We start from the raw sequence: 53,939 nt of genomic DNA on the forward strand, positions 1-53,939 counted from the left end.
AGCAGCGTCACGGGGCCCTTGGCCCCCGCCGCGCCCTGCGAAAACGACGGCAATGCCGACAGGGCCAAGGCACCGGCCACGCCGGCACCCAGGGAAAGCTTGATAAAGTCGCGGCGAAGGCTCATGGTGTCTTGCTCTTAAAAAGGCATATCAATGAAGCCACGTATTCTGAATACGACATATAGGAACTGGAACGACCAAGTTTTCAGTTCTTAATAGCCAAATCAACTAAGCAACCGCTTTCCCCCACAAGAGGCAATCAAATGGCACGCATGGTTCAGTGCATCAAGCTCGGCAAAGAGGCCGAAGGACTCGACTTTCCGCCGTACCCCGGCGACCTGGGCAAGCGCCTGTGGGAAAACGTCAGCAAGGAAGCCTGGGCCGCCTGGCTCAAGCAACAGACCATGCTGGTCAATGAAAACCGGCTGAACCTGGCCGACCTGCGCGCCCGCCAGTACCTGGCGCGCCAGATGGAAAAGCACTTCTTCGGCGAAGGCGCCGACGTGGCGCAAGGCTACGTTCCCCCTCCCGCGGCCTGAGTCCGGCGTGGCCGCCGACGGCACCCCGCTCGGCGCGCGCTCCGGCGACACCCCTCCCCTCGACAACGACACACCGGCGCTTTCGCGCCGTGTGTTTTTGGACGGCTGCGCCCTGCCCGCCGCCTGGTCCAGGCGCCCGCAATGGCGGATTCTCGAAACCGGCTTCGGGCCGGGCCTTCATTTCCTGACAACCTGGCAGGCCTGGCGCGCCGACCCGCACCGGCCGCGCCTGCTGCATTACGTCGCGGTCGACGCCCATCCGGCGCCGGCCAGCGATCTGCTGCGCGCCGCTGAGGCCGACCCGGCCCTGGCACCGCTCGCCGAGGAGCTGGCCCGCCAATGGACCGGGCTGCTGCCGGGCTTTCACCGGCTGGCCTTCGACGACGGCCGCGTGCTGCTCACGCTGTGCGTGGGCGAGCTGCAGCCGATGCTACGCGCGCAACGCTTCGAGGCCGACAGCCTCTTCCTCGACGGCTTCGGCCCGGCGATGGCCTCGCCCGACACGCTCAAGGCGGTGTCGCGCTTCGCCCGCCAGGGCACCGGCCTCGCGGCCCGCCCCGACGACGATGGGGTGCGCCATGCGCTGGCGCAGAACGGCTTCCAGCTCGACCCGGGCCCCGGCAGCCTGCGCGGCGTGTTCGCGCCCGCCTGGACGGTGCGGCGTCGCCAGCCGGTGCGCGAAGGCGTCGAAGCGCCCGGCCATTGCGCAGTGATCGGCGCCGGGCTCGCGGGTGCTGCGGTCGCGGCCAGCCTCGCGCGGCGCGGCTGGCGGGTCACGGTGCTCGACGCGGCGGACGCGCCGGCCTCGGGCGCGTCGGGCCTGCCGGTCGGGCTGCTGGCGCCGCATGTGTCGTCCGACGACGCCTTGCTGTCGCGGCTCACGCGCGCCGGCATCCGCGCCACCTGGACCGAACTGGCGCAGCGACTTGAGAACGGTCGCGACTGGGGCGCCCACGGCTCGCTCGAACGCCGGCCCGACGGCGACGTGCGCGTGCCGCCCGGCTGGAGCGCCCAAGGCCCGAACGAATCCTGGCCCGCACAGCCCGACCGGCTCGCAGCAGCCGGCCTGCCGCCCGACACGCCGGCGCTCTGGCATGCGCGCGCGGCCTGGGTGCGGCCGCACCGGTTGATCGCCGCGTGGCTGGGCCAACCGGGCGTCGCGTTCCGAGGCAACAGCCGCGTGGCGCGCCTCGCACGCACGGACGGCGGCTGGCAGCTGCTCGACGATGCCGGCGCCTTGCTCGCCGAAGCCGACCGCGTCGTCGTGGCCGCGGGCTTCGCATCCCGCCACTTCGCACCCAACCTGCCGCTGCAACCCGTGCGCGGCCAAGTCGCCTGGGGCCGCGCGGACCCCGCCGCCCTGCCCGTCACCCCCATCAACGGCGACGGCCACCTGATCGCCGGCGTGCCCGACGGCCAGGCGCCGCAGCCGCTGTGGCTGATCGGCGCCACCTTCGACCGCGACAGCACCGACCTCGCCCCCACCGACGCCGACCGCCTCGCCAACCGCGACCGGCTCGCGCGCCTGCACCCCGGCGCCGCCGCCGCGCTCGCGCCCGCCTTCGAACGCGGCGACACCTACGCCTGGGTCGGCGTGCGCTGCGCCTCGGGCGACCGCCGGCCGCTGGTCGGCCCGCTGGCGCCGGGCGCCGACGACGGCCTCTGGGCTTGCACCGCACTGGGCTCGCGCGGCCTGAGCTTTGCCACGCTGTGCGCCGAGCTGCTGGCGGCGCAGTGGCACGGCGAGCCGCTGCCCTTGCCCGCGACGCTCGCCAAGGCGCTGGGCACGCAGCGGCTCTGGCCCGGATCGGACTGAATCGCCGCGTTCTGGCTTTCCCGTCACCCGAGGTCACGCGCGCACCGCACAATGCGCGCCATGGCCATCCAGTACGACATCACCCACACCACCGTCTACCGCTACAACAAGCCGGTGACCTTCGGCTTGCACCGCGTGATGTTCCGTCCGCGCGACAGCCACGACCTGCGGGTGCTCGCCACCGACCTGCAGGTGAGCCCGCAGGCCCTCACGCGGCTCATTCAAGACCCGTACTCCAACTCCGTCGCGCTGGTGCAGCCGCTGGGCGAGGCGACCGAGCTGCGCATCGTCTGCTCCTTCACCATCGAGCACGTGCCGCCATCGCAGCGCGACCTGCTCACGCTCGACCCGTCGGCCGAGTTCCTGCCCTTTGCCTATTCGGTGCAGGAGCGCCTGGACCTGGAGCACTACCTGCGCCCGCACCACAACGACGATGCCAACGGCACGCTGATCCGCTGGGCGCACCAGTTCCTGCACACCGACCAGCCCAACAGCACGCGCGACGTGCTCACGCGCATGAACGCGCACATCGGCCAGAGCTTCGAATACAAGGCGCGCGACGAGGAAGGCACGCAGACGCCGCTCGAAACGCTGGCGCTGGGCAGCGGCAGCTGCCGCGACTACGCGCTGCTGATGATGGAAGCCACGCGCCGTCTCGGCATCGCGACGCGCTTCGTCTCGGGCTACCTCTACGACGCGTCGCTCGACAACGACGCCACCGGGCAGGCGCCCGGCGAATCGGTCACCGGCGCCGGCAGCACGCACGCCTGGCTGCAGGCCTACCTGCCAGGCGCTGGCTGGCTGGCCTTCGACCCCACCAACAACCTCATGGGCAGCGGCCAGCTGATCCGCGTGGGCGTGGCGCGCGACCCCGCGCTGGCGGCGCCCATCTCGGGCAGCTGGTACGGCGACGCCGAGGCCTACGAAGGCCTCGAGGCCACGGTGGTGGTGAAGCGCCGCAAGGGCGTCTGAGCGCCCCCTTCCTTTCCGGATTCGACTCGCTTACTTCGGCTGCGCCGCGCGGTACGCCTTCACCGCGGGCACGGCCGTGGCCGCGCTGTCGGCAAAGAAGCCGTCGATGCCCGCATCCAGGAACGCCTTGATCTCGCCGGCGGTGTCGCCGTACACGGTCGGGTCGGTCTTGGGCGCCTTCTTCAGGCTGTCGGGCAGGAAGTTGTTCTCGGGCCGCACCGTGAAGATGTGGACCAGCAGCTTCTTGTCGTGTGCGTCCTTCACGAGCGTGGTCGGCGTGCCGAGCTTGCCGTCGACCACCGGGATCACGCGCGCCTTGGCCGGGCCGATGCCGTTCGCGTAGGTCGCGATCTCGGCCAGGCCTTCGGGCTTCACGAGGTCGGCGTAGGTGCGCTTGTCGTTCAGCGCCACGAGGTCGTAGGGCGCGCCCTGCCCGTCGATGAGCTGGACGATCTTCACCGTGCTCTTCAGGCGGATGTCCTTCAGGTTGCCGGTCTCGAACGACTGCACGAACACCGGCGCGTCGGCCTTGTCGAGGTCGTACTTGTGCAGCGTGTCGAGCAGCTTCTTCTCGAGCGGCAGGCCGATCGAGCGGAAGTAGGTCGGGTGCTTGGTCTCGGGGTAGATGCCGATCACGCGGCCCTTGATGACCGACTGCGCCTTGGCGAGCTGGATCACTTCGTCGAGCGTGGGCACCTGGAACTCGTTGTCGAAGGACCGGTTGGCCGGGCGCAGCGCGGGGATGCGTTCGCGCGCCCTCAGCTCCTTGAGCTCGGCGAGCGTGAAGTCTTCGGTGAACCAGCCGATGACTTGGCGGCCGTCGATGACCTTGGTGGCCTTGCGGTCGGCGAACTTCGGCACTTCAGCCACGTTCGTCGTCGCTTCGAGCACCTCACCGGCCGCATTGACGATGGCGATGGCGTTCTCGTGGCGCGCGACCAGCTCGCCGTCCTTGGTGGGCACGAGGTCGGGCTCGATGAAGTCGGCGCCGTCGTCGATGGCCTGCTGGTACGAGGCCAGCGTGTGCTCGGGTCGGAGCGCGGGCGCGCCACGGTGGCCGATGACGAGCACGGGGGCGGCCTCGGCCGGTGCGGGGGCCGGGGCGGGCGCAGGTGCGGGGGCCGGAGGCGAGACCGGCACGATGGGCCACATCGGCACGCCACCGCCGCCATTGCCGCCACCGCAGGCGGCCATGAATGCGCAGGCACAGGCCGCGAGGGCCGTGCGCGAGAAATTGAACAACTGCATTGAAATCCTCCCCTTTTGTATCCATCGAAATGGATGCGCCATCTTTCCGCCGTCAACGTGACGGACGGCAGGCGCGGCGGATCATCAAGGGGAGATATGTCGGTCGCGTGACATGGGCGCCAGCATGGCGCCACGCGACCGTGTGCTCAGCCGCGCGCAGCCAGCTTCGCTTCAAGCTCGGCGATGCGCGCCCTCGCCTCGTCGCCTTCAGGAATCGGCCGACCACTGTCGCGCCACTGCACCGCGCTCTTGAAGCCTTCAGCCTCGGCCTGGCGGCGGAACCACATGCCTTCGGGGTTGTGGCGCGTGATGCCGTCGAACACGGTGGCGAACATCTGGGTCTGCTCCAGCCCCATCGAGTGCCAGACCTGGTTGACGACCATCTTGTGCATCATGAGGTGCGAACTGGGCACGCCCGCGATGCGCTGCGCGAGCGCCAGTGTGGCCTCGTCGAGCTGTGCCGCGGGCACCGCGAAGTTGGCCAGGCCCCAGTCGGCCGCCTGCGTGCCGGTGATGGTGTCGCCGGTGAACATGAGCTGCTTGGCGCGCAATGCGCCGAGGCGGTAGGTCCACATGGCGGTGGTCGGGCAGCCCCAGACGCGCGTGGGCATGTAGCCGATGCGCGCATCGTCGGCCATGGTGAGCAGGTCGCAGCACAGCGCGATGTCGGAGCCGCCGGCCACCGCGTAGCCGTGCACCTTGGCGATGGTCGGCTTGCGGCAGCGCCACAGCGACATGAAGTCTTCGGTGTTGCGCTTCATGGCGGCGTAGTCGAGCATCGGGTCCCACGGCGTTTTCTCCTGCCGGCAGGGATGGTCGCCCTGGCCTTCGCGGCCGTGGCCTTCGGCATAGTCGCCCAGGTCGTAGCCGGCGCAGAAGGCACGGCCCGCGCCCTCGACCACGATCACATGCACCTCGTCGTCGGCCTCGGCCCATTCGACCGCGCGGCGGATGTCGGTCGGCGTGCTGTCGCCGATGGCATTGAGCTTCTCGGGGCGGTTGAGCACGAGGCGCGCGATGCGCGGGTGCTGCGGGTCCTTGTCGATCAGGACGGTCTCGAAAGCGGGCATGGTCGGGGGTCTCCTTCTGTTCTTGGGGGGTGATGCCGCTTCGCTTGTAGCATCGCCCGCCGCCCGCTGGCAAACCCGTCGACCGCCAGGTTCAACGCCTTCAGCGCGCTGTTGCGCCTCCGAGCCGGAACAGGAACACCGCGCCTTTGCCCGGCTGCGGTACGAGCCGGATGTCGCTGCCGTGCAGCTGCAGGATGCGCTGCACGATCATGAGCCCCAGCCCGCCGCCGCGCGCACCGCCATCGGCAAAGGCCGGCCGCGTGAACAGGCCCTTCTGCAGCTCGCCCGGAATGCCGGGGCCGGTGTCGCTCACCTGCACCGCCACGCCGGCGTCGGACGGGCGCAGGCGCACCTCGATCTCGCCGCCGGCCGGCGTGTGGCGGATGGCGTTGTCCAGCAGGTTGGTCAGCACACGCTCGATCATGCCGAGGTCGGCCGACACCACGGGCAGGTTCGGCGCGATGTCGGGCTTGAGCTGCTGGCGCCGCGCCTCGGCCGCGAGTTCGAACTTCTGGAACACGTCCTGCACGAGGTCGGCGAGCGCGAAGTTCTCTTTCTCGGGCTTGACCACGCCGTACTCGAGCCGCGCCAGCTCGAACACCTCCTGCGCGAGCCGGCCCACCTTGCGGCTCTGGCCGAGCGCGATCTCCAGGTAGCGGCGGCGCTCTTCCTCGCTGAGCGTGCCGGCCTTGAGCAGCAGCGTCTCGAGGTAGCCGTGCAGCGAGGTGAGCGGCGTGCGCAGATCGTGCGAGATGTTGGCGAAGAGTTCGCGGCGCTGACGGTCCTGCAGGCTCAGTTCGCGCCACTGCTCGGCGATGCGGCGCGTCATCTGCGCAAAGGCCTGCTGCAGCTGCGCGATCTCGTCGTCGGCGTGGTGCGGCGGCGCGGGCATGGGCGCCTCGCGCTCCAGCGCTGCGATGCCCTCGGCCTCGAAGCGGCGCACCGCCGCCGTCAGCTCGCGCAGCGGCCGCGTGATGAGGCGGAACGCCACCAGCCCGGCGATGAGCCCCAGCAGCGCCACCAAGGCCATCGACCACAACGTGGTGCGCAGCACGGTGTCGGCCGAGAGGTTGGCGGCCAGCACGTCGTGGTCTTCGCCTTGCAGCACCACGTACACATAGCCGGCGTCGCGCCCGCCCATGCGCAGCGGCGCAGCGCTGAAGACCTTGGTGCCATCGAGGCTGCGCGGATCGTCACCCGCGATGGGCAGCCGCTCGCCGGCCAGCAGCCTGCGGATGGGGCCGAGCGCCACCTTGTCGCGCTTGAGGTGGCCGGGCGGCGCGGCCTGGGCCTCGATGCGGCCGTCGAGCCCCAGCACGTAGACCTCGACGCTGGGGTTGACGGTCATGAGCTTGTCGAACAGGTCTTTCACCGCCACCGGGTCGAGCCCGCCGGGCTTCATGAGCTCGGTGTTCTGCGCGATGTGGGCCGCGAGCCCCAGCGACAGCCGCTGAGTCACCTCCTGCGCGTGCTGCGCCCCGGCGCGCATCTGCAGCCACGCCGAGGCGCCGCAGCAGGCCAGCAGCAGCACTGCGAACGCGATCGACAGGCGCCGCGACAGCGTGGCCCAGGCCATCATGGAACGTCACCTTTCGGTGCTACGTCGTCCGCCGCAAGCTTGTAGCCGCGCCCCCACACCGTGAGGATGCGCCGCGGCGCGGCCGGGTCGGCCTCGACCTTGGTGCGCAGCCGGTTGATGTGCGTGTTGACCGTGTGCTCGTAGCCGTCGTGCTGGTAGCCCCAGACCTGGTTGAGCAGGTCCAAGCGCGAGAACACCTTGCCGGGGTGGCGCGCAAAGAAATACAGCAGGTCGAACTCGCGCGGCGTGAGCTCGATCGGCTTGCCGTCGACGCGCACCTCGCGCGCCAGCGGCTCGATGTCGAGGTTGCCCAGCGTGAGGCTGCCCGACTCCAGCCGCGCGTTGCGCGCCAGCGCGTCGGTGCGCCGCAGCAGCGCCTTCACACGCGCCACCAGCTCCAGCACCGAGAAGGGCTTGGCCAGGTAGTCGTCGGCGCCCAGCTCCAGCCCGAGGATGCGGTGCACTTCGCTCGAGCGTGCGCTCACGATGATGATGGGCGTGTAGCGCGCCATGGCACGGGCGCGGCGGCAGATCTCGAGGCCGTCGATGCCGGGCAGCATGAGGTCGAGCACCAGCGCGTCCCACTGGCCGCGCTCCAGCGCGCGCAGGCCCGCGTTGCCGTCGGCGGCGTGCTCGACCGCGTAGCCCTCGTCGCGCAGGTGCATGCGCAGCAGCTCGGCAATGTGGGCGTCGTCCTCGACGATCAGCACGCGTTTGGCGGTGTCCATGGCCGCGATTGTCCCGCGAGACGCCCCCCGGAGTTATCACGAATCCTTGAACTTTGCGTGATGAATCGGCGAGGGGGGGCGCCCAACAATCCGGCCCATGCAGACACGCTCCGCCCCCGACCACCGACCGATCCACCCGCTGTGGATGCGCGTCACGCACTGGCTCAACGCGCTGGCCGTACTGGTGCTGGTGACCAGCGGCTGGCGCATCTACAACGCGGCGCCCTTCTTTGCCTTTCGCTTTCCGGCCGCGATCACGCTGGGTGGCTGGCTCGGCGGCGCGCTGCAGTGGCACTTCGCGGCGATGTGGCTGCTGGTGTTCAACGGGCTCGTCTACCTGGTGCTGAACCTTGCCAGCGGGCGCTTCGCGCGCAAGTTCTTCCCGCTCACGCCGGCCGGCCTCTGGCGCGATGCGCGGGCCGCGCTCGGCGGCAGGCTCTCGCATGCCGACCCGCGCCACTACAACCATGTGCAGAAGCTCGCCTACCTGTTCGTGATCGTCGACCTGGTCGCGATCGTGCTGTCGGGGCTGGTGCTGTGGAAGTCGGTGCAGTTTCCGATGCTGCGCGAGCTGCTGGGCGGCTACGAAGCCGCGCGCCGCGTCCACTTCGTGGCGATGGCCGCCCTGGTGGCTTTCGTTGCCGTGCACCTCGTGATGGTGGCGCTCGTGCCCCGCACCCTGCTCACCATGCTGCGCGGTCGCGCACCCCACACCCCATGAGCCTCTTTTTCAAACGCCCTCCCCTGGTCGGTGTCGACGGCGACGCCATGGTGCGCGAAGCCCGCGCCCTCATCGAGCGCCGGCTCGACGCGCCCTCGCGCCGCCTGTTCCTGCGCCGGTCGCTGACGCTGGGCGGCCTGTCGATGCTCACCGGCTGCAGCATCAGCGACGACAGCCACGTGGAAGCGGCGCTCGCGAAGGTCTCGCGCTTCAACGACGAGGTGCAGGGCTGGCTCTTCAGCCCGACGCGGCTGGCGCCGACCTACACCGAGGCCGAGATCACGCGCCCCTTTCCGTTCAACGCCTACTACGGCGAGGACGAGGTCCGCGAGGTCGACGAAGCCACCTACCGCCTCGAAGTGAGCGGCATGGTCGCCGACAAGCGCCGCTGGACGCTCGCCGAGCTGCGCGCCCTGCCGCAGCAGGACCAGATCACGCGCCACATCTGCGTCGAAGGCTGGAGCGCCATCGGCAAATGGGGCGGCGTGCGCTTTGCCGATTTCCTGCGCCACATCGGCGCGGACCTGAGCGCGAAGTACATCGGCTTCCAGTGCGCGGACGACTACCACACCAGCATCGACATGCCGACCGCGCTGCACCCGCAGACGCTGCTGGCGCTGAGCTACGACGGCCAGCCGCTGCCGCCGAAGTACGGCTTCCCGATGAAGCTGCGCATGCCGACCAAGCTTGGCTACAAGAACCCCAAGCACATCCAGGCGATGTACGTGACGAACACCTATCCCGGTGGCTACTGGGAAGACCAGGGCTACAACTGGTTCGGAGGGAGCTGAGGGGCCGCCACAGCCGCTCGACTGCCGAAGAAAGCGCGAGGCCGAATTCCGACACGGAACCAGGCCGATCTCGACAACAAGACCCAACCTCAACTCAGGAAGACCGACATGAACAAGCTCACCGCCACCCTCCTCGCCACCTGCATGGCCTTCGCCGGCGCCTCGGCCTTGGCCGCGGACGACATGGCCAAGGACGGCATGAAGAAGGACAGCATGGCCAAGGACGGGATGAAGAAAGACGCCATGGGCAAGGACGCCATGAAGAAGGACGGCATGGCCAAAGATGGCATGAAGAAAGATGCCATGGCCAAGGACGACATGAAGAAGGACGCGATGGGCAAGGACGAGATGAAGAAGTAAGCCGCCTTCTCACCGGCCCCGCCGCCATTGACGGCCGGCGGGATCGGGATCACTGTCCCTTTCCTGCGCTCCCTACGAAAGACCGCCATGAAATCCTTCGCCATCGCCGCCGGCACGCTCGCCGCCGCCGCTTTCGCCTGGCACGCGGCCCCCTCCTTCGCCGAGACCGCGCGCCGCGTGCCCGCGCCCACGGTCGACCTCACCGCACCCGCAGGCGCCACCACCGCCACCGCCGTGTTCGCGGGCGGCTGCTTCTGGGGTGTGCAGGGCGTTTTCCAGCGCGTCGAGGGCGTGAGCAATGCGCTCTCGGGCTACGCGGGCGGCGAGGCCCGCACCGCACGCTACAACGAGGTCGGCTCCGGGCGCACCGGCCATGCCGAGGCCGTTCGCATCAGCTACGACCCGCACAAGGTCAGCTACGGCAAGCTGCTGCAGATCTACTTCTCGGTGGCGCACGACCCGACCCAGCTCAACCGCCAGGGCCCCGACACCGGCCCGCAGTACCGCTCCACCGTGTTCGCCGAAAACGCCGAACAGGCCCGCATCGCCAACGCCTACATCGCCCAGCTGAACCAGGCCAAGACCTTCGGCAACAAGCCGCTGGCGACCACGGTCGAGGTGTCCAAGCCCTTCTACGCGGCGGAGGACTATCACCAGGACTACCTCACGCTGCACCCGAACCAGCCCTACATCGCGATCCACGACCTGCCGAAGATCGACGACCTGAAGAAGCTGTTCCCCGAAAGCTACAAGGCCACGCCGTCGCTGGTACGCGCGACGAAGGCCAGCTGATCAGCGATTGACGACGAGCGCGTTGCAACGCGCAGTGACGACCTTGCAGTCCTTCGCATGCGCGGAGCACTCCGCCATCGCTTCCGCCTGCGCCGCGCTTTGCAGCTTGTTGGCCTTCATCGACAGCACGTTGCGGCCCATCACGACCACGCCGCAGCCTTCCTGCCAGGTCAGCGTCATGCTTCGGCAGCCGGTGGCGGTGCCGCCGTTGCCCACGCACTGAGCGATGGCGTTGTTTTCGGCATCGGCCTGGGTCGCCCGGTTGTCGACCCCACCGAAGGCGCCCTTCGACTTGTCGATGACGTACGCGCCCCACTTGTACGAGAAGGTGGGGTCGGGCGGCGGCGGCGCCAGGTACTCGTCGGGGTCGCTGTAGCGGCCCGTGCCGCCGGGCATCACAGGCACGGTGTCCCGGGGTGGCGGCCGGCTGTTGTGGGGCCAGCCTGGCGCGTTCGGTGGCGGGCATCCCGGCTGGCCCGGTCCGCTGCAAGCGAACGCCTGGCCGGACAGCACGCAGGCCGCGCCCAGCAGGAAAAGATGTCGCAAGGAGATGCTCATCGCAGCGAATGTAGCCGTCGCCCGGGGCCGCGCAGGAGTGCCCTAAGTCACGCCCTGCGCCCTGCAAAACTCACAGCAGTTTGGCCTGCTTCGCCTGCTCCGTCAGCTCCGCCCGGAAGTCCGGATGCGCAATCGCGATCAGCTCCTGCGCGCGCTGTTTGGCCGACTTGCCGCGCAGCTGCGCCACGCCGTACTCGGTGACGACGTAGTTGATGTCGTTCTTGCTCGTGCTCACATGCGTGCCGGGCGACAGCGAGGGCACGATGCGCGAGATGGTGTCGTCCTTGGCCGTCGAAGGCAGCACGATGAAGGCCTTGCCGCCGCGCGAGCGGTTGGCCGCGCGCACGAAGTCCGACTGCCCGCCCGTGCCCGAATACGGCGCGTGGCCCAGGCTCTCGGAGCCGCACTGGCCCAGCAGGTCGATCTGCATGGTGGCGTTGATGGCGATGAGGTTGTCGTTCAGCCCCGCCAGCGCCGGGTCGTTGGTGAAGTTCACCGGGTGCATCTCCAGCCCCGGGTTGCGGTCCATGAAGCGGTACAGCTTGCTGGAGCCCAGCGCGAAGGTCGCGACCGACTTGCCCGGCAGGTAGTTCTTGCGGCGGTTGGTGACCGCGCCGCTTTCCACCAGCGTGAGGATGCCGTCGCCGATCATCTCCGTGTGGATGCCCAGGTCGCGCTTGCCCGTGAGCTGCATCACCACCGCATCGGGAATGCCGCCGTAGCCGATCTGCAAGGTGGCGCCGTCGTCGATCAGGTCGGCCACGTGCTTGCCGATGGCTTCCTGCACCGGGCCGATCTTCGGCAGGCCGACTTCCATCACCGGTTCGCTGCTCTCGACGAGCGCCGCCACCTGCGAGATGTGCACGTGGCAGTTGCCGTGCGCATAAGGCACGTTGGGGTTCACCTCGAGCACGACCGCGCGGGCCTTCGCCACGGCGGCCATCGTGTAGTCGGGGCCCAGGCTCAGCGCGAAGTAGCCGTGCGCGTCCATCGGCGAAGCCATGCTGAACACCACGTCGGCCGCGATCTGCCCGCGCTCGATCTGCGCCGGGATCTCGGAGAAGTAGTTGGGAATGAAATCGATCCAGCCCGCCTGCCCGCCGGCGCGCGTGGCACCGCCGAAGAACAGCGCGACGTGGCGCACGTGCTCGACCGTCTCGGGGTCGATGTAGGCGTACTTGCGCATCGCCAGGATCTGCGCCACCTTCACGTCGCGGAAATCGCGGCGCTGCTCCGACAAGGCCGTGAGCAGCGAGGGCGGCTCGCCGACGCCCGTGGGCACGATGATCATGTCGCCGTGGCGCACCTGGCGCACGGCATCGGCGGCGGAAACGCGCTTTTGCGCGTACAGGGTCTGGGCAGTCATGCCTGCCACTATGCCTTCTTTTCGCCGCCGCCGAACTCGCGGTGTACCCAGTCGCGCAGCACGTCCGTCGCGGGGCGGGTGGCGGCGCGCGGGCTGTAGACCAGGTCGTAGCGGTAGCTCTCCACCGACAACTCGAAGGGCTGCACCAGCAGGCCCGACGCCAGCTCGTCGGCCACCAGCGCCAGGCTCAGCAGGCCGACGCCCTGCCCCGCGACCGTGGCCTGCACCGCGTGGATCTCTTCGGTGAACGACAGGCCGGCCTGCGCATCGATGTCGGTGCGGCCCGCGCGCGCGAGCCAGGTGCGCCACACGGGCGCCAGCGTTTCGTCGCGCCCCGCCCGCCCCCATTCGAAATGGATCAGCGAGACGGCCTTCAGGTCCTGCCGCGCCGCGACCGCCAGCGCGGGGCTGCAGACCGGCGCGTAGTGATCCTGGAACAGCGGCTCCACGACCAGGTCGGCGTAGCGGCCGTTGCCGTAGCGAATCGCCGCATCGGCCTCGGTGTCGAGGTCGACGACCTGGTTGGTGGCGTCCAGCCGCAGCGTCCATTCGGGGTGCAGGTCGCGGAAGGTGCCCGCGCGCGGCGCCAGCCGCCGGGCCATGAACCCGACCGTGGACGACAACGTGGCGATGCGCGTGCCCTTCAGCCGGCGCACGCCGTCGACCGCGCGCTCGAAGCTGTCGAAGCCGTCGCGCAGCGCGGGAAACAGCTGGTGCCCGGCGGCCGTCAGGTGCACCTGCCGCGTGCCGCGTTCGAACAGGCGCACCTCGAGCGTTTCCTCGAGCTGCTTGATCTGGTGGCTGACGGCGGTGGGCGTGACGTGCAGTTCGTCGGCGGCGGCCTTGAAGCTCAGCCGGCGGGCCGCGGCCTCGAACACGCGCAATGCGCCCAGGGGAGGAAGTCTTCGCATGCGTACAGATTAGCTCAACTCATCTATCGGCTGAAAAATCAGCCTTTGTCGGGCGCCCTCTTCATCTCTAAATTTCAGGGGTCGCGGGAAGAAACCACTTCCACGGCTGATCTGAAATTCACCATAGAAGACACCTGTCATGCAACTCCAACCCAAGCAGATCCACACCCAACCCGACCCCTACGCCCCCTTCCTGCTGTCGCAGGCCATCCAGCTCGGCAACCTCGTCTTCGTGTCCGGCCAGGCCGCGATCGGCGACGACGGCGAGATCGTCGGCAAGGGCGACTTCGATCGCCAGGCCGAGCAGGCCTTCAAGAACCTCGACCGCGTGCTGCGGGCCGCCGGCACGGGCCTGGGCAGCGTGGTCAAGGTGACGATCTTCCTGACCTCCATGGCGAACTTCCCGAAGATCGTCGAACTGCGCCGCCAGTGGTTCTCGGCGCCCTACCCGGCCGACACCATCGTCGAGGTCTCGGGCCTGTACTCGCCCGACGCGATGATCGAGATCGAGGCCATCGCCGTCGCGCCCGGAGACGCCCGATGAGCACGCCGCTGCTCGCGCCGGCGACGCTGCACGGCCTGCAGCTGCCCAACCGGCTCGCCGTGGCGCCGATGACGCGCGTCAGCGCCTCGCCCGAGGGCCACGCCAACGGCACCATGGCCCGCTACTACGAGCGCTTTGCGCGCGGCGGCTTCGGGCTCGTCATCACCGAAGGCATCTACACCGACACGGCGTACGCGCAAGGCTATGCCCGCCAGCCCGGCCTGAGCGACGGCGAACAGGCCCGCGCGTGGCGCCCGGTGGTGAAGGCGATCCAGGACGCGGGCGGGCGCGCCATCGCGCAGCTCATGCATGCGGGTGCGCTGTCGCAGTTCAACCGCTTTCGCGACCACACGGCGGGGCCGTCGGCCGTTCGCCCGCTCGACACGCAGATGACGGCCTACCGCGGCGAAGGCGAGTACCCGGTGCCCCGCGCGATGACCGATGCCGACATCGCCGAAGCGATTCGCGGCTTCGCCCGGGCCGCGCTGCTGGCGATGGAAGTGGCGGGCTTCGACGGCGTGGAGATCCACGGCGCGAACGGCTACCTGCTCGACCAGTTCCTGAGCGGCCACACCAACACGCGCACCGACCGCTGGGGCGGCGCCCTCGCGCAACGCGTGCAGCTGACGGTCGAGGTGGCGCGCGCCGTGCGGCAGATGCTGGGCGCCTCGGCGCCGGTCGGCGTACGCATCTCGCAAGGCAAGGTCAACGACTTCGGCCACAAGTGGCCGGAAGCCGAGGCCGGCGCGGCGACGGTGTTCGGGGCCCTGGCGCACAGCGGCATCGACTACCTGCACGTCACCGAGTTCGAAGCCTGGCGACCCGCCTTCGGCGATGGGGGACCGAGCCTGCTGCAGCTCGCGCGCCGCCACGCACCCGGCCTCGCAATCGTCGCCAACGGCGGCCTGCACGACCCGGGGCGCGCCGAGGCGGCGCTCGCGGACGGCGCCGATTTCGTGGCACTGGGACGCGGCGCGCTGTCGAACCCCGACTGGCCGAAGCGGTTGAAGGAAGGCCGCGCGCTCGCCGCTTTCGACCCGGCGCTGCTGTCGCCCGTGGGGGACATCAAGCCGGCGGAGCAGCAACCCTAGATGATGTTCTTCTCGCGCAGCGGCCGGTTCTCCAGGATGCGCGCGAACGACAGCGGCGACAGGTCGAGACTGCGGTAGCCGCCGAAGCGGATCAGCTCTGCAATGCCCCGCCCTGCAGCAGGGCACTGCTGCAGTCCATGGCCCGAGAAGCCGTTCGCGAAGTAGAGGTTGTCGCAGTCCGGGTGCAGGCCGAGGATCGCGTTGTGGTCGAACACATTCATCTCGTAGTAGCCGGCCCAGGCGCCGGTCATGCGGACGGCCTCGAAGGCCGGGATGCGTTCGGCCAGCGCCGGCCAGATGAAGTTTTCGAAGGCCTCGTGGTCGACTTCGAGCGGCGCGTCGTCGGGGTCCCGGTCTTCGGGCGGCGCAAAGCCGCAGATGAACTGGCGACCTTCGGGCCGCAGCCAGATGCCCGAGGTGTCGATGACCAGCGGGCAACCGGGCAAGGTGCTCGGGCATGAAAAGCTGAACACGCTGCGGCGTCGCCCGTGCACCGGCAGCGCGATGCCGGCCCACTGCGCGACCGGCGCCGCCCATGCGCCCGCCGCGTTGACGACGATGTCCGCATGCAGCGTGTCGCCGCCGTCGAGCCGCACGCCGGTGACGCGGCGCCCCTCGCGCTGCAGGCCCGTCGCCTGCGCCTGCACATAGCGCACGCCTTGCGACACCGCCTTCTTGCGAAAGGCCTGCAGCAGGCTGTAGCCGTCGTACCAGCCCTCGCCCGAGAGGCCGAGCGATGCGAGCACGATGCCCTCGGTCGAGAGCCACGGGAAGCGCGCCTTCAGCTCCTCGGGCGTCAACAGCGCCACATCCACCGCATGCGCCTTCTGCGTCGCGTGGTTTTCGCGCAGCACCTCGACACCCGCCGGCGAGGCCAGGTACAGGTAGCCGGGCTCGACCAGGCCGATATCGGGCACGTCGTCATCGCCCACACGCAGCGTTTCGCCCAGCGCGCGAAAAAACTCGATGCCGTAGAGCGACATCTCGATGTTGATGGCGGTGGAAAACTGCTGCCGGATCGAGCTGGCCGACAGCGCCGACGAGGCCTGTCGGTACGAGAAGTCGCGCTCCACCACCGTGATGTCGAAGGCCTCGCCCGTCGGGTCGGCGCCCAGGAAGTACGCGATGGCCGAGCCGATGGCCCCGCCGCCGATGATCGCCACACGCCGCATGAGATGCCTTTCCGTGTCTTCGATGTGCTGGCCCTGGCCGTTGCCCGGGCTACGCATGCTGCCGCCAGAATAGCGCGATGAGAAAAGACATTCCCAACCTCGGCGCGCTGCAGGCCTTCGAAGCCTCGGCGCGCCTGGGGAGCTTCACCCGCGCGGCGACCGAGCTGGCGCTCACGCAAAGCGCGGTCGGACGCCAGGTGGCGATGCTGGAACAGCGCCTGGGCGTACCGCTGTTCTCGCGCGTGCGCAAGCGGCTCACGCTCACCGACGTGGGCCGCGAGTACGCCGCGCGCATCCGCCGCCACCTCGACCAGATCCGCCGCGACACGCTGGAGATCAGCGCCGGCCACGAGATGGGCTTCGTGCTCGAACTGGCCGTGGTGCCGACCTTCGCCACGCAATGGCTCATTCCGCGGTTGCCCGACTTCAGCCGGCTGCACCCGAACATCACGGTGAACCTGTCGGCGCGCTCGCAGCCCTTCTCGTTCCAGGAAAACGCCTACGACGCGGCCATCTACTTCGGCGACCAGTTCTGGCCGAACACGCGCGGCGGGCTGATCTTTTCCGAAGGCGAGATGGTGCCCATCTGCAGCCCTGCGTTCCGCGATGCGCAGGCCCGGTGGGACGAGGCCGGCTTCGAGCGCTGCCGCCACGTGCACCTGAGCACGCGCGCCCATGCCTGGCGTGACTGGTACGCGCAGCAAGAGTGGGAGTACACGGTGCACGCCTCGCGCGGGCCGCGCTACGAGCTGTTCACCATGGTGGTGGCCGCCGCGGCGGCGGGCATGGGCGTGGGGCTGGCGCCGCGCATCCTGGTCGAGCAGGAACTGCGCACCGGCGAGCTCGTGATCCCGGTGGACCGGCACCTGGACGTGCACCAGGGCTACTACTTCGCGTACCCCGAAGGCCGGCCGGCCTCCGGGGCGCTGGAGCACTTCAAACAGTGGGTGCTGGGGCTGACACCCGACTGAACCCGGTCAGACGGGGTTCGGGTTGCGTTCCTTGAAGCCCTGCTGGTGCCAGTACGGGTAGGTGCGCGTGGTCGCGCTGGCCGCATCGAGCTCGGCCACCTGCGCGGGCGTGAGGTTCCAGCCCACCGCGCCGAGGTTCTGGCGCAGCTGCGCCTCGTCGCGCGCGCCGACCACCACGCTGGACACCGTCGGGCGTTGCAGCAGCCAGTTGAGCGCGACCTGCGGCACCGTCTTGCCGACTTCGGCGCCAACTTTTTCGAGTGCCTCGACCACGCGGTACAGCAGCTCGTCGGGCACGGGCGGGCCCATGTCCGCCGTCACGTGCAGGCGGCTGTTGGCCGGCAGCGGCTGGCCGCGGCGGATCTTGCCCGTGAGCCGGCCCCAGCCCAGCGGGCTCCAGACCACCGCGCCCACGCCCTGGTCTTGCGCCAGCGGCATCAGCTCCCACTCGTACTCGCGCCCGACCAGCGAGTAGTAGGCCTGGTGCGCCACATAGCGCGCATAACCGCGCTGCTCGGACACCGCCAGCGACTTCATGAGGTGCCAGCCCGAGAAGTTCGACGCGCCCACATAGCGCAGCTTGCCCGCGCGCACGAGGTCGTCGAGCGTGGACAGCGTTTCTTCGACCGGCGTGCTGGCGTCGAAGCCGTGCAGCTGGAGCAGGTCGATGTAGTCGGTGCCCAGCCGTTTCAGCGACGCATCGACCGCCTGCACGAGGTGATGGCGCGACGAGCCCACGTCGTTCGGCCCCTCGCCGCTGCGGAAGGTGGCCTTGGTCGAGATCAGCAGCCGGTCACGCGGCCGGCCCTTGATCGCCTCGCCCAGCACCGATTCGGCGGCGCCGCCCGAGTAGATGTCGGCGCTGTCGAACATGTTCACGCCGGCGTCCATGCAGATGTCGATCAGCGTGCGCGCCTCGGCCACGTCGGTGCTGCCCCACGCGCTGAAAAACTCGCCCTTGCCGCCGAAGGTGCCGGTGCCGAAGCTCAACACGGGGACCTTGAGGCCTGATTTGCCCAGATGACGGTATTCCAAAGTTCTACTCCTTCAATCAACGAACTGACGAACAAGATGAATGACGCGGCCATTGTTGGCCGCCGCGCAGAACCCCGTCGCGCGTCGGGCTTTGCAGCGCGTCGGCTCGCTACGATCGAACGATGCAGATCTCGATCGAAAACCCGAACCAGCCCGACGTCGTCCAGCTCATCGACGACCTCGACGCGTACCAGAAGCCGCTGTACCCGCCCGAGAGCCACTACGGCATCGACCTTGCCGCGCTGTCGGCGGCCCATGTGCTGTTCGCCGTCGCGCGCGACGCGGCCGGCACGGCCATCGGGTGCGGCGCCGTCGTCATGAACCCCGGCTACGGCGAACTCAAGCGCATGTACGTGCGCCCGCAGAACCGCGGGCAAGGCGTCGCGGCGAAGGTGCTGGGCTTTCTCGAAGCCGAAGCGGCGGCGCGCGGATGCGCGATGTTCCGGCTGGAGACGGGCGTGAGCCAGCCCGAGGCGCTGGCCTTCTATGCGCGTGCGGGGTATGCGCGGCGCGAGCGCTTCGGGGACTATCCGGACGATCCGTTGAGCGTGTTCATGCAGAAGACGGCCGCGACAGTCGCACCCCATCGCCCCTAAGATCGCCCCGGCTTCCGCCACCACGGTCATCACAACAAGGAACGTCACATGCAGACAAGAGGGATTCTTCGCCGGCTCATGTTCACAGCGGGCTGCGCCCTGCTGCTGGGGTTGTCAGGTTGCGGCGGCGGAGGGGGTGGTGGAGGCGGCGGGGGCGGTGTGGCGATGCTGCCGCTGCCACCGGCCGGCGGCACGCCGACACCACCGCCCGCGGACACCGGGCGCGGCCGGGTGGTCAGCAGCTCGATGAAGTCGACCGCCACGGACGCGACCTACCCGATCCAGGTCTACCTGCCGGCCGGCTACGACGGCGCCACCGCGAGCTACCCCACGGTCTACATCACCGACGGCGACGCGGTCTACAACCAGAGCGTGACGCGCTTCCAGAATTTCACCGACACCCTCGAGAAGGCCGGCAAGAAAGCCATCGTGGTCGGCATCGGCGGCACCTCGCGCCGCAACACCGACTACCTGATGCCGGGCGCCAAGGCGTACCACGAGTTCCTCACCGGCCAGTTGGTGCCGCATGTCGAATCGAACTACCGGGCCAACCCGGCCAGGCGCATGCTCTCGGGCCTGTCGAACGGCGGCGTCTTCACGCTCATCGCCTTCTTCACCGAAGGCGCGGCGGGCACGTTCACCTTCCAGCATTTCTTCGCGTCGGATCCGCCCGCCGCCGGCGCGCGCGGCCAGCTCGATCCGCTCGAAAGCCAGATGTACGCCAACAGCAGCACGCGCGACATTCCCGTGACCCTGCTGCTGGGCTATGCCATCGGCAACGTCGGCGGTCCGGAGATCACCGCGCTGCGCGACCAGATCGCCGCGCGCAACTACAAGGGTCTGCAGCTGAGCCTGAAGGGCTACGAAGGCGGCCACACGCCGATGGACTTGCCGTCGTTCCAGGACATCGTGGCGCGGTTCATCGATTGAGGCGCGGGGTGTGGGCTCAGGGTTTTTCCTGATCCTGCACCTGTCGAATCGCAGCGGGCTCATCCGACGTCATCACAGAGGGTCGTCCTCTGTACTTCACCAGGAGAAAGCAACCATGGCCACCAACACCGTCCGCCTGCACCGCGTGCTGCGCACCACCCCCGACAAGCTCTACCGCGCCTTCGTGGAGCCCGGCGCCTTCGAGCGCTGGCTGCCGCCCTTCGGCTTCACCGGCAAGGTCCACACCATGGAGCCAGTGGTGGGCGGCGCGTGGCGCATGTCCTTCACCAACTTCGGCACCGGCCACGGCCATTCGTTCGGCGGCAAGTACCTGGAACTCGTGCCCGGTCAGCGCATTGCCTACGACGCGAGCTTCGACGACGCCAACCTGCCGGGCACGATGAAGACCACCGTGACATTGACGGCGGTGTCGTGCGGCACGGAGATGTCCGTTGTGCAGGAAGGCATCCCCGAGGTGATTCCTGTCGAGATGTGCTACCTGGGCTGGCAGGAATCGCTGGTCGCGCTGGCGCAGCTGGTCGAGCCGAACATTCCGGGCTGAGGATCGGCTTCAGGCACGCCGCGCTTCGCAGCCGGCGAAGCCCTTGAGCCCCGCCAGTTCATCGAGGATCGGACACTCCGGGCGCTCGTCGCCTTCGCAGCAGTGGGCCAGGCGCTCCAGCAGGCGCTTCATGTGCGCGAGCTCTTCGATCCGCTGGGCCAGGTCGTCGGCGCGTTCGAGCGCAACGCGCTTCACGTCGAAGCTTGCACGACGACCGTCTTGCCACAGCGCGTGCAGCTCGACGACTTCCGGTGTGTCGAAACCCAGCGTGTGCGCGCGCCGCACGAAGCGCAGTGTCGACACCGCGCGTTCGTCGTAGCGGCCGGCGTGCGCCGTGTCGTCGAGCAGCCCGAGCGATTCACAGTCACTCAGCAACTGCGCGGACGCACCAGAGCGCGCAACGACCTCGGCAAGGGACAAGCGCGCCGCAGCAGCCGGCGCCGTGGGATGTTCCATGGGGTTCTCCTTCGAGCCAAAGCGCGAAGCCTCAACCTTCACACCATGAGAGAGTCAAGCGCAGACGGCGCATGACCTTGGCACGCCAGGGGTCAGGCGTTCGCCGCGCTTGACCTTCACACGATGCCAAGCTTGACACTGCGAGTCACTCTTTTGAAAGGACTCACCCCATGCAAGCGTTTGAAATCCAGTCGATGACCTGCGGCAGTTGCGCCGGCCGCATCACCCGCGCCATCAAGGACCTGGACCCGCAGGCCAGGCTCGAAGTGGACGTGAAGCAAAGAACGGTGCGCATCGACACCACCGAAGACCGCCCCACGCTGGTGGCGGCGTTGACGGAAGCCGGCTACCCGCCGAGCCCTTCCGTCAACTGAGCATGTGGCGCGAACCGGGTTCCCCGGTTCGCCGCAAAGCCTTACTTGAAGATCCGCATGATCGCGTCGTCGAACGCGAGCACGTCCGTCCCGACGTGCGTGGAGTTGAACTCCGTGTCGATGAGCTGCAGTCCGACGTAGCCCCGTTCGGACATCCGCTTGTACATCGCCTTCACCGGCACTTCGTTGCAGCCGCTGGCGCAGTGCGCCAGGATCAGCGTGACGGGCAGCGGCCGGCCTGCGAGTGCGTCGAACATCTTCTTTTCGAGCGCGTTGTTCTCGGCCTCCTGCTGCCAGAAGGCCGCCTCGATGGAAATGAAGTACGAGAACACGAGGTTGTCCGGCGCCTCCAGGAACAGCGCCGTGGCCGCGAGGTTGCCGCTGGTCGACAGGCCCGTGAGCATGCGTTTCTTCGGGTCCGCGCGGTACTTCGATTCGATGAACGGCACCAGGTCCTTCGTGAGGAAGGTGTGGTACGCGTTGGCGCCCGGAAAGTTGTAGTCCTCCTGCCGGCGCGCGGTGTTCCCGATGCCCACGAGGATGGCCTTGGTGCCGCGCTTGAGCAGCACGTTCTTGAGGGTCGTGAAGCGCGTGTCGGGCAGGCCGTTGGTCGCGTCGCCGTCGAAGGCGTAGATGATCGGCACGGCATCGCTGCTGCTGTCGTAGGCCGCCGGAATGAACACCTCGATCGGGTAGCGCACGCCATTGACGCTCGACGTCACGGTGTCCGACACCACCCGGCCATTGGCCGAAGGCGCCGGCTGCACCGGCGCCGTGCCCGTCGGCGGCAGGATCAGCGGCACACCGCCCCCGCCACCTCCTCCGCCCCCGCCGCAGGCGGCCAGGGCCGCAACCAGCACAAAGCCGCCCATCACCGCGCACGCGCGGCGAAGCCATTCCTGTCTCATTTTTTGGTTCCTCGTTCCCCGGTGCCAATCGCACCGCTCGGGATACTCGGGGTTGGGCACGAGGGCGTCAACGCCGTGATGCGCGTTCAGCCTCGGCGATTAATTCCTTTGTCTACGTGGCCGACAAATTAAAAAACTCAGAGGCGCATCCCGAGCCAGATGACGGACTCGGTCGACAGCGCGACCACGGGACTCAGGACCCGCGTCCAGAGGTGATTGGCCTGCACGTGCGATGCGGACTGGTCGTGGTGCAGCTGTTCTTCTTCCACGATCTGCGAGATGGTGCGCACGGCCGCCTCGTCCTTCCCCGCGAGTTCGCGCAACTGGGCCTTCAGATGCCCAAGCACTACGCGCTCGACAGCGACGGTGGTGGCCGAAATCGCATGACGACCGAGCAACCCGGTGATCAGGCCGAGCACCCAGCCACCCATGCCGCACAACCAGTAGCTGCGGCAGCGACGAACGCCCCGGCGCTTCAGTTCGGCCGCGAACAACGCCCGGTGCCCTTCTTCGTGGGACTTGAACTCCCGCAGTTCAGGCACCAGCGAAGGCGCGGTCCATCGCGCCATGAAGATTTGCGCCCTGTAGATGTTCACCGCTCCCTGCTCTCCGGCGTGGTCGACCTTCAGGATTCGCCCGCCCAGCGCAGAACCTTGGTCACTCGCTTCCTCTGTCTTCATTGCATGGCTCCCTTTTCTGTCCGCATTTTGACGAACAGCGCGAGCGCGCTCTTTGGGACGCCCCGTGACGAAGGACATTCAACTGTCCGTCAGTTCGCAGCAGCGACAGTCAACGCGCCACGCATCGCATGAACCGTCTTGTCGACGGCCTCGATGCGGCGGCTCAACTCGTCATTGACCAGGCGCAGCAACGCGCTGAGTTCACTGCGAGTCGGGTTGAGCTGCTCCGTGTCGCTCACTTCAAGCGGCACGATGAGTTTTTCGAGACACGCGTAGGCACAGAGCACTTCGCGCAGGCTGTCGGTGTCGTCGCACGCCTGAAGAGCGAAAGCTTCGGCAACGCCGAAGTCAGGGGATGCGGGAGATGGCGTGAGTGAGCAGGCAGAACCAGCCATGAATGGCCTCCGTTGAAAACGCAGAGGTGATTCGGGACGCCAATCCCGTGCACGCCTTTTTTGACGTGCGGCCGGGAGTGTATCGCCTGGGGAAACGCCGAACCTGCGCCCACCCGACCCCGACCGATTCGACTCGGGGTAAACCCTCAAAACACCCTCTCTTCTGGCCCAGTATTTGCATTCACGCTCGGAAATGACAGAAAATTTTCATAACTGACATATATTTGTAAACCGATTTACATCACTCGCACCCTTCCCGGTGCATCGCCCGCCCCATGAGCACCAACGTCGACACCCCAGGCACCACCGTGGCCCAGCGCATTGCGCAGGCGCTGCCGCGGCTGACGCGTTCGCACCGGCAGGTGGCCGACTTCGTGCTCGGGCATCCGCTGCAGGTCGCGACGCTGCCTATCGACGAGCTCGCCGCCGCGGCCGGCGTGTCGGTGGCCACGGCCAACCGTTTTGCGCGCGCGCTGGACTTCGACGGCTACGCCGCCTTTCGCGCCGAGCTCGTGCGCGGCTTCGAGCCGCTGGTGGCGCCGGTCGAGCGGCTGCGCGGCAACCTGGAGCACCCGACCACGGTGGCCGAGGTGTTCGCCACGGCGCTCGACGAGAGCCGCCGCAACATCGAAGCCACGCGCCAGTCGCTGGACTACGCCGCCTGCGAGGCCGCGGTGCAGCGCATCCTGAAGGCCCGCTCGATCTACATCGGCGGCTTCGGCGCCAGCGCCTGGCTCGCGGGCCTGCTGCAGCACGGGCTCGATGGTTCCTGCAGCGACGTGCGCATGCTCTCCAGCGTGAGCGGCGTGACGCACTCGGCGCGCACGCTGATGCACGCGGGGCCGCAGGACCTGTTCATCGGCCTGACCTTTCCGCGCTACCTCACCGACACGGTGGCGCTGGCGCAGATCGCGCGCGGCCAGGGCTGCGCGGTGCTCGCGCTGACCGACCGGCCCAGCTCGCCCATCGCGCCGCTGGCCGACGTGGTGCTGTACGGCCAGACCGAAACCAGCTACCGCCCCAACTGCGAGACCAGCGTGCTCGCGCTGATCGAGGCGCTGACCAGCGCGGTCGCCCTGCGCGCGCCCGGCGCGGCGCAGTCGGCCGGCCGCATCCTGCAGGCGGTGCGTCCGTGGCTGCACGGCGGACTGGGCCAGGGCCATGCGCGCGGCGAAGTCTCCATGCCCTCCCTCCCCGCCGCCGTCGCTTCCGACGCCGGCAAGAAAAAGAAGAAAGCTTCCCGATGAAGAACGTCACGCCCGTCATCGCCATCCACGGCGGCGCCGGCACCATCAGCGCCTCGACGACCAACCCCGAGCAGGCGCAGGCCTACCACGACGCGTTGCAGATCATCGTGCGCGCCGCGCAGGCCGCGCTGCTCAAAGGCATGTCCGCGCTCGACGCCACCTGCCTGGCGGTCGAGATGCTCGAAGACTGCCCGCTCTTCAACGCCGGCTACGGCGCGGTGTTCACGCACGAGGAAACGCACGAGCTCGACGCCGCCGTGATGGACGGCGCCACGCTCGCGGCCGGCGCCATTGCCGGCGTGAGCCACGTGCGCCGCCCGGTGCGCGCCGCGCGCGCCGTGCTCGAGGACGGCGCCCACGTGCTGCTGGCCGGCGCGGGCGCCGAGGCCTTCGCGCGCGACCGCGGCCTGGAGATGGTCGAGCCCTTCTTCTTCTCGACCGACGCACGCCGCCAGCAGCTGTACCGCGTGCGCGACACGGGCCGCGTGGTCACCGACCACGAAGGCGCCGCCATGACCAAGCCGCCGCTGGACGAAGACAAGAAGTTCGGCACCGTCGGAGCCGTGGCGCTCGACATGCACGGCCACCTGGCCGCCGCCACCTCGACCGGCGGCATGACCAACAAGCGCGTGGGCCGCGTCGGCGACACGCCGCTCATCGGCTCCGGCACCTACGCCGACAACCGCACCGCTGCCATCTCGTGCACCGGCAGCGGCGAGATGTTCATCCGCGTCGCAGCCGCCTACGACATCTGCGCGCGCATGGCCTACGGCGGCGCCACGCTCGAAGCGGCCACGCATGCCGTGGTGCACCAGTCGCTGCCCGCCATCGGCGGCACCGGCGGCCTGATCGCCGTCGACCGCCACGGCAACCTGAGCCTGGCCTTCAACACCGAAGGCATGTACCGCGGCCACGCGCGCGGCGATGAAGCCCCGGTCACCGCCATCTTCGCCTGACGCCCTGCCCCTTTTTCCCTCGCATCCGCCATGTCCTCCCCTGCCCTGAACCTGCCCGACGGCCGCGTCCTCGCCGTCGACGACCTCACCGTGCGCTTCTCGACCTCCGAGCGCACGGTCGATGCCGTCAAGAAGCTGTCCTTCCACGTCGACCACGGCGAAACGCTCGCGGTGGTGGGTGAATCGGGGTCGGGCAAGTCGGTCACCTCGCTCGCGCTGATGCGGCTGGTGGAACACGGCGGCGGCCGCATCCTCGGCGGCAGCATGGCCTTCCGCCGACGCAACGGCGAAGTGCTCGACCTGGCACAGGCGCGCGACAGCACGATGCGCGGCATCCGCGGTGCGGACATCGCGATGATCTTCCAGGAGCCGATGACCTCGCTGAACCCGGTGTTCACCGCCGGCGACCAGATCGCCGAGGCCATCCGCATCCACCAGGGCAAGAGCAATGCGGCGGCGCGCGCCGAAGCGCTGCGCATGCTCGAACTCGTGCGCATTCCCGAAGCGCGCAACGTGCTCGACCGCTTTCCGCACCAGCTCTCGGGCGGCATGCGCCAGCGCGTGATGATCGCGATGGCGTTGTCGTGCAAGCCGCAGCTGCTGATTGCCGACGAGCCCACCACCGCGCTCGACGTGACGATCCAGGCGCAGATCCTCCAGCTCATCCGCGAGCTGCAGAAAGAGATGCGCATGGGCGTGCTCTTCATCACGCACGACATGGGCGTGGTGGCCGAAATCGCCGATCGCGTGCTCGTGATGTACCGCGGCGACAAGGTGGAAGCCGGCAGCTCCGACACCGTGTTCGCCTCGCCGCAGCACCCCTACACCCGGGCGCTGCTGTCGGCCGTGCCCAAGCTCGGAGCGATGCAGGGCACCGACCTGCCGGCCAAGTTCGAACTGCTGCGCACCGAAGACAGCACCGAGACCGTGCCCTGCAACGACACCACGCCGCAGACCACCGTGCGCGAAGACGCCGGCCCGATCCTGCGCGTGCGCGACCTGGTGACGCGCTTCGACGTGCGCAGCGGCATCTTTGGCCGCGTGAAGCGCCGCGTGCATGCGGTCGAGAAGATCAGCTTCGACCTGTACCCCGGCGAGACGCTGGCGCTGGTGGGCGAATCGGGCTGCGGCAAGTCGACCACCGGCCGCTCGCTGCTGCGCTTGGTCGAGAGCCAGAGCGGCGCGATCGAGTTCGGCGGCAAGAACATCCGCGAGCTGCCCACGCGCGAGCTGCAGGCGCTACGCCGCAACATCCAGTTCATCTTCCAGGACCCGTTCGCTTCGCTCGATCCGCGCGTGACGGTGGGCTTCTCGATCATGGAGCCGCTGCTCATCCACGGCATCGCCAAGGGTGCCGAGGCGCAGCAGCGCGTCGACTGGCTGCTGCAGAAGGTCGGCCTGCCGCCCGAGGTGGCACAGCGCTATCCGCACGAGTTCTCGGGCGGGCAGCGCCAGCGCATCGCGATCGCGCGTGCGCTCGCGCTGAACCCGAAGGTGGTGGTGGCCGACGAATCGGTGTCGGCGCTCGACGTGTCCATTCAGGCGCAGATCGTCAACCTCATGCTCGACCTGCAGCGCGAGCTGGGCGTGGCGTTCCTGTTCATCTCGCACGACATGGCCGTGGTCGAACGCATCAGCCACCGCGTGGCCGTGATGTACCTGGGCCAGATCGTCGAGATCGGCCCGCGCCGCGCCGTGTTCGAGGCGCCGCAGCACCCTTACACCCGCAAGCTGATGGCGGCAGTGCCGGTGGCCGACCCGTCGCGCCGACACAAGCCGCGCGCGCTGCTCGAAGGCGAGATTCCCAGCCCGATCCGCGCCGTGGGCGACGAGCCCGATGTGCCGCCGCTGGTGCAGGTTGCGCCCGGCCACTTCGTCGCACGGCATGCCATCGGCGGCGCCTTCTGAGTCCGAACCGTTTTTTTCACCCGCAGGCCACCTGCATTTTTTCCACGAACCGACTGGAGTTCTTCCATGAAGCAATCTTCTTCCTCCCTGCGCTGGGCATCCGCATTGCTGGGCCTGGCCGCGCTCGCCGCCTCGGGCTCGGCACTGGCTGCCAAAGACGTGGTGCTGGCCATCGGCTACCAGCCGGAAACGCTGGACCCGTACAACACCAACACGACCATCACCACGGCCGTGACCAAGACCTTCTATGAAGGCCTGTTCCAGTTCGACAAGGACCTGAAGGTGCAGAACGTGCTCGCCGAGAGCTACGACGTGTCCAAGGACGGTCTGGTCTACACCATCAAGCTGCGCAGCGGCGTCAAGTTCCACGACGGCACCGACTTCAACGCCGAAGCCGTGAAGGTCACGCTCGACCGCGTGCTGAACCAGGACAACAAGCTGCTGCGCTACAACCAGTTCAACCGCGTGGGCAAGGTCGAGGCCGTGAACCCGACCACCGTGCGCATCACGCTGAAGGAGCCCTTCGGCCCCTTCATCAACTCGCTGGCCCACGCCTCGGCCGCCATGATCTCGCCCACCGCGCTGAAGAAGTGGGGCAACAAGGACATCGCCTTCCACCCCGTGGGCACGGGCCCCTTCGAGTTCGTGGAATGGAAGCAGACCGACGCCGTCAAGGCCAAGAAGTTCGACGGCTACTGGAAGAAGGGCTACCCGAAGGTCGACAACCTGCAATGGAAGCCGGTGCTCGAGAACAACACGCGCGCCGCGATGCTGCAGACCGGCGAAGCCGACTTTGCCTTCCCCATTCCCTACGAGCAGGCCGAGCTGCTGAAGAAGAGCGACAAGCTCGAAGTGGTGGCCTCGCCCTCGATCATCACGCGCTTCCTGGCCTTCAACATGCTGCAAAAGCCGTATGACAACCCGAAGGTGCGCGAAGCCATCGGCTACGCCATCAACAAGGAAGCGCTGTCGAAGGTCGCCTTCGGCGGCTACGCCTTCCCTGCACAAGGCGTGATGCCCCAGGGCGTGAAGTTCGCCGAGAAGATGGCGCCCATTCCCTACGACGTGAAGAAGGCCAAGCAGCTGCTGACTGAGGCCGGCTACCCCAACGGCTTCGAGTCGGTGCTGTGGAGCGCCTACAACAACACGACCAGCCAGAAGACGATCCAGTTCGTGCAGCAGCAGCTCGCACAGGTGGGGATCAAGCTGCAGGTGCAGGCACTCGAAGTGGGCCAGCGCACCGAGCAGGTCGATGCCTGGCCCGATCCGAAGACGGCCAAGGTCCGCATGTACTACACGGGCTGGTCGTCGTCGACCGGTGAAGCCGACTGGGGCCTGCGTCCGCTGTTCGCTTCCGAGTCGTGGGCGCCCAAGCTCAACAACATGTCGTTCTACAAGAGCGACGTGGTCGACGCCGCGATCGCCAAGGCGCTCGTGACGGTGGACGACAAGGAAAAGGCCGCGCTGTACAAGACCGCACAGGACGAGATCCGCAAGGACCTGCCGCGCGTGCCGCTGGTCACCGAGCAGAACCTGTCGGCGCACGCCAAGCGCCTGTCGGGTGTGTTCGTGATGCCCGACGCGAACATCAACATCGATGCCATGTCGGTGTCGAACTGATCGCAGCTCCTTCGTTTCTTGACTGACTGTCCGGCGGGCGCTGGCACCGTGCCATCGCCCGTTCGCGACAACCGTATCCCATGCTGAATTACTTCCTCAAACGACTGTTGGGCCTGATCCCCACGCTGCTCATCGTGGCAGTGCTGGTGTTCCTGTTCGTCCACATGCTCCCCGGCGACCCGGCGCGCCTTGCCGCCGGCCAGGATGCCGACGAGCAGACCGTGGCCATGGTGCGCGCGGAGCTCGGGCTGGACAAGCCACTGCCGCAGCAGTTCGTGAGCTTCTTCACCCACATGGTGCAAGGCGACTTCGGTACCTCGATCCGCACGCGGCGGCCGGTGTCGACGGAGATTGCCGAGCGCTTCTTCCCGACGGTGATGCTGACCATCACCAGCATGGTGTGGGCGGTGATCTTCGGCATGGGGATCGGCATCGTGTCGGCGGTGTACCGCAACAAGTGGCCCGACCGCATCGGCATGACGCTGGCGGTGTCGGGCATCTCATTCCCCGCATTTGCATTGGGCATGCTGCTCATGCAGATCTTCTCGGTGCAGCTCGGCTGGCTGCCCACGGTGGGCGCCGCGACCTGGCAGCACTACATCCTGCCCTCGATCACGCTGGGCGCGGCGGTGGCCGCCGTGATGGCCCGCTTCACGCGCGCTTCCTTCGTCGAAGTGATCCAGGAAGACTTCGTGCGCACCGCGCGCGCCAAGGGCGTGCACGAAACCAGCGTGGTGTTCAAGCACACGCTGCGCAACGCGCTGATTCCGGTGGTCACGATGATGGGCCTGCAGTTCGGCTTCCTGCTGGGCGGCTCCATCCTTGTGGAGGCGGTGTTCAACTGGCCCGGCCTGGGCCGTCTGCTGGTCGATGCCGTGCAGATGCGCGACTACCCCGTCATCCAGACGCTGGTGCTGCTGTTCTCGCTCGAATTCATCCTGATCAACCTCGTGGTCGATGTGCTGTACGGCTACATCAACCCGACCATCCGCTATAAGTGAGCACGCAGCCATGACGCAAGCTACCGGCGTGTCTGCCGAATCCATCGTTCCCCTGTCCCCCGTTGCCGTTGCGCTGACCGCCGGCAAGGTCCGCACGCCCTGGGGCGAATGCTGGCGCCGTTTCAAGAAGCAGCCCGTGGGCATCGTGGCGGCCATCTTCGTGCTGCTGCTGGTGGTGATCGCGGTGTTCGCACCGTGGATCGTGCCCTTCGATCCCGAGAACTTCTTCGACTACGACATGCTGAACAGCGGGCCCTCGGCCACGCACTGGTTCGGCGTCGATCCGCTGGGCCGCGACATCTTCAGCCGCATCCTGGCGGGCACGCGCATCTCGCTGGCGGCCGGCTTCCTGTCGGTGCTGGTGGGCGGCATCATCGGCACGGCCTTCGGCCTGCTGGCCGGCTACTACGAAGGCTGGTGGGACCGCATCGTGATGCGCATCTCGGACGTGCTGTTCGCCTTCCCCGGCATCCTGCTGGCGCTGGGCGTGGTCGCCATCCTGGGCAGCAGCATGACCAACGTGGTGGTGGCGGTGTCGGTGTTCAGCGTGCCGGCCTTTGCGCGCCTGGTGCGCGGCAACACGCTGGTGCTCAAGCAGCAGACCTACATCGAGGCCGAGCGCAGCATCGGCGCGTCCGACTGGACCATCATCGTGCGGCACATCCTGCCGGGCACGATCTCGTCGATCGTCGTGTACTTCTCGATGCGCGTGGGCACCTCGATCATCACGGCAGCCAGCCTCTCGTTCCTGGGCATGGGCGCGCAGCCGCCGACGCCCGAGTGGGGCGCGATGCTCAACGAAGCCCGCGCCGACATGGTGACTTCGCCGCACGTGGCGCTGTTCCCCAGCCTGGCCATCTTCTTCACCGTGCTGGCCTTCAACCTGCTGGGCGATGCGCTGCGCGACGCGCTCGATCCGAAGATCGACCGCCAGTAAGTTCTTCTTTTTCTCTTCATGGCCTCGACGACTTCCCTGCCCTTCATCGGCACGCTGCCTGCGGGCCCGCGCGACGCCATCACCGACGTCGCGGGCGTCACGGTCGGCCACCGCACGCTGGCCGACGGCCCGGTGCAGACCGGCGTGACCGTGATCCGCCCGCACGCCGGCGACCCGTTCCGCGACAAGGTGCCGGCCGCGGCCGTGGTGCTCAACGGCTTCGGCAAGAGCGTGGGGCTGGTGCAGCTGGCCGAGCTCGGCGTGCTGGAAACGCCGATCGCGCTGACCAACACCTTCTCGGTCGGCACCGTGGCCACGGCGCAGATCCGCCACTGCGCGGCGGCCAACCCCGAGACCGGCCGCGCGCTGCCCACGGTGAACCCGCTGGTCTTCGAGTGCAACGACGGCTTTCTCAACGACATCCAGCGGCTGGCCGTGACCGAGGCCGATTACCTGCAGGCGCTCGATGCCGCCGGGACCGATTTCGAACAGGGCTCGGTCGGCGCAGGACGCGGCATGTCGAGCTTCCAGCTCAAGGGCGGCATCGGCAGCGCGTCGCGCCGCGTGGCAGTGGCCGACGGCACGACCCACACGGTGGGCACGCTGGTGCTGGCGAACTACGGGCGCCAGCCGCAGCTGGTGCTGGCCGGGCACGCGGTGGGCGAACGGCTCGCGGCGCTGCAGGCAGCGAAGGAAGCGGCGGAGCCCGAGAAGGGCTCGATCATCATCGTCGTCGCCACCGATGCGCCGCTCGACGCGCGCCAGCTGCGCCGCCTGGCGCTGCGCGCGGGCGCGGGGCTGGCCCGCACCGGCTCGGTCTACGGCCACGGCAGCGGCGATCTCGTGCTGGCCTTCTCGACCGCCTACACGATCCCCGATCGCGCGGACCGGCCCATGCCGGCCGTGGCGATGCTGCACGACACACGGCTCGACGGGCTGTTCCAGGCCGCGGCCGACAGCACCGAGCAGGCCATACTTCATGCGCTGTGGCGCGCCACGCCGGTCACGGGCCGCGACGGCAACCACCGCGCGGCGCTCGGCGAACTGCTGCCGGCGTCTTCCCTTTCACCTCTCGCCTGAAACACACGTCCATGAAAGTCCTGATCTCCACCGACATCGAAGGCGTTGCAGGCGTCTACCACCACGAGCAGGCGCGCCAGGGCAACCCCGAGTACGAACGCGCCCGCGTGCTGATGGCGCAGGAGGCCAACGCCGCGATTGCCGGCGCCTTCGACGCCGGCGCCACCGAGGTGCTGGTGAACGACTCGCACGGCGGCTTTCGCAACATGCCGCCCGACGTGCTCGATGCACGCGCCCGCGTGGTGCAGGGCAAGCCGCGCTACCTGAGCATGGTGGCGGGCGTGGAGGAAGACGGCGTGCAAGCGGTCTGCATGGTCGGCTACCACTCGCGTGCCCAAGGGCGCGGCATCCTGGCGCACACGATCAACGGCTTTGCCTTCGCGGGCATCCGGCTGGGCGACCAGGAACTCGGCGAGGCCGGGATCTACGGCGCACTGGCCGGCGAATACGGCGTGCCGGTCGTGATGGCCAGCGGCGACGACGTGTTCATCTCCGAGAACCAGGCACTCTTTCCGCATGCGAGCTTCGTGCAGACCAAGAAGGCGACCGGCTTCAACAGCGGCGTGTCGCTGTCGCCGGAGCAATCGCGCCAGGCGATCCGCGCCGGCGTGATCGAAGGGCTGGCCGCGCGTGCCCACGCACGTCCGCTGGTCTTCCAGGGCCCGCAGGTGGTCACGCTGCGCACCCAGTCGCCGATGATGGCCGACCTGTTCTGCCAGTGGCCGAGCTTCGAGCGCGTCGACGGCGTCACGCTGCGCTTCAGCGCCGACTCGGTGGAGTCGGCCGTGCGCATGCTGAACTGCTGCTCGGCGATGTCGTCGATGCTGCGCTGAGGCCGCGCGCCTTCAAGGCACTTCAAGGCAGCGCGAGGCTGAAGCGCACCTGGCCGTCCTGCCCGGCGCTGTCGAGCCGGGCCTGGCCCCGGTGCAGCTCGGCGATTTGGTGCACGAGGTACAGGCCGAGGCCGGCGCCCGGTGAGCGCGCCGCCTGGCGGCCACGGAAATACTTCTCGAACAGCCGCGGCACCTCGTCGTGCGGAATCGCGTCGCCGGGGTTGCTCACGCGGATGTTCAGTCCACCGGCTTCTGCGGGCACCACGTCGAGCACGATGGCCCGGCCCGCCGGCGTGTGGCGGTCGGCGTTGGCCAGCAGGTTGCGCAGCGCCACGCGCAGCAGGCCGGGGTCGCACACCAGCTGCGGCGGCAGATGGCTGCCCTGCCACACGACACGGCCGTCGGGCCAGTCGGCCACCAGGTCCTCGAACAGCTCCAGCAGTTCATCGCGCTCGCAAGGGCGCGGCTGGAACGGCGTCTGGCCGGCTTCCATGCGATCGGAGGTCAGGTACTCGTCGACCAGCGCGGTCATGCGCTGCGCGGCGGCGCGCAGGTTGAGGCAGCGCGCCAGGGTCTTCTCGCGCGCGGCATCGAGGTTCTTCGCGATCTGCTGCGCGGTGGTATGGATGATCGCCAGCGGCGTGCGGAACTCGTGCGACACCATGGCGACGAAATCCACCTGCGACTGCTTGGCGCGGCGCTCGGTTTCCAGCGCGGCGCGCAGGTCGACCTCGAGGCGCTGGCGCTGCTCGATCTCGCCGCGCAGGTCGGCCGTGCGCTTGCGCACCTCGTCTTCCAGCCGGTCGTTCTGGCGGCCGACCACGTGCACCAGGCGCGCTTGCGCGGCTTCCTTCTCGCGGCGCAGCTGGTCGTAGCGGCGGTTCAACCGCATGCTCATGAGCAGCAGGTGCAGCAGCGTGCCCACGGCGGTCGCGTTGTCGGTCCAGGCGCCGGCCGGCAGCCAGCCCTGGTTGCGCAGGAAGCTCACCATCACGCCCACGTAGTAGATGCCGAAGATGACGAGAAAGGCCCGCGCCTGGCCCTGGTCGCGCGGCAGCAACCACAGCGCGGCGGCGATCAGGTAGACGATGCACAGCATCGCCGTCCCCTGCACCGCCTGCATGGCCAGGCCGTTGGCGCCGGCCAGCACCAGCGCCACCGCGGTGGCACTCACGAGGCCCACCACGCGCACCGCCACGCGAGTGAAGCGCGGCCACTGCACGTCGGTTCCCAGCTGCATGCCGGCGAAGCGGATGCCGATGGCCACGCCGGCGCAGATCGACAGGCTCAGCAGCAGGTCGGACAGCCGCGCGGGCATGGCCAGCAGCTGCTGCGGCAGCCCGGCCGTCAGGAACTCGACCAGCAGCGCGTTCGCCACGTAGACCAGGTACCACGCGCTCAGCCGCTCGCGCGTCATCTGCCAGAACAGCGTGTGAAAGGCGAGCAGCATCAGGCCGAATCCGAAGCCCAGGCCGTAGAAGAGGTACTCGCGCCGCGCGGTGCCCGCGTAGACCTCGGGCGCGGCAAAGCCGATGGTGGTCGACATGGCGTTGCGCGACTGCAGGCGCAGCAGCAGCGGCGTGGGTTCGGTGCTCTCCAGCGTGAGCGGCAACTGCACGTTGCGCGCGTCGACGGGCCAGTGCTCGCGGCCGATGTCTTCGCCCGAGTGCACGGCCAGCTGCCAGCGGCCGGTGTCGTCCTGGCGGTACAGCCGCACATCGTCGAGCAGCGCATTCCTGAACTGCGCCAGCCAGCGCTGCTGCGACGCGTCAGCCGGGCGCTGCACCTCGAGCTTGATCCACACGGCGTCGCGCGTGAAGCCTGCGTTCACGGCGCCGGGCAAGGCCTTCCAACCCGGCGCGACGGCGGCTTCGTCGGCGCTGAGGCGGCCTTCGGGGTCGCGCAGCATCGACAACTGGCCGTGGCTGTCGACGCTCGCCAACGGATTCAGCCGCAGCACGCCGGCGGCGGCCGCGGTGGAAAAGAGAAGGCCCAGCACGGCAAGACAACCGCACCGCCACAGGCACCGAGCAAGGCGTTTCATGGGCGCGGATTATCGAGGGCGCCCCTACAATCCGCGCGCCTTTCATCGTGCTTAGAAACGCTCAGATTCCCTCGGCCACCAGCCCCTACCCTGTTCCCATGCGTGATGTGATCCTGCTGGAAGATGAAGCCGTGCTGCGCGAAGAGTTGAGCGAGTTCCTGACCGGCAGCGGCTACCGGGTCGATGCCGAGGCGTCGCTCGAAGGCTTCCACCGCACCTACGACCCGGCCCGCCACGGCATCGCGCTGGTCGACCTCGGCCTGCCCGACGGCGACGGCCTGTCGCTGATCCGCGAGCTGCGCGAACGCGGCGAGCGCCTGGGCATCGTCGTGCTGACGGCACGCGGCGGCGCCCGCGACCGCGTGACCGGGCTGGACATCGGCGCCGACTATTACCTGTCGAAGACCACCGACCTCGATGAACTGGCGGCCACGCTGGCGGCGCTGTCGCGGCGTCTGGGCGATTCGCCCGCCGCGCTGCCGGCCGACGCCTGGGTTCTGGAGCTGGGCCCGCGCCGGCTGTCGCCGCCGGGCTTCGCGCCCATTGCGCTGTCGGAACAGGACCTCACGGTGCTGCACGAGCTGATGCGCAGCGCCGGCGAGATCGCCAGCCGCCAGCAGATCGTGCAGGCCCTGGGCGAGCACTACCTGAGCTACGACCAGCGCCGTCTCGACACCCAGATCCGCCGCCTGCGGCGCAAGGTCAGCGAGGCCACGGGCCTGGTGCTGCCGATCAACACGGCGCGCAACGCCGGCTACCGCTTCCACGCCAAGACGCTCATCCGGCGCTAGCCCGACGCTGTCCGGGCGCCGCTGTGGCGCTCAGAAACGCTCAGTTTCATTTCGATACCCGCCGCTAATCTGCGGCACAGGCAGCGACTTGAGGCACGGATGAAGGCATGAGCGATCTCGCCAGGACAACTTCTTATGTGGTCCCCTACGTGGTCCACGTCAAAGGCCAGAACTTCACTTTGAAGGATGTCATGGTGGCCGCGGACATCTACCGGCTGCGGATCGAGGAGCAGATCGGCGATCCGCTGCGGGTGGTGAAGTGCTTCCAGGCCTGGTCGAAGGAGCGTCACCACGGCATCGAGCACCTGAACCGGACCGAAGCCCGGCTGGCCCGGGAATGGCTCAACGCGCAGCACCAGGCCGACAAGGCCGCGCGGCAACTGCTGAGTTCGCCGCAGACCCTGGGCTTCGACTTCAAGCTGCGATAGGCGCCCTGCGCGGGTGCCCCCGGGTTCCTAGAATCCAGCGTCCGGCGACCCCGCGCCGGCCTTCGCGCCTTATCCGGAATAAGCAACCAACCGCCTCGCAACCCGCATGGATGCTGGTGAATAAGCTTATCCGCATAAGACGCGAACCAAAAAATAGTTTGTTTCCATAAGGCGGGCTTTCAGAATCCGGGGCTTCTTGCTGGGGCGCCCCCGTTGTACGTGCGGCACCGCACTTCTTCAAGACACACACGCACGATGTACCAATACACAGAATTCGACCGCCAGTTCGTTCACCAACGCGCTGCCCAGTTCCGAGACCAGCTCGAGCGCTGGCAAAAGGGCCGCCTGCACGAGGACGAGTTCCGCCCCCTGCGCCTGCAAAACGGCTGGTACGTGCAGCGCTACGCGCCGATGCTGCGCGTGGCCGTGCCGTACGGCGAGCTGTCGAGCAAGCAGCTGCGCGTGCTGGCCCGCATCGCCCGCGAGTACGACGAGCCCGAGGCCGAGGTCTACCGCAAGGCCATCGAGACCCAGGGCCTGCTCGGCAGCCACAAGCTGCCCACCCACTACGCCCACTTCACGACGCGCCAGAACGTCCAGTACAACTGGATTCCGCTGGCCAAGTCGGCCGACGTGATGGACCTGCTGGCTTCGGTCGACATGCACGGCATCCAGACCAGCGGCAACTGCATCCGCAACATCACGAGCGACGAGCGCGCCGGCATTGCCGTCGACGAGATCGCCGACCCGCGCCCGTTCGCGGAAATCATGCGCCAGTGGAGCACGCTGCACCCCGAGTTCGCCTTCCTGCCGCGCAAGTTCAAGATCGCCATCACCGGCGCCACCGAAGACCGCGCCGCCACCGGCTGGCACGACGTGGGCCTGCACGTGGTGAAGAACGAAGCGGGCGACATCGGCTTTCGCGTGCAGGTGGGCGGCGGCATGGGCCGCACGCCCATCATCGGCACCGTGCTGCGCGAGTTCCTGCCCTGGCAGCAGATCATGAATTACCTCGAAGCGGTGATCCGGGTCTACAACCGCTACGGCCGCCGCGACAACATCTACAAGGCGCGCATCAAGATCCTGGTGAAGGCCGAAGGCCAGCGCTACATCGACGACGTCGAGGCCGAGTACAAGCAGATCCTCGAGCACGACGGCGCACCGCACACCATCACGCAGGAAGAGTACGACCGCGTGGCCGCCTCCTTCGTGCCGCCGACGCTGGCCACCCGCGTGCTGCAAAGCGCCGAGAAGACCGACGCCGAACTGCGCGCCCACGCCGCCGACGACGTCATGTTCGCGCGCTGGCTGGCCCGCAACGTCGATGCCCACAAGAACCCCGCGCTGCGCGCCGTGACGCTGTCGTTCAAGCGCCTGAAGCAGGCGCCCGGCGATGCCTCGGGCGACCAGCTCGACACCATCGCCGAGCTGGCCGACCGCTTCTCGGCCGGCGAAGCCCGCGTGACGCACGACCAGAACGTGGTGCTGCCCTGGGTGCACGCCGAAGACCTGCACGCGCTGTGGCTCGCCGCCCGCGCCGCCGGTTTCGCCAGCGCCAACGTGCAGCTGCTGACCGACATGATCGCCTGCCCCGGCGGCGACTTCTGCGCGCTGGCCAACGCTCGCTCCATTCCCATCGCCGAAGCCATCACCGAGCGCTACCAGGACCTCGACGAGCTCGACGACCTGGGCGAGATCGACCTGCACATCAGCGGCTGCATCAACTCGTGCGGCCACCACCACAGCGGCCACATCGGCATCCTGGGCGTCGACAAGGACGGCAAGGAGTGGTACCAGGTCACCCTCGGCGGCTCCGACGGCTCCGCGCTCAGCGGCGCGCCGCAGGCCGGCAAGGTGGTCGGCCCCTCGTTCTCGGCGGCCGAAGTGCCGGGCGTGATCGAGGCCGTGCTCACCACGTACCGCGACACCCGCGCCAACGGCGAGACCTTCATCGACACCCTGCGCCGCGTGGGCCACGACCCGTTCAAGGCCGCAGCCAACGGTGCGCGATTCAAGGTGGAGGAAGCAGCATGAAAAAGACTCTGAACATCCTTTCGGCCGAAGAACACATCGACGACGGCGACCCGAAGGTCCTGCAACTGGCCAACGACGCCGACCCGCTCGCCATCGAGGTGTGCCTGGCCGACATCGAACGCATCGACCTGAACTTTCCGAAGTTCACCGACGGCCGCGCCTACAGCCAGGCCTTCCTGCTGCGCCGCCGCCTCGGCTTCACGGGCGACATCCGCGCCACGGGCGATGTGCTGATCGACCAGCTGGTGCAGATGGAACGCACCGGCTTCTCCAGCGCCGTGCTCAAGGAAGGCGTGGACGCCTCCGACGCACAGCGCCAGTTCGACCGCTTCGCCACGTTCTACCAGGGCGACGCCGTGAAGACCGCGCCGCACTTCGTGGCCGGCGCCTGAGCAGACAAGAGAGCCCCATGAGCATCGCCACCGACATCGACTTCGCACGCATCAACACCGAACTCGGCCGCAACGCCGAGGGCCTGGTGGACTGGGCCGTCGGCCTGGGCCAGCCCGCGATCATCACCACCAACTTCCGCCCCTTCGAGGCCGTGATCCTGCACATGGTCACGCGCGCCAAGCGGGACGTGCCGGTGGTCTGGATGGACAACGGCTACAACACCGAGGCCACCTACCGTTTTGCCGACGAGGTGACGAAGCTCCTGGGCCTGGACTTGCACATCTACCTGCCGCGCCGCTCGCGCGCGCACCGCGAAGCGGTCGAAGGCGCCACGCCGGCGCTGGACGATCCGCGCCACGCGGCCTTCACCGAAGAAGTGAAGCTGGAACCCTTTGCCCGCGCACTGCGCGAGACCGCGCCCAAGGTCTGGTTCACCGCGCTGCGGGCCACCGACACGGCCGTGCGCGCGCAGATGGACCCGGTCAGCGTGAACCCGGACGGCCTGATCAAGGTCGCGCCGCTGCTGCACTGGTCGTCCAAGGACCTGTACGAATACTGCGAAGCCAACGGCCTGCCCAACAACTTCGACTACGTGGACCCGACCAAGGGCGAGGACAACCGCGAATGCGGCTTGCACCTGTCGCACTGAACGATCGCTCTCCGCCTCCAGGACCCATCCGATGAACGCCCGTACCGAAGCCGACCTGCTGCAGCCGCCCATGCATTCACCCGCGAACCTGTCCAACACGCACCTCGACGCGCTGGAAGAAGAAACCATTTTCATCCTGCGCGAAGTGGCCGCCGCCTTCGAGCGCCCCACCCTGCTGTTCTCGGGCGGCAAGGACTCGCTGGTGCTGCTCAAGTGCGCTGAAAAAGCCTTCGGCGTCGGCCGCATTCCCTACCCGCTGCTGATGATCGATACCGGCCACAACTTCCCCGAAGTGACGGCCTACCGCGACCAGCGCGCGAAAGAACTGGGCGCCGAACTCATCGTGCGCAGCGTCGAAGACTCGATGAAGCGCGGCACCGTGCGCCTGGCGCACCCCGGCGAGTCGCGCAACGCGCACCAGTCGGTGACGCTGCTCGAAGCGATCGAAGAATTCCGCTTCGACGCGCTGATCGGCGGCGCCCGCCGCGACGAGGAAAAGGCCCGCGCCAAGGAGCGCATCTTTTCGCACCGCGACAGCTTCGGCCAGTGGCAGCCCAAGGACCAGCGCCCCGAGCTGTGGACACTGTTCAATACGCGCCTGGCTCCCGGCGAGCACTTCCGCGTGTTCCCGATCTCCAACTGGACCGAGCTCGACGTGTGGCAATACATCGAGCGCGAGAACGTCGGCCTGCCGTCGATCTACTACACGCACAAGCGTGAAGTGGTCGAGCGCCGCGGCCTGCTGGTGCCCGTGACCGAACTCACGCCGCCGCGCGACGGCGAGACCGTGCAGGTGCGCGACGTGCGCTTTCGCACCGTGGGCGACATCACGACCACCTGCCCGGTCGAGAGCCTGGCCGCGGGTGCGGGCGACGTGGTGCTGGAGACGCTGTCGGTCGACGTCAGCGAGCGCGGCGCCACGCGCATGGACGACATGACCTCCGAAGCTTCGATGGAAAAACGCAAGAAAGACGGTTACTTCTGATGAGCGCAACGATCGCAACCCCCGCCACGACCGACGTCCACGGCGACACCGGCACCGCCCTGCGCTTCATCACCTGCGGCTCGGTCGATGACGGCAAGAGCACGCTCATCGGCCGCCTGCTGGTCGACAGCAAGACCGTGCTGCAAGACCAGCTGGCCGGCGTGCAGCGCGGCGGCGAGACCGACCTGGCCCTGCTGACCGACGGCCTCTCGGCCGAGCGCGAGCAAGGCATCACGATCGACGTGGCCTACCGCTACTTCTCGACCGCCAAGCGCAAGTTCATCATCGGCGACGCGCCGGGCCACGAGCAGTACACGCGCAACATGGTCACGGCCGTCTCGGCGGCTGACGCGGCCGTGGTGCTGGTCGATGCCACCAAGCTGGCCTGGGCCGCCGAGGTCGAAGACGGCACCGTGGTCAAGCGCGAGCTGCTGCCGCAGACGCGCCGCCACACGCTGCTGGCTCACCTGCTGCGCGTGCAGTCGATCGTGTTCGCGGTCAACAAGCTCGACGCCATCGACGACGCCGCCCTCGCCTTCGAGCGCATCTCGACCGCGCTGAACGCCTTTGCCGAAGCGGCCGGCGTGAAGGTCGCAGCCATCGTGCCGATCTCGGCCCTCAAGGGCTGGAACGTGGCCACGCGCCATGCCGACTGGGTCGGCTACGAAGGCCCGAGCCTGCTCGAGCTGCTCGAAGACCTGCCCGTGACCGCGCAGGACGAAGCCGTGCCCTTCGCCTTCCCGGTGCAGTGGGTCGAGAAGTTCTCGGCCTCGGCCGACACCTCGCAAGGCCGCCGCGTGTTCTGGGGCCGCGTCGCCTCGGGCCATGTGGAGCCCGGCCAGCGCGTCACGGTGCTGCCCAGCAACCAGACCGCCACCGTGGCACAGGTGCTGAGCCACACGCGCCAGCCGAAGACCGTGCATGCGGGCCACAGCGCCGGCATCGTGCTCGACCGCGAACTCGACGTGTCGCGCGGCGACTGGCTACTGGCGCCCGAGGCCTTCGAGCCCGTGCGCGAGATCACCGCCACCGTGGCCTGGCTCGACGACGAGCCGCTGGTCGCGGGCCGCGTGTACTGGGCGCTGCAGGGCCACCGCTGGGTCAAGGCCAAGGTGGCGCGCATCGTCGATCGCGTGAACATCACCACCCTCGAATCCGAGCCGGCAACCCAGCTCGAGGCCAATTCCATCGGCGACGTGGTGCTCGCGTTGCAGCAGCCGCTGGCCGTCCTGCCCTTCGCCCAATCGCGTGCGCTGGGGTCGCTGGTGCTGGTCGATACGGCCTCCCATCGCACCTCCGCTGCCGTGCTCGTGCAGACGCCCGCCGCAAAGGCCTAAAATCTAGGGTTTTCCAGCCCCTTCTCCTGACGCTAAAAGACAAATGACCCACGTCGTCTCCGAAGCCTGCATCCGTTGCAAATACACCGACTGCGTGGACGTTTGCCCCGTCGACTGTTTCCGCGAAGGTCCCAACATGCTGGTGATCGACCCGGATGAATGCATCGACTGCGCCGTCTGCATCCCCGAATGCCCGGTCAATGCGATCTACGCCGAGGAAGACCTGCCGGCCGACCAGATCGCCTTCATCAAGCTGAACGCCGAGCTGGCCCTGGCCGACGGCTGGAAGAGCATCACCAAGCGCAAGCCCGCCCTGCCCGAAGCTGAAGAGTGGAAGGACAAGACGGGCAAGATCTCGGAGCTCGTGCGCTGAGCCAGGCGCCCGCACCGATCGAGACCGACGCGCTGATCATCGGCGCCGGTCCGGTCGGCCTGTTCCAGGCCTTCCAACTGGGCCTGCTCGAGATTTCCTGTCACATCGTCGATGCGCTGCCCGCCGCGGGCGGCCAGTGCGTGGCGTTGTACGGCCACAAGCCGATCTACGACATTCCCGGCACCCCGGTCACCAGCGGGCGCGATCTGGCGCAGTCGCTGCTGCAGCAGGTGGCGCCGTTCAAGCCGCAATTCCACTTCGGCGAGCAGGTTTCTACCCTGGCCCGCCAGGCCGACGACCGCCTGCTGCTGACCACCTCGGCCGGCACCGCCTTCCTCGCGAAGACGGTGTTCATCGCGGCCGGCGTCGGCGCCTTCGTGCCCAAGCGCATCGCCGTCGACGGGATCGCTCAGTTCGAAGGCTCGACGCTGTTCTATCACCCCGATTCGCTCGACCGCTTCGCCGGCCAGACGGTCGTGGTCAACGGCGGCGACGACATCGCCCTCGAAACGGCCATCGCCCTCACGGCCCTGGCCAGGCAGGTGACGCTGGTCCACCGCCGCGACGGCTTCCAGGCCGACGAAGCGAACGTGGCCGCCATGCGCGCCCTCGTGGCCGACGGCAAGCTGGCCTTCCGGGTCGGCCAGCCGAGCGCCTTCGACGGCCAACAGCTGCAGATCACCACGCCCGACGCCACCACGGTCGACCTGCCGCTCGACGCGCTGGTCGCCTGCCTGGGCATTTCGCCGCGCCTGGGCCCCATCGCCGACTGGGGCCTCGAGCTGGAACGCAAGCAGGTGCCGGTCGACACCGAGAAGTACGAAACCCGCGAGCCCGGCGTGTTCGCGGTGGGCGACATCAACACCTACCCGGGCAAGAAGAAGCTCATCGTCTGCGGCTTCCACGAGGCCACGCTGGCGGCCTGGGGCGCTGCCGCGCGGGTGTTCCCCGGCAAGGCGATCCCGCTGCAGTACACGACCACCAGCACGCGCCTGCACGAGCTGCTGGGCGTGACGGGCACTACCCCGCGCTGAGCAGTAACGGCCGGTAGGCCTCGATGAAGCTGCCCACGGCGGCGACGTAGCGGTCGATATCCTGCGCCGACAACGGCAGCGAGAGCACGATGAATCCACGCGGCGAGGTGTAGATCCCCTGGTCCAGCAGGTGGAAGAACAGCAGCTGCCGCAAGCGCCCGTCCACCGCCGCCAGGTCGGCCACGCGCCGCACCTCGCCCCGCAGGAAATGCGCATTCATGAGCGAACCCACGCCGGTGAACTGCATCGCGACACCCTCGCGTTCGCACAGCACGTTGAGCCGTGACCGCATCGCCTCGCCGCGCTCGGCCAGCGCACCCGCCGCCTCGGGCGTGAACAGCTGCGTGAGGCCCGCATAGCCGGCCGCCATCGTCATCACGTTGTTGTTGAAGGTGCCCGAGTGCGCGAGCGCCCCGGTGCGCGGGTCGAACTGCGCCATCACGTCAGAGCGCCCGCCGAAGGCGCCAAACGACATGCCGCCGCCGATGTACTTGCCCAGCGTCGTGAGGTCGGATCGAATGCCCAGCCCGTTCGCCAGCCCGTGCGGCCCGAGCCGCGAAGTCATCACCTCGTCGAAGATCAACAGAGCACCGACCCGCGTGGCCCCGTCGCGCAGCGCCTGCAGGAAATCGCGCCCGCCCGGAATGCAGCCGCTCGCGCCCTGCATCGGCTCGACCAGGATGGCAGCGATGTCCGCGCCGTGCGCATCGATCTGCGCGCGCGCCGTGTCCGCGTCGTTGTAGGGCAGCACGAGGAAATCGAAGGGCACGGTGGTCGGCGATGGCTGGTCGCCGAAGCCGAGCACGCCGCCGTGGTAACCGCCCGAGAACACGACGATCTTGCGCCGCCCCGTGAAGCGCAGCGCGGCCGTGAGCGCCATCAGGTTCGCCTCGGTGCCCGAGTTGGTGAAGCGCAGTTGCTCGACCTGCGGAAAGCGCTCGCAGATCGTCTGCGCGAGCCGACCTTCGAGCAGGTTGTGGCCCGTGAGGTTGATGCCGCCCTGCATCGCCTCGATGACCGCCTCGCGGATCTCCGGGGCCGAGTGACCGTAGACGCCGGCCGTGTACTCGGCGATGAAGTCGGTGTAGCGGTGGCCGTCCGCGTCCCAGAGCGACGCACCCTCGCCCCTGGCGATGGTGAGCGGGAACGGCGCGTAGAACAGCACCGAACGGCTGTTGGCGCCGGGCATGTAACGCGTCTGCGCCTCGAAGCGGCGCAGGCTTTCGGGGTTGCCGTCGGTGAAGCGTTGATGGGCCTGGGCCAGGGCCTGATCGATGGCGGTCGTCATGGGAAACATCCTTTGGGAATGGAACGTGCCGGGAGCGCCCGGCCCAGTTAATTGATCAATGCTCAATTAATAATATTTATACAATCAATTCACCCGCTGCACAATGGCCGCATCCATGAAGAAAAAAGCCCCCGAGCCTCGCCCCCGGACGGCCGGCCGCCCTGCCGGCGGTGCGGCGCTGTCGAAGCAGCGCATCGCCGAAGCCGCGCTAGCGCACATCGACGCCTTCGGCCTCGGCGCCTTCAGCATGCGAGAGATCGCGGCGCAGCTCGGCGTGTACCCGGCCACGGTGCACTGGCATGTCAGCACGCGCGAGGCCCTGCTCGCCGAAGTCGCCGCCACGGTCATGGCGCAGGTCACGCCGCCCAAGGGCACGCTCGCCTGGCAGGACTGGATCGCCGAGTTGTTCCACCGCTGCCGCGCCGCGGTGCGGCAGCACCCGAACGTGGCGCAGCTGCTCGGGGCGCAACTGGTGTCCAACGGCAGCCTGCCGACCGAACTCGTCGAAGGCGTGCTGGCGGCGCTGACCGAGGCCGGCTTCGACGGCGAGCCGCTGCGCGAGGCCTACAACTGCGTGATCGCCGCGATGCTGGGCTTTTTGACGATGGAGTTCTCGCCCCTGCCCGCCGACAACACGCAGGCCTGGGCCGAAGAGCTGCGCGAGCGCGTCCACACGATCCGCCCGCTCGACCATCCCGTGCTTTCGCGCCACCTGCCGCAGCTGGCCAACAAGGCCTTCATCCTGCGCTGGGACAACGGCACCACCGTGCCGCTCGACAGCAGTTTCGAGCGGCACATCCAGATCACGATCGACGGGTTGGAGGCTTTCGCGCGCAGGGTGGCTCAGGCCGGATCGAGCAGCTCGTAGAGCACCATCCGCGTCTGCCGCCCGCGCAGTTCCACCTGCTCCTCGATGCGCCGCGTGGCCAGGCGCCCGCCCAGGCCTTCGAAGGTCGCCTCGGACATCAGCGTGCGCGTGCTCAGCTGCTTGTTGGTGCCCTCGATGCGGCTGGCCGCGTTGATCACGTCGCCCAGCGCCGTGTACGACAGCCGGTCGCTCGAGCCGAGCACCCCGGCGATCACGACGCCGGTGTGCATGCCGATGCGCGTGCGAAAGGGCTGCAGGCCCTCGGCCTGCCAGCGGCGGTTGAGCTCGGTCATCTCGGCGTGCAGTTCGAGCGAGGCCGCGCAGGCGCGGTACTCCGCGTCGGGCAGGTCGGTGGGCGCGCCCCACAGCACCATGATGCCGTCGCCCATGAACTTGTCGATCACGCCGCCGTGACGCGCGAACACGCGGGTGGCGAGGTTGAAGTAGTCGGTCAGCTGCCGCATCAGCACGTCGGCCGGCATCGATTCCGCGATGGCCGTGAATCCTTCCACGTCGGTGAACATCGCGGTGATGCGACGCGGCGACCCGTTGGGTTCGAGGGCATGCCCTTCGGCGATGAGCTGGCGGATCACGTCCACCGGCACGAACTTGCGAAAGGCCTGCAGGCTGCGCGCGGATTCGTCCAGCGCCTGGTTCAGGTGCTGGATCTCGAGCACGCGGCTCGACTCGCGCGGCAGGTCGTCGAGCTCGAGCCGCCCGATGCGCCGCGCCGTGCGCGAGAGGCTTTCGATGGGCGCGGTCACCAGCTTCGACAGGCGCAGCGAAATGAAGAGCGCGATCGCCAGGAACGCCAGCACCAGCAGCAGCGACCACAGCACATTGCGATGCAGCGCGCCCAGCAGTGCCTCTTCGGGCTCCCAACTCACAAGATGCCAGTCGGTGGCCGGAATGCGCGAGGTCTGCACCTGGTAGTGGGTGCCCTCGTGCACGAGGGCAAAGGCCATGTCCTCGGTCCAGCCGCGGCTGCCGTTGGCCAGCATGTGGGTGTGCAGCGCACCGAGCACGCCCTCGTCCGGGTCTTCGAGCACGCGCACGGAATGCGGGTGGTCGCTGCGCGCGATCACGTGGTGGTCGGCACTCAACAGCGCGCTGTGGCCGTGGCCCGTGCCGCCGAACAGGCGCACGAGGTTGGAGAGATGCCCCAGCGACACGCTGGCGACCGCCACGATCCTCTGCGTGACGCCCTCCTCGTCATGCCGCCGGCTCGGCCGCGCGTGGCTCACGCCCAGTTCCTTCATCGAGGGCAGCACGAAGGGCGCGGTCCACACGGCGCGCTGCGCCTTCTCGGCCTGCGTGAACCAGTCCTGGTGCACCGGGTCGTCCTCGCTGCGAAAGGCTTCGATGCGCGTCGTCTCGTAGCGCCGCCGCGGGTCTTCGTCGCCGTCGCTGTCGGGCGGCGACTTGTACTCCCAGGTCTCGGTGCTGAAGTCTTTCTCGCGCAGCACCTGCCGCACCACCGACACGGGGTGGCGCATGGCCATCAAGAAATGGCCGTCGTCGCTGCCCACGCCGATGCTGTCGATTTCGGGTGTCTGTTCCAGCACGGCCCAGAGCAGCTCGGCGGTCTGCTCGCCGTCGTGGCCCGCCGGATGCAGGTCGGGCGTGTGGGCGATGGCGCGCACCAGGCCCTCGGTCTTGGCCAGGAAGGCGAGGATGTTGTCTTCAACCCGGTCATGGTTGACCTTGTGCGCCGACTCGCCCACTTTCGACACCAGCTTCTCCGCCCCCCAGTAGCCGAAGGCCACCAGCAGCAGCGACTGCAGCAGCGCGACCGCGCAGATGATGGTGCCGACGTCGACCCGGAAGCGCCGCAGCCGCGCGTGGGGTGCGGGCGATGAGGCCGGTGGTTCCGGGTGCTTGCGGTCGTCTGTCATGTGCGGGGAGCCTCCAGGGCATTCGAAGGCGCCCTCGTGGCGGAGATTCTCACCCGGCCCGTGGGCCCGCGGACCGGCGCATCACGGGTCGGCCGACATCTGGACGATGACCGGCCCGCTTGCCGCTACGCCACAGTCTTTGAGAAGTCAGGGGCCCGCTTCTCGGCGAACGCCGTGAAGGCTTCGCGTGCTTCGGGACTCTGGAGGCGCTCCACGAACTGCGCGCCTTCGAGGTCCATCTGGGCTGCAACGGCCGCGCCCTGCTTCATCAGGCCCTTCGTCAGCTTCAACGAGCCCGCGGCACGGCTGGCGAGCAGCTCGGCAACCTTCTGCGCCTCGCCGTGCAGGTCCGACACAGGAACGACCCGGTTCGCGATGCCCCAGGCCAAGGCCTGCGCAGCGGACACCGGCAGGCCCAGCGCAAACATCTCGTAGGCACGAACGTGGCCGATGCGGGCAGGCAGCAGCAGGCTCGACGCCGCTTCGGGAACCAGCGCCAGGTTGACGAACGGCGTGGACAGCAGCGCATCCTCAGCCAGCACGACGAAGTCGCAGTGCAACAGCAAGGTGGTCCCCACGCCGACTGCGCGTCCGTTGACCGCCGCAATCACCGGTCGCGTTGAACTCGCCAACGCACGCAGGAAGCGGGCGACATGGCGCTCTTCGTTGCCGGCCTTCCCGGCAGCCACGGCAGCAAATTCGCCCAGGTCGTTGCCCGAGGTGAACATGCCACCTTCGCCTCGCATCACGATGGCCCGGACGGACGGGTCGCTCTCGGCGCCTGCGATGGCATCGGCCAGACGGCCATACATCGCATTGGTCAGTGCGTTCATCTTCTCCGGCCTGGCCAGCGTGAGGGTCAGGACACCCTGGGTGGATTCGACGGTCACGTGTTCGGTCATAGGTTCTCCTGGTTGCCCTCTCGCACCGCGCGAGAGGGATGGCATTTAATTCGCATACGAAGTATATGCTTCGCGTGCGAAATAAATACGGATAAGATGTAACCTGCCGCGCCTTCGCCCAGGCCACAGGAATCCGATGAAAGCTCAAAAAAAATACAGGCTGGTGTTTCTTCTGAACGTCGCCCAGCGGGCGGTGCAGCGCTGGAAAGAAACCCGCGGCGACGCCCTGCCCGCGCTGTCGGCAGCCCAGGCCGGCACGATGTTTTTCCTGTCGACCAACGATGGCGCCCTGACGGGAGAAGTCGCGCAGGCACTGAACATCGGTGCACCGGCCATGTCCGGCCTTGCCGCCCGGCTCGAAAAGGCCGGCTACCTGACCCGCGCGCAAGACCCGAACGACGGGCGCGCATTCCGCCTGTACCAGACCGAGGAAGGACGGCTTGCCGGACAGCGTGCAAAGGCCGGGCTCGGCGCGTTGAACGCACGGCTGACCCAGGGTTTCAGCGACGAAGAGATGGCAATCGTCGGCCGGTGGCTCGAATCGGTGGTCGAGAATTTTTCCGCCGAGGGCGCGGGAAAGCACGAGGAATAGGCCCTCGGCCCCGGCACGCCATCGGTGCGGCGGGTGCAAGGCCCGCTGTGGCCGGATTCTTCCGTGCGCAGGAACTTTTCGGTGCGTCTGCGACACACGCGCCTAAAATGACATTTCGCTAGGGGTGCTGCACCGGTTTCGACCGGTGTGGCTGAGAAAGTCCCTTTGAACCTGACTGAGGTAATCCTCGCGCAGGGAAGCTGGTCCGGTGGCCTGTCGCGTTGTCTCGCGCGACGGCCGCGCCACTGGAGCCTCGCCCACCTGCCAAACCTTTTGCACTGGAGCAAAACGGATGGCACACGACCACGACAACGACAGTTCCGCTTCCGGCAACGAAGCGCTCACGCCCCTGCCTGCCTCCCGGCGCGTCTTCGGCTGGCACGACCACGCCTCGCTGTGGTTCAGCCTCGGCGTCGGGCTGCTGGTGATGCAGATCGGCGCCTACCTGGTGCCGGCCGTGGGCACGCGCGACGCGGCGCTGGCGATCGTGCTGGGTTCGCTGCTCGGCGCCGGGCTGCTGGCCTGGACCGCGCGGCTGGGCTGCGAAACCGGGCTGGCCAGCGCCGGCCTGATGCACGCCACCTACGGCAGCGCCTTCGCGCGGCTGCCGGTGCTGCTCAACATCGTGCAGCTGGTGGGCTGGACCACCTTCGAGCTCGTGATCATGCGCGAGGGCACGCAGGCCATCGGGCAGCAAGCCTTCGGCGCCGCGCTGGGCACGGCCTGGGGCGGCGTGCTGACGACGCTGCTGTGGGGTGCGGTGCTGCTGGCGCTGCTGGCCGGGTCGATGGTGAAGCTGGTGCGCCGCTTCGTGAGCCGCTTCGGCCTGCCGCTGGTGGTGCTGTCGCTGCTGTGGCTCAGCTGGCAGTTCGCCACGCAGCTTCACGCCAAGGGCCTGGACGCCTTCTGGGCCCGGCCGGGCAACGGCAGCATGGGCATGTTCAGCGCGCTCGACCTCGTGATTGCGATGCCGGTGTCGTGGCTGCCGCTGGTGGCCGACTACGCGCGCCACGGCAAGCGCAGTGCCGCCGGTGGTCTGGGCAGCGCGTTCAGCGGCACCTGGATCGGCTACGCGCTGGCCAACATCTGGTGCTACGCGCTGGGCGTGATGGTGGTGAGCGTGGCCGAGCCGGGCACCAGCCTCGTCATGGCGCTGCTGCTGGCGCAGGGCGGGCTGGTGGCGCTGGGGCTGATCCTCATCGACGAACTCGACAACGCCTATGGCGACGTGTACTCGGGCTCGGTGTCTACGCACAGCCTGCTGCCGCGCTGGAGCGTGAAGCGCTGGGGCCTGCTGCTGGCGGTGCTGTGCATCGGCCTCGCGCTGGTGCTGCCGATGCACACGCTCGAACCCTTCCTGCTGCTGCTGAGCTCGGTGTTCGTGCCGCTGTACGGCGTGATCCTCGGACGGCTGGGCAGCGGAAGTGCCGTGTCGGCGAACGGCACGCGCACCATCGACTGGGGCGCGGCGCTGATCTGGCTCGCGGGCATCGCGGCCTACCACGCGCTCGCCAAGTGGGCGCCGCAGTTCGGCTCGGCGCTGCCGACGCTGGCGGCGACTTTCGTTCTGGCGTGGCTCAGCCGGCCGACAGCGGCAAGCGGTGGGTCGGCACTGGCGCAAAGCCGTGGTTGAGCGGACCGTGGCCCGCGCCGACCAGCACATCCGCACCGGCGCTCATCGCGCCGAGGATGTACGCGCGTGCGCGCTCGACCGCCTCGGGCAGCGCCAAGCCCAATGCCAGGTGCGCGGCGATGGCCGACGAGAGCGTGCAGCCGGTGCCGTGCAGGTTGCGGCTGGCGATGCGTTGCGACGCGAGCCGCTTGCGCGCGCCGCTGCGCTCCAGCAGCACGTCGACCACCTCGTCGCCCGGCAGGTGGCCGCCCTTGAGCAGCACGGCCTTGGCACCGAGCGCGAGCAGTTCGTCGGCCGCGCCGTCGAGCGCGTCGATGCCGCCGATGGCATGGCCGACCAGCAAGGCGGCTTCGTCGAGGTTGGGCGTGACCACCACGGCGCGCGGGAACAGCTCGCGCACCAGCACCTGCACCGTCTCGGCCGCGATCAGGCGGTCGCCGCTGGTGGCGATCATCACGGGGTCGAGCACCACGTTCTTCAGCTGGTAGCGGTCGATGGCCCAGGCCACCACCTCGACCACCTCGGGCGCGTGCAGCATGCCGAGCTTGACGGCGTCGACGCCGATGTCTTCCACCACGGCCTGGATCTGCGCCTTCAGGAAGTCGGGCGGCACGCCATGGATGCCCGAGACGCCCACCGTGTTCTGCGCGGTGAGCGCGGTGATGGCTGTCATGCCGTAGCAGCCGAGCGCCGCGAAGGTCTTGAGGTCGGCCTGGATGCCGGCGCCGCCGCCGCTGTCGGAGCCGGCGATGGAGAGCACGCGTGCGTAGCGCTGGGTGGGGGCTTGGGTCATGTCGAAAATTATCGGCGAGCCGACGGAGGTGCCGCATGAGCGCACCACATCCCCTGCCTTTCGGCTCGGCGGCGATCCTCGGCGCGGGCCTGATGGGTCGCCTGATGGCAGTCACGCTCGCGCAAGCTGGCTGCAAGATTGACCTGTACGAGGCCGGCAGCCCCGAGGCCGAAGGCGCGGCCGCGCGCGTGGCTGCGGCCATGCTCGCGCCGCTGGCCGAATCGGCCGTGGCGCCGGTGTCGGTCGTGCGCATGGGCCAGCACGCGCTGTCGCGCTGGCCCGAGCTGCTGGCGCCGCTGGCGCAACCCGTGTTCTTCCAGCGCGAAGGCACGCTGGTGCTGTGGCACCGGCAGGACGCCGCCGAGGCCACGCGGCTCGCGGGCGTGCTGGCGCGCACGGGTGCGCAGGTGCCCGAGCTGGCGCCGATGCAGGCACTCGACACGCCCGCCGCCATCGCCGCGCTCGAGCCCTCGCTGGGCACGCGCTTCGCGCGCGGCCTGTACCTGCCGGGCGAAGGCCAGCTCGACAACCGCGCGCTGCTGGCGTCGCTGCGCGCCACGCTCGAAGCCGATGCGCGCGTGACGCTGCACTGGCAGTCGCCGCGCGCCCCCTCCGACTTTTCGCCCGGCACGGCGGGCCAGCCCGACTGGGTGATCGACTGCCGAGGCCTCGGCGCCAAGCCGCAATGGAACGCGCTGCGCGGCGTGCGCGGCGAGGTGATCCGCGTGCATGCGCCCGAGGTCACGCTGCAGCGCCCCACGCGCCTCGTGCATCCGCGCTACCCGCTGTACATCGCGCCCAAGCCAGATCACCTGTTCGTGATCGGCGCGACCGAGATCGAGTCGGACGACCTGTCGCCCGCCAGCGTGCGTTCCACGCTCGAGCTGCTGAGCGCGGCTTACGCGGTGCACAGCGGTTTTGCCGAAGCGCGCATCGTCGAGATCGCGACGCAGTGCCGGCCCACGCTGCCCGACAACCTTCCCGCCATTCGCCAGCCCCAGCCGCGCGTGCTGCAGATCAACGGCCTGTACCGCCACGGTTTCATGATCGCGCCCGCCCTGCTCGACGCGGCGATGGAACTGCTGGCGCAAGGCAGCTCCACGATCGCACGCGGCTTCGGCATGGACCTGCCCGACGCATGACGAGAACAACGACAAGCCCGATGAACATCCTGATCAACGACAAGCCCTGCACGCTGCCCGAGGGCGCGCTGCTCGCCGACGCGCTGGCCGTGCTGCAGGCGGTACCGCCTTTCGCGGTGGCGGTGAACCGCGAGTTCGTGCCGCGCTCGGCCTACGCCACGCACCCGCTGCACGCCGACGACCGCGTCGAGGTGATCCGCCCGGTGACCGGCGGCTGAACGAACGCACCAGAGACAAGACGATGGAGACGACAACCATGACCAATCCCGATCCCCTGGTCCTCTACGGCCAGACCTTCCACAGCCGCCTGCTGCTGGGCACCGCGCGCTACCCCTCGCCCGACGTGCTCGAGGCTGCTGTGCAGCGCGCCCAACCCGCGATGCTGACCGCCTCGCTGCGCCGCCAGACCGCCAGCCAGGGCTCCGGCAACAGCGACCTCGGCAACGGCTTCTGGGAGCTGCTGCGCAAGCTGGCCGTGCCGGTGCTGCCCAACACCGCCGGCTGCCACAGCGTGCAGGAAGTGATCGCCACCGCGCAGATGGCGCGCGAGCTGTTCGACACGCCGTGGATCAAGCTCGAGCTCATCGGCGACGACTACACGCTGCAGCCCGACACGCTGAACCTCGTCGATGCGGCGTCGCAGCTGATTCGCGACGGCTTCCACGTGCTGCCGTACTGCACCGAAGACCTGGTGCTGTGCCAGCGCCTCGTCGATGTCGGCTGCCAGGCCGTGATGCCCTGGGCCGCGCCCATCGGCACCGGGCGCGGGCCGGTCAACCCGTATGCGCTGCGCCTGCTGCGCGAGCGGCTGCAGGTGCCGATGCTGGTCGACGCGGGCCTCGGCCTGCCCTCGCATGCGTGCCAGGTGATGGAGTGGGGCTACGACGGCGTGCTGCTCAACACCGCCGTCGCGCTCGCACAGGAGCCGGTCGCCATGGCCGGCGCGTTCGCCGACGCGGTGCAGGCCGGCCGCGCCGCCTACCGCGCCGGTGCGATGGCCGCGCAGGACGCCGCACAGCCCAGCACGCCCGTGCTCGGCACGCCCTTCTGGCACCACGCACCATGAACCCCATCGACACCCCCAACGCCCGCGCCGTGGCGCAAGCCATCGTCGCGGCCCACGGCCTGCGCTTCGGCGCCGCCACGTCCGCGCCCGTGAGCGGCGCGCCGCGCTTTACCTCGGACGACGCCATCTACCGCGGCGCGAAGCAGGCCTGCACCGCACTCGGCTTCATCGAGATCGATGCCGAATGCCTCGCTCATGCGTGGCGTGCGCAGACCGAACGGCTCAGCCAGTTCGACGCCTCGGCATGGCCCGATGCGCCGGTCGACTTCGGCATGGGCCCGTTTCCGCCGACCGCGCGTGCCGACGCCTTTCCGCCCTGCCCCGAACGGCTCGGCCTCTACGCCGTGCTGCCCGATGCGGCATGGGTCGGCCGCATGGCGCGCGCCGGCGTGCCGACGGTGCAGCTGCGCTTCAAGTCGGACGACGCCGTTGCCATCGCGCGCGAAGTGCAGGCCGCCGTCGACGCGGTGCGCGGCACCGATGCGCTGCTGTTCATCAACGACCACTGGCAGGTCGCCATCGCGGCCGGCGCCTACGGCATCCACCTCGGACAGGAAGACCTCGACGCGCTGTCGCCCGATGAATTGCAGCAGTTGCGCGCCTCGGGCCTGCGGCTCGGTGTGAGCACCCATGGCTATGCCGAGATGGTGCGCGCCGACGCGGTGAGCCCGAGCTACATCGCGATGGGCGCCATCTATCCGACCACGCTCAAGAAGATGGCGACCGCGCCGCAGGGCGTGGCGCGGCTCGCGGCCTACGCGCGGCTGCTGCGCGGCTACCCGCAGGTGGGCATCGGCGGCGTCGATGCCGTGCGGTTGCCCGAGGTGCTCGCCACCGGCGTCGGCTCGGTCGCCGTGGTGCGCGCGCTGGTGGCCGCCGACGACCCCGAGGCCACGGCCGCGCAATGGATGACGGCAATGCTCGCCGCCCCGGTTTCCCCTGAAC

At 68.6% G+C, this 53,939-nt stretch carries 57 protein-coding genes and 1 riboswitch (2 of these 58 cut by a window edge); of the genes, 38 read left to right on the plus strand and 19 right to left on the minus strand.

Translation table 11 applies throughout. The features are described from left to right. Positions 1 to 125, minus strand: partial view of a sulfate ABC transporter substrate-binding protein gene (locus tag AC07SQ_RS02615; RefSeq protein WP_070060843.1) — the 5' end (the start) only. 925 nt of this gene lie to the left of the window's left edge; 125 of the gene's 1,050 nt are visible here — the first part of the coding sequence; it begins with the start codon at positions 123 to 125; the stop codon falls past the left edge of the window. A gap of 138 nt (positions 126 to 263) precedes the next feature. On the opposite strand from AC07SQ_RS02615, the gene AC07SQ_RS02620 reads away from it, so the two are divergent. From AC07SQ_RS02620 to AC07SQ_RS02630, 3 genes are read left to right on the plus strand one after another with little or no spacing between them, the layout of a single operon-like run. Next, on the plus strand, positions 264 to 539 hold the full coding sequence (locus AC07SQ_RS02620; protein WP_013541095.1) for an oxidative damage protection protein: 276 nt from the start codon (positions 264 to 266) through the stop codon (positions 537 to 539). A 7-nt stretch (positions 540 to 546) separates the two neighbouring features. Next, the gene (mnmC1, locus tag AC07SQ_RS02625; RefSeq protein WP_495270802.1) at positions 547 to 2,355 is read left to right on the plus strand and encodes an FAD-dependent 5-carboxymethylaminomethyl-2-thiouridine(34) oxidoreductase MnmC1; all 1,809 of its coding nucleotides are present in this window, start codon (positions 547 to 549) and stop codon (positions 2,353 to 2,355) included. 60 nt (positions 2,356 to 2,415) lie between these two features. Beyond that, on the plus strand, positions 2,416 to 3,327 hold the full coding sequence (locus tag AC07SQ_RS02630; RefSeq protein WP_240531107.1) for a transglutaminase family protein: 912 nt from the start codon (positions 2,416 to 2,418) through the stop codon (positions 3,325 to 3,327). Positions 3,328 to 3,357: 30 nt separating this feature from the next. Here AC07SQ_RS02630 and AC07SQ_RS02635 read toward each other — a convergent pair whose 3' ends face one another. The 4 genes from AC07SQ_RS02635 to AC07SQ_RS02650 all read right to left on the minus strand — a co-directional run bounded on the left by AC07SQ_RS02635 (position 3,358) and on the right by AC07SQ_RS02650 (position 7,952). Then, positions 3,358 to 4,575: a glycerophosphodiester phosphodiesterase gene (locus tag AC07SQ_RS02635; RefSeq protein ID WP_495270801.1), complete on the minus strand. Its 1,218-nt coding sequence runs from the start codon at positions 4,573 to 4,575 to the stop codon at positions 3,358 to 3,360. A 146-nt stretch (positions 4,576 to 4,721) separates the two neighbouring features. After that, complete coding sequence (locus AC07SQ_RS02640; protein WP_095948677.1) at positions 4,722 to 5,645, minus strand: crotonase/enoyl-CoA hydratase family protein; 924 nt, start codon at positions 5,643 to 5,645, stop codon at positions 4,722 to 4,724. Between the two features lie 100 nt (positions 5,646 to 5,745). Then, entirely contained in the window at positions 5,746 to 7,221 is a 1,476-nt protein-coding gene (locus AC07SQ_RS02645) for a sensor histidine kinase (RefSeq protein WP_495270845.1), read from the minus strand. Next, on the minus strand, positions 7,221 to 7,952 hold the full coding sequence (locus AC07SQ_RS02650) for a response regulator transcription factor (protein ID WP_447744499.1): 732 nt from the start codon (positions 7,950 to 7,952) through the stop codon (positions 7,221 to 7,223). Before AC07SQ_RS02650 ends, AC07SQ_RS02645 begins: the two co-directional genes overlap by 1 nt. A gap of 97 nt (positions 7,953 to 8,049) precedes the next feature. Between AC07SQ_RS02650 and AC07SQ_RS02655 the strand changes: the two genes are divergently transcribed. The 4 genes from AC07SQ_RS02655 (at position 8,050) to msrA (ending at position 10,616) form a co-directional block, all read left to right on the plus strand. Beyond that, complete coding sequence (locus AC07SQ_RS02655; protein WP_495270800.1) at positions 8,050 to 8,673, plus strand: cytochrome b/b6 domain-containing protein; 624 nt, start codon at positions 8,050 to 8,052, stop codon at positions 8,671 to 8,673. Further along, positions 8,670 to 9,464 carry a molybdopterin-dependent oxidoreductase gene (locus tag AC07SQ_RS02660; RefSeq protein ID WP_495270799.1) on the plus strand — a complete coding sequence of 265 codons (795 nt, stop codon included), beginning with the start codon at positions 8,670 to 8,672 and terminating at the stop codon, positions 9,462 to 9,464. Before AC07SQ_RS02655 ends, AC07SQ_RS02660 begins: the two co-directional genes overlap by 4 nt. Before the next feature lie 108 nt (positions 9,465 to 9,572). Continuing rightward, positions 9,573 to 9,824 carry a pentapeptide MXKDX repeat protein gene (locus AC07SQ_RS02665; protein ID WP_062472557.1) on the plus strand — a complete coding sequence of 84 codons (252 nt, stop codon included), beginning with the start codon at positions 9,573 to 9,575 and terminating at the stop codon, positions 9,822 to 9,824. 87 nt (positions 9,825 to 9,911) lie between these two features. After that, positions 9,912 to 10,616 (plus strand): peptide-methionine (S)-S-oxide reductase MsrA, encoded by a 705-nt coding sequence (gene msrA / locus AC07SQ_RS02670; protein ID WP_495270798.1) that lies wholly within the window; start codon positions 9,912 to 9,914, stop codon positions 10,614 to 10,616. Here msrA and AC07SQ_RS02675 read toward each other — a convergent pair whose 3' ends face one another. The 3 genes from AC07SQ_RS02675 to AC07SQ_RS02685 all read right to left on the minus strand — a co-directional run bounded on the left by AC07SQ_RS02675 (position 10,617) and on the right by AC07SQ_RS02685 (position 13,451). Further along, positions 10,617 to 11,012 (minus strand): DUF4189 domain-containing protein, encoded by a 396-nt coding sequence (locus AC07SQ_RS02675; RefSeq protein WP_495270844.1) that lies wholly within the window; start codon positions 11,010 to 11,012, stop codon positions 10,617 to 10,619. A 232-nt stretch (positions 11,013 to 11,244) separates the two neighbouring features. Then, positions 11,245 to 12,540, minus strand: a complete 1,296-nt coding sequence (locus AC07SQ_RS02680) for an acetyl-CoA hydrolase/transferase family protein (protein ID WP_495270797.1) — start codon at positions 12,538 to 12,540, stop codon at positions 11,245 to 11,247. 8 nt (positions 12,541 to 12,548) lie between these two features. Then, the gene (locus AC07SQ_RS02685) at positions 12,549 to 13,451 is read right to left on the minus strand and encodes a LysR substrate-binding domain-containing protein (RefSeq protein ID WP_495270796.1); all 903 of its coding nucleotides are present in this window, start codon (positions 13,449 to 13,451) and stop codon (positions 12,549 to 12,551) included. A 139-nt stretch (positions 13,452 to 13,590) separates the two neighbouring features. Here AC07SQ_RS02685 and AC07SQ_RS02690 point away from each other — a divergent pair, with 139 nt between their 5' ends. Both AC07SQ_RS02690 and AC07SQ_RS02695 read left to right on the plus strand, forming a co-directional pair. Then, a complete protein-coding gene (locus AC07SQ_RS02690; RefSeq protein WP_095745474.1) occupies positions 13,591 to 13,995 on the plus strand; it encodes a RidA family protein in 405 nt (134 codons plus the stop codon). Further along, positions 13,992 to 15,086 (plus strand): oxidoreductase, encoded by a 1,095-nt coding sequence (locus tag AC07SQ_RS02695; protein ID WP_495270795.1) that lies wholly within the window; start codon positions 13,992 to 13,994, stop codon positions 15,084 to 15,086. The genes AC07SQ_RS02690 and AC07SQ_RS02695 overlap by 4 nt, the downstream gene beginning before the upstream one ends. On the opposite strand, the gene AC07SQ_RS02700 is transcribed toward AC07SQ_RS02695, so the two are convergent. Next, positions 15,083 to 16,258 (minus strand): NAD(P)/FAD-dependent oxidoreductase, encoded by a 1,176-nt coding sequence (locus AC07SQ_RS02700; RefSeq protein ID WP_495270794.1) that lies wholly within the window; start codon positions 16,256 to 16,258, stop codon positions 15,083 to 15,085. The genes AC07SQ_RS02695 and AC07SQ_RS02700 overlap by 4 nt on opposite strands. Positions 16,259 to 16,335: 77 nt before the next feature. Between AC07SQ_RS02700 and AC07SQ_RS02705 the strand changes: the two genes are divergently transcribed. Beyond that, positions 16,336 to 17,229: a LysR substrate-binding domain-containing protein gene (locus tag AC07SQ_RS02705; protein ID WP_095745476.1), complete on the plus strand. Its 894-nt coding sequence runs from the start codon at positions 16,336 to 16,338 to the stop codon at positions 17,227 to 17,229. 6 nt (positions 17,230 to 17,235) lie between these two features. On the opposite strand, the gene AC07SQ_RS02710 is transcribed toward AC07SQ_RS02705, so the two are convergent. Continuing rightward, entirely contained in the window at positions 17,236 to 18,264 is a 1,029-nt protein-coding gene (locus tag AC07SQ_RS02710; RefSeq protein WP_495270793.1) for an aldo/keto reductase, read from the minus strand. A 122-nt stretch (positions 18,265 to 18,386) separates the two neighbouring features. Between AC07SQ_RS02710 and AC07SQ_RS02715 the strand changes: the two genes are divergently transcribed. The 3 genes from AC07SQ_RS02715 to AC07SQ_RS02725 all read left to right on the plus strand — a co-directional run bounded on the left by AC07SQ_RS02715 (position 18,387) and on the right by AC07SQ_RS02725 (position 20,352). Further along, the gene (locus tag AC07SQ_RS02715; RefSeq protein ID WP_495270792.1) at positions 18,387 to 18,860 is read left to right on the plus strand and encodes a GNAT family N-acetyltransferase; all 474 of its coding nucleotides are present in this window, start codon (positions 18,387 to 18,389) and stop codon (positions 18,858 to 18,860) included. Between the two features lie 48 nt (positions 18,861 to 18,908). After that, complete coding sequence (locus tag AC07SQ_RS02720; RefSeq protein WP_495270791.1) at positions 18,909 to 19,790, plus strand: alpha/beta hydrolase; 882 nt, start codon at positions 18,909 to 18,911, stop codon at positions 19,788 to 19,790. A 115-nt stretch (positions 19,791 to 19,905) separates the two neighbouring features. After that, positions 19,906 to 20,352 (plus strand): SRPBCC family protein, encoded by a 447-nt coding sequence (locus AC07SQ_RS02725; RefSeq protein ID WP_495270790.1) that lies wholly within the window; start codon positions 19,906 to 19,908, stop codon positions 20,350 to 20,352. A 9-nt stretch (positions 20,353 to 20,361) separates the two neighbouring features. Here AC07SQ_RS02725 and AC07SQ_RS02730 read toward each other — a convergent pair whose 3' ends face one another. Continuing rightward, a complete protein-coding gene (locus tag AC07SQ_RS02730; RefSeq protein ID WP_495270789.1) occupies positions 20,362 to 20,808 on the minus strand; it encodes a MerR family DNA-binding protein in 447 nt (148 codons plus the stop codon). 170 nt (positions 20,809 to 20,978) lie between these two features. On the opposite strand from AC07SQ_RS02730, the gene AC07SQ_RS02735 reads away from it, so the two are divergent. Continuing rightward, on the plus strand, positions 20,979 to 21,182 hold the full coding sequence (locus AC07SQ_RS02735) for a heavy-metal-associated domain-containing protein (RefSeq protein ID WP_489061385.1): 204 nt from the start codon (positions 20,979 to 20,981) through the stop codon (positions 21,180 to 21,182). A 41-nt stretch (positions 21,183 to 21,223) separates the two neighbouring features. Here AC07SQ_RS02735 and AC07SQ_RS02740 read toward each other — a convergent pair whose 3' ends face one another. The 3 genes from AC07SQ_RS02740 to AC07SQ_RS02750 form a co-directional block, all read right to left on the minus strand. Beyond that, positions 21,224 to 22,090 (minus strand): alpha/beta hydrolase, encoded by an 867-nt coding sequence (locus tag AC07SQ_RS02740; RefSeq protein WP_495270788.1) that lies wholly within the window; start codon positions 22,088 to 22,090, stop codon positions 21,224 to 21,226. A gap of 137 nt (positions 22,091 to 22,227) precedes the next feature. Further along, positions 22,228 to 22,770, minus strand: coding sequence for a demethoxyubiquinone hydroxylase family protein (locus AC07SQ_RS02745; RefSeq protein WP_062472527.1), 543 nt, complete (start codon positions 22,768 to 22,770; stop codon positions 22,228 to 22,230). Between the two features lie 89 nt (positions 22,771 to 22,859). Then, positions 22,860 to 23,165 (minus strand): hypothetical protein, encoded by a 306-nt coding sequence (locus AC07SQ_RS02750; protein ID WP_062472525.1) that lies wholly within the window; start codon positions 23,163 to 23,165, stop codon positions 22,860 to 22,862. A gap of 275 nt (positions 23,166 to 23,440) precedes the next feature. Between AC07SQ_RS02750 and AC07SQ_RS02755 the strand changes: the two genes are divergently transcribed. The 8 genes from AC07SQ_RS02755 (at position 23,441) to AC07SQ_RS02790 (ending at position 32,747) form a co-directional block, all read left to right on the plus strand. Then, positions 23,441 to 24,412: a MurR/RpiR family transcriptional regulator gene (locus AC07SQ_RS02755; protein ID WP_062472523.1), complete on the plus strand. Its 972-nt coding sequence runs from the start codon at positions 23,441 to 23,443 to the stop codon at positions 24,410 to 24,412. Beyond that, a complete protein-coding gene (locus AC07SQ_RS02760; protein WP_495270787.1) occupies positions 24,409 to 25,368 on the plus strand; it encodes an isoaspartyl peptidase/L-asparaginase family protein in 960 nt (319 codons plus the stop codon). Before AC07SQ_RS02755 ends, AC07SQ_RS02760 begins: the two co-directional genes overlap by 4 nt. Before the next feature lie 30 nt (positions 25,369 to 25,398). Continuing rightward, complete coding sequence (locus tag AC07SQ_RS02765; protein ID WP_495270786.1) at positions 25,399 to 27,276, plus strand: dipeptide ABC transporter ATP-binding protein; 1,878 nt, start codon at positions 25,399 to 25,401, stop codon at positions 27,274 to 27,276. Between the two features lie 66 nt (positions 27,277 to 27,342). Then, positions 27,343 to 28,896 (plus strand): glutathione ABC transporter substrate-binding protein GsiB, encoded by a 1,554-nt coding sequence (gsiB, locus tag AC07SQ_RS02770; protein ID WP_159276734.1) that lies wholly within the window; start codon positions 27,343 to 27,345, stop codon positions 28,894 to 28,896. Between the two features lie 80 nt (positions 28,897 to 28,976). After that, positions 28,977 to 29,897 (plus strand): glutathione ABC transporter permease GsiC, encoded by a 921-nt coding sequence (gene gsiC / locus AC07SQ_RS02775; protein ID WP_062472516.1) that lies wholly within the window; start codon positions 28,977 to 28,979, stop codon positions 29,895 to 29,897. A gap of 10 nt (positions 29,898 to 29,907) precedes the next feature. Next, positions 29,908 to 30,834, plus strand: a complete 927-nt coding sequence (gsiD, locus tag AC07SQ_RS02780; protein ID WP_070060869.1) for a glutathione ABC transporter permease GsiD — start codon at positions 29,908 to 29,910, stop codon at positions 30,832 to 30,834. Positions 30,835 to 30,852: 18 nt separating this feature from the next. After that, positions 30,853 to 31,914 (plus strand): DmpA family aminopeptidase, encoded by a 1,062-nt coding sequence (locus tag AC07SQ_RS02785; protein ID WP_495270785.1) that lies wholly within the window; start codon positions 30,853 to 30,855, stop codon positions 31,912 to 31,914. An 11-nt stretch (positions 31,915 to 31,925) separates the two neighbouring features. Further along, a complete protein-coding gene (locus tag AC07SQ_RS02790) occupies positions 31,926 to 32,747 on the plus strand; it encodes a M55 family metallopeptidase (protein WP_495270783.1) in 822 nt (273 codons plus the stop codon). Positions 32,748 to 32,769: 22 nt separating this feature from the next. On the opposite strand, the gene AC07SQ_RS02795 is transcribed toward AC07SQ_RS02790, so the two are convergent. Continuing rightward, entirely contained in the window at positions 32,770 to 34,746 is a 1,977-nt protein-coding gene (locus AC07SQ_RS02795) for a sensor histidine kinase (protein WP_495270782.1), read from the minus strand. A 143-nt stretch (positions 34,747 to 34,889) separates the two neighbouring features. Here AC07SQ_RS02795 and AC07SQ_RS02800 point away from each other — a divergent pair, with 143 nt between their 5' ends. From AC07SQ_RS02800 to AC07SQ_RS02840, 9 genes are all read left to right on the plus strand, one after another. Beyond that, positions 34,890 to 35,582 (plus strand): response regulator transcription factor, encoded by a 693-nt coding sequence (locus AC07SQ_RS02800; RefSeq protein WP_062472505.1) that lies wholly within the window; start codon positions 34,890 to 34,892, stop codon positions 35,580 to 35,582. Between the two features lie 107 nt (positions 35,583 to 35,689). Further along, on the plus strand, positions 35,690 to 36,010 hold the full coding sequence (locus AC07SQ_RS02805) for a hypothetical protein (protein ID WP_139705889.1): 321 nt from the start codon (positions 35,690 to 35,692) through the stop codon (positions 36,008 to 36,010). 255 nt (positions 36,011 to 36,265) lie between these two features. Beyond that, on the plus strand, positions 36,266 to 38,044 hold the full coding sequence (locus AC07SQ_RS02810; protein WP_307692958.1) for a nitrite/sulfite reductase: 1,779 nt from the start codon (positions 36,266 to 36,268) through the stop codon (positions 38,042 to 38,044). Then, positions 38,041 to 38,436, plus strand: a complete 396-nt coding sequence (locus AC07SQ_RS02815; RefSeq protein ID WP_062472499.1) for a DUF934 domain-containing protein — start codon at positions 38,041 to 38,043, stop codon at positions 38,434 to 38,436. The genes AC07SQ_RS02810 and AC07SQ_RS02815 overlap by 4 nt, the downstream gene beginning before the upstream one ends. A 17-nt stretch (positions 38,437 to 38,453) precedes the next feature. Next, complete coding sequence (locus tag AC07SQ_RS02820; RefSeq protein ID WP_139706772.1) at positions 38,454 to 39,086, plus strand: phosphoadenosine phosphosulfate reductase domain-containing protein; 633 nt, start codon at positions 38,454 to 38,456, stop codon at positions 39,084 to 39,086. 31 nt (positions 39,087 to 39,117) lie between these two features. Beyond that, positions 39,118 to 40,071, plus strand: a complete 954-nt coding sequence (gene cysD, locus AC07SQ_RS02825; RefSeq protein WP_062472495.1) for a sulfate adenylyltransferase subunit CysD — start codon at positions 39,118 to 39,120, stop codon at positions 40,069 to 40,071. Further along, positions 40,071 to 41,408: a sulfate adenylyltransferase subunit 1 gene (locus tag AC07SQ_RS02830; protein WP_159271641.1), complete on the plus strand. Its 1,338-nt coding sequence runs from the start codon at positions 40,071 to 40,073 to the stop codon at positions 41,406 to 41,408. The genes cysD and AC07SQ_RS02830 overlap by 1 nt, the downstream gene beginning before the upstream one ends. 43 nt (positions 41,409 to 41,451) lie before the next feature. Then, entirely contained in the window at positions 41,452 to 41,781 is a 330-nt protein-coding gene (gene fdxA, locus AC07SQ_RS02835) for a ferredoxin FdxA (protein WP_062472491.1), read from the plus strand. Next, a complete protein-coding gene (locus tag AC07SQ_RS02840; protein WP_495270781.1) occupies positions 41,739 to 42,815 on the plus strand; it encodes an NAD(P)/FAD-dependent oxidoreductase in 1,077 nt (358 codons plus the stop codon). Before fdxA ends, AC07SQ_RS02840 begins: the two co-directional genes overlap by 43 nt. Here the strand turns inward: AC07SQ_RS02840 and AC07SQ_RS02845 are convergent. Continuing rightward, entirely contained in the window at positions 42,802 to 44,103 is a 1,302-nt protein-coding gene (locus AC07SQ_RS02845) for an aspartate aminotransferase family protein (protein ID WP_495270780.1), read from the minus strand. The genes AC07SQ_RS02840 and AC07SQ_RS02845 overlap by 14 nt on opposite strands. Positions 44,104 to 44,218: 115 nt before the next feature. On the opposite strand from AC07SQ_RS02845, the gene AC07SQ_RS02850 reads away from it, so the two are divergent. Continuing rightward, a complete protein-coding gene (locus AC07SQ_RS02850; RefSeq protein ID WP_495270779.1) occupies positions 44,219 to 44,971 on the plus strand; it encodes a TetR/AcrR family transcriptional regulator in 753 nt (250 codons plus the stop codon). Here AC07SQ_RS02850 and AC07SQ_RS02855 read toward each other — a convergent pair. After that, positions 44,947 to 45,972 (minus strand): adenylate/guanylate cyclase domain-containing protein, encoded by a 1,026-nt coding sequence (locus AC07SQ_RS02855; RefSeq protein WP_495276199.1) that lies wholly within the window; start codon positions 45,970 to 45,972, stop codon positions 44,947 to 44,949. The genes AC07SQ_RS02850 and AC07SQ_RS02855 overlap by 25 nt on opposite strands. A 1,019-nt stretch (positions 45,973 to 46,991) precedes the next feature. Next, a complete protein-coding gene (locus AC07SQ_RS02860; protein WP_495270778.1) occupies positions 46,992 to 47,768 on the minus strand; it encodes an enoyl-CoA hydratase in 777 nt (258 codons plus the stop codon). 136 nt (positions 47,769 to 47,904) lie between these two features. On the opposite strand from AC07SQ_RS02860, the gene AC07SQ_RS02865 reads away from it, so the two are divergent. Continuing rightward, positions 47,905 to 48,360: a MarR family winged helix-turn-helix transcriptional regulator gene (locus AC07SQ_RS02865; protein ID WP_062472473.1), complete on the plus strand. Its 456-nt coding sequence runs from the start codon at positions 47,905 to 47,907 to the stop codon at positions 48,358 to 48,360. A gap of 110 nt (positions 48,361 to 48,470) precedes the next feature. Next, positions 48,471 to 48,575: riboswitch (TPP riboswitch) on the plus strand. 77 nt (positions 48,576 to 48,652) lie between these two features. Next, positions 48,653 to 49,993, plus strand: coding sequence for a purine-cytosine permease family protein (locus tag AC07SQ_RS02870; RefSeq protein ID WP_493192166.1), 1,341 nt, complete (start codon positions 48,653 to 48,655; stop codon positions 49,991 to 49,993). Here the strand turns inward: AC07SQ_RS02870 and thiD are convergent. Then, positions 49,938 to 50,786, minus strand: a complete 849-nt coding sequence (gene thiD, locus AC07SQ_RS02875; protein WP_159271631.1) for a bifunctional hydroxymethylpyrimidine kinase/phosphomethylpyrimidine kinase — start codon at positions 50,784 to 50,786, stop codon at positions 49,938 to 49,940. The genes AC07SQ_RS02870 and thiD overlap by 56 nt on opposite strands. A 35-nt stretch (positions 50,787 to 50,821) precedes the next feature. On the opposite strand from thiD, the gene AC07SQ_RS02880 reads away from it, so the two are divergent. The 4 genes in view from AC07SQ_RS02880 to thiE are tightly spaced (at most 38 nt apart) and all read left to right on the plus strand, a layout consistent with a single transcriptional unit that may run on beyond the window. After that, positions 50,822 to 51,928 carry an FAD-dependent oxidoreductase gene (locus tag AC07SQ_RS02880; protein ID WP_495270777.1) on the plus strand — a complete coding sequence of 369 codons (1,107 nt, stop codon included), beginning with the start codon at positions 50,822 to 50,824 and terminating at the stop codon, positions 51,926 to 51,928. A 20-nt stretch (positions 51,929 to 51,948) separates the two neighbouring features. Continuing rightward, positions 51,949 to 52,146 (plus strand): sulfur carrier protein ThiS, encoded by a 198-nt coding sequence (gene thiS / locus AC07SQ_RS02885; RefSeq protein ID WP_062472460.1) that lies wholly within the window; start codon positions 51,949 to 51,951, stop codon positions 52,144 to 52,146. Between the two features lie 38 nt (positions 52,147 to 52,184). Next, complete coding sequence (locus AC07SQ_RS02890) at positions 52,185 to 52,994, plus strand: thiazole synthase (protein WP_307693511.1); 810 nt, start codon at positions 52,185 to 52,187, stop codon at positions 52,992 to 52,994. Further along, positions 52,991 to 53,939 carry the 5' portion of a thiamine phosphate synthase gene (gene thiE, locus AC07SQ_RS02895; RefSeq protein ID WP_495270776.1) on the plus strand. 11 nt of this gene lie beyond the right edge of the window, so only the first 949 of its 960 coding nucleotides appear in the window; it begins with the start codon at positions 52,991 to 52,993; the stop codon falls past the right edge of the window. Before AC07SQ_RS02890 ends, thiE begins: the two co-directional genes overlap by 4 nt.

Source organism: Variovorax sp. GW821-FHT06D12, assembly GCF_059419205.1.

Coding starts and splice junctions, on each gene's coding strand:
- AC07SQ_RS02860 (WP_495270778.1), bottom strand. CDS start 47,768: ATGACCGAACACGTGACCGTCGAATCCACCCAGGGTGTCCTGACCCTC.
- AC07SQ_RS02750 (WP_062472525.1), bottom strand. CDS start 23,165: ATGGCTGGTTCTGCCTGCTCACTCACGCCATCTCCCGCATCCCCTGAC.
- AC07SQ_RS02755 (WP_062472523.1), top strand. CDS start 23,441: ATGAGCACCAACGTCGACACCCCAGGCACCACCGTGGCCCAGCGCATT.
- AC07SQ_RS02735 (WP_489061385.1), top strand. CDS start 20,979: ATGCAAGCGTTTGAAATCCAGTCGATGACCTGCGGCAGTTGCGCCGGC.
- fdxA (WP_062472491.1), top strand. CDS start 41,452: ATGACCCACGTCGTCTCCGAAGCCTGCATCCGTTGCAAATACACCGAC.
- AC07SQ_RS02725 (WP_495270790.1), top strand. CDS start 19,906: ATGGCCACCAACACCGTCCGCCTGCACCGCGTGCTGCGCACCACCCCC.
- thiS (WP_062472460.1), top strand. CDS start 51,949: ATGAACATCCTGATCAACGACAAGCCCTGCACGCTGCCCGAGGGCGCG.
- AC07SQ_RS02820 (WP_139706772.1), top strand. CDS start 38,454: ATGAGCATCGCCACCGACATCGACTTCGCACGCATCAACACCGAACTC.
- AC07SQ_RS02870 (WP_493192166.1), top strand. CDS start 48,653: ATGGCACACGACCACGACAACGACAGTTCCGCTTCCGGCAACGAAGCG.
- AC07SQ_RS02810 (WP_307692958.1), top strand. CDS start 36,266: ATGTACCAATACACAGAATTCGACCGCCAGTTCGTTCACCAACGCGCT.
- AC07SQ_RS02760 (WP_495270787.1), top strand. CDS start 24,409: ATGAAGAACGTCACGCCCGTCATCGCCATCCACGGCGGCGCCGGCACC.
- AC07SQ_RS02620 (WP_013541095.1), top strand. CDS start 264: ATGGCACGCATGGTTCAGTGCATCAAGCTCGGCAAAGAGGCCGAAGGA.
- AC07SQ_RS02705 (WP_095745476.1), top strand. CDS start 16,336: ATGAGAAAAGACATTCCCAACCTCGGCGCGCTGCAGGCCTTCGAAGCC.
- AC07SQ_RS02665 (WP_062472557.1), top strand. CDS start 9,573: ATGAACAAGCTCACCGCCACCCTCCTCGCCACCTGCATGGCCTTCGCC.
- AC07SQ_RS02635 (WP_495270801.1), bottom strand. CDS start 4,575: ATGCAGTTGTTCAATTTCTCGCGCACGGCCCTCGCGGCCTGTGCCTGC.
- AC07SQ_RS02850 (WP_495270779.1), top strand. CDS start 44,219: ATGAAGAAAAAAGCCCCCGAGCCTCGCCCCCGGACGGCCGGCCGCCCT.
- AC07SQ_RS02690 (WP_095745474.1), top strand. CDS start 13,591: ATGCAACTCCAACCCAAGCAGATCCACACCCAACCCGACCCCTACGCC.
- AC07SQ_RS02695 (WP_495270795.1), top strand. CDS start 13,992: ATGAGCACGCCGCTGCTCGCGCCGGCGACGCTGCACGGCCTGCAGCTG.
- AC07SQ_RS02800 (WP_062472505.1), top strand. CDS start 34,890: ATGCGTGATGTGATCCTGCTGGAAGATGAAGCCGTGCTGCGCGAAGAG.
- gsiC (WP_062472516.1), top strand. CDS start 28,977: ATGCTGAATTACTTCCTCAAACGACTGTTGGGCCTGATCCCCACGCTG.
- AC07SQ_RS02815 (WP_062472499.1), top strand. CDS start 38,041: ATGAAAAAGACTCTGAACATCCTTTCGGCCGAAGAACACATCGACGAC.
- AC07SQ_RS02720 (WP_495270791.1), top strand. CDS start 18,909: ATGCAGACAAGAGGGATTCTTCGCCGGCTCATGTTCACAGCGGGCTGC.
- AC07SQ_RS02880 (WP_495270777.1), top strand. CDS start 50,822: ATGAGCGCACCACATCCCCTGCCTTTCGGCTCGGCGGCGATCCTCGGC.
- AC07SQ_RS02745 (WP_062472527.1), bottom strand. CDS start 22,770: ATGAAGACAGAGGAAGCGAGTGACCAAGGTTCTGCGCTGGGCGGGCGA.
- thiD (WP_159271631.1), bottom strand. CDS start 50,786: ATGACCCAAGCCCCCACCCAGCGCTACGCACGCGTGCTCTCCATCGCC.
- AC07SQ_RS02790 (WP_495270783.1), top strand. CDS start 31,926: ATGAAAGTCCTGATCTCCACCGACATCGAAGGCGTTGCAGGCGTCTAC.
- AC07SQ_RS02680 (WP_495270797.1), bottom strand. CDS start 12,540: ATGACTGCCCAGACCCTGTACGCGCAAAAGCGCGTTTCCGCCGCCGAT.
- AC07SQ_RS02830 (WP_159271641.1), top strand. CDS start 40,071: ATGAGCGCAACGATCGCAACCCCCGCCACGACCGACGTCCACGGCGAC.
- AC07SQ_RS02675 (WP_495270844.1), bottom strand. CDS start 11,012: ATGCCCGGCGGCACGGGCCGCTACAGCGACCCCGACGAGTACCTGGCG.
- AC07SQ_RS02655 (WP_495270800.1), top strand. CDS start 8,050: ATGCAGACACGCTCCGCCCCCGACCACCGACCGATCCACCCGCTGTGG.
- AC07SQ_RS02785 (WP_495270785.1), top strand. CDS start 30,853: ATGGCCTCGACGACTTCCCTGCCCTTCATCGGCACGCTGCCTGCGGGC.
- AC07SQ_RS02865 (WP_062472473.1), top strand. CDS start 47,905: ATGAAAGCTCAAAAAAAATACAGGCTGGTGTTTCTTCTGAACGTCGCC.
- AC07SQ_RS02740 (WP_495270788.1), bottom strand. CDS start 22,090: ATGAGACAGGAATGGCTTCGCCGCGCGTGCGCGGTGATGGGCGGCTTT.
- AC07SQ_RS02715 (WP_495270792.1), top strand. CDS start 18,387: ATGCAGATCTCGATCGAAAACCCGAACCAGCCCGACGTCGTCCAGCTC.
- AC07SQ_RS02890 (WP_307693511.1), top strand. CDS start 52,185: ATGACCAATCCCGATCCCCTGGTCCTCTACGGCCAGACCTTCCACAGC.
- AC07SQ_RS02730 (WP_495270789.1), bottom strand. CDS start 20,808: ATGGAACATCCCACGGCGCCGGCTGCTGCGGCGCGCTTGTCCCTTGCC.
- AC07SQ_RS02650 (WP_447744499.1), bottom strand. CDS start 7,952: ATGGACACCGCCAAACGCGTGCTGATCGTCGAGGACGACGCCCACATT.
- AC07SQ_RS02845 (WP_495270780.1), bottom strand. CDS start 44,103: ATGACGACCGCCATCGATCAGGCCCTGGCCCAGGCCCATCAACGCTTC.
- gsiB (WP_159276734.1), top strand. CDS start 27,343: ATGAAGCAATCTTCTTCCTCCCTGCGCTGGGCATCCGCATTGCTGGGC.
- AC07SQ_RS02700 (WP_495270794.1), bottom strand. CDS start 16,258: ATGCGGCGTGTGGCGATCATCGGCGGCGGGGCCATCGGCTCGGCCATC.
- AC07SQ_RS02640 (WP_095948677.1), bottom strand. CDS start 5,645: ATGCCCGCTTTCGAGACCGTCCTGATCGACAAGGACCCGCAGCACCCG.
- AC07SQ_RS02645 (WP_495270845.1), bottom strand. CDS start 7,221: ATGGCCTGGGCCACGCTGTCGCGGCGCCTGTCGATCGCGTTCGCAGTG.
- AC07SQ_RS02630 (WP_240531107.1), top strand. CDS start 2,416: ATGGCCATCCAGTACGACATCACCCACACCACCGTCTACCGCTACAAC.
- AC07SQ_RS02855 (WP_495276199.1), bottom strand. CDS start 45,972: ATGCTGGCCAACGGCAGCCGCGGCTGGACCGAGGACATGGCCTTTGCC.
- msrA (WP_495270798.1), top strand. CDS start 9,912: ATGAAATCCTTCGCCATCGCCGCCGGCACGCTCGCCGCCGCCGCTTTC.
- AC07SQ_RS02805 (WP_139705889.1), top strand. CDS start 35,690: ATGAGCGATCTCGCCAGGACAACTTCTTATGTGGTCCCCTACGTGGTC.
- AC07SQ_RS02685 (WP_495270796.1), bottom strand. CDS start 13,451: ATGCGAAGACTTCCTCCCCTGGGCGCATTGCGCGTGTTCGAGGCCGCG.
- gsiD (WP_070060869.1), top strand. CDS start 29,908: ATGACGCAAGCTACCGGCGTGTCTGCCGAATCCATCGTTCCCCTGTCC.
- cysD (WP_062472495.1), top strand. CDS start 39,118: ATGAACGCCCGTACCGAAGCCGACCTGCTGCAGCCGCCCATGCATTCA.
- AC07SQ_RS02660 (WP_495270799.1), top strand. CDS start 8,670: ATGAGCCTCTTTTTCAAACGCCCTCCCCTGGTCGGTGTCGACGGCGAC.
- AC07SQ_RS02765 (WP_495270786.1), top strand. CDS start 25,399: ATGTCCTCCCCTGCCCTGAACCTGCCCGACGGCCGCGTCCTCGCCGTC.